The 56901-nt window shown below is 61.6% G+C and carries 54 protein-coding genes (1 of these 54 only partly in view); 17 read left to right on the top strand and 37 right to left on the bottom strand.

Features of this window, described 5'->3' with window-relative positions; all coding sequences use genetic code 11:
* From HV670_RS14465 to HV670_RS14455, 3 genes are all read left to right on the top strand, one after another.
* Nucleotides 1–477 carry the 3' end of a LacI family DNA-binding transcriptional regulator gene (locus HV670_RS14465; protein ID WP_246257423.1) on the top strand. The gene continues 600 nt to the left of window position 1, outside the view, so 477 of the gene's 1077 nt are visible here — the last part of the coding sequence; its start codon lies off the left edge, out of view; its stop codon occupies nucleotides 475–477.
* 96 nt (nucleotides 478–573) lie between these two features.
* Complete coding sequence (locus HV670_RS14460; RefSeq protein WP_175105480.1) at nucleotides 574–1212, top strand: LysE family translocator; 639 nt, start codon at nucleotides 574–576, stop codon at nucleotides 1210–1212.
* A gap of 239 nt (nucleotides 1213–1451) precedes the next feature.
* Nucleotides 1452–2348, top strand: a complete 897-nt coding sequence (locus HV670_RS14455) for a LysR family transcriptional regulator (protein ID WP_175105479.1) — start codon at nucleotides 1452–1454, stop codon at nucleotides 2346–2348.
* A 25-nt stretch (nucleotides 2349–2373) separates the two neighbouring features.
* Here HV670_RS14455 and HV670_RS14450 read toward each other — a convergent pair whose 3' ends face one another.
* On the bottom strand, nucleotides 2374–3063 hold the full coding sequence (locus tag HV670_RS14450) for a Vgb family protein (RefSeq protein ID WP_175105478.1): 690 nt from the start codon (nucleotides 3061–3063) through the stop codon (nucleotides 2374–2376).
* A gap of 9 nt (nucleotides 3064–3072) precedes the next feature.
* Nucleotides 3073–4293: a helix-turn-helix domain-containing protein gene (locus HV670_RS14445; RefSeq protein WP_175105477.1), complete on the bottom strand. Its 1221-nt coding sequence runs from the start codon at nucleotides 4291–4293 to the stop codon at nucleotides 3073–3075.
* 98 nt (nucleotides 4294–4391) lie between these two features.
* Here HV670_RS14445 and HV670_RS14440 point away from each other — a divergent pair, with 98 nt between their 5' ends.
* From HV670_RS14440 to HV670_RS14430, 3 genes are all read left to right on the top strand, one after another.
* On the top strand, nucleotides 4392–5159 hold the full coding sequence (locus HV670_RS14440; RefSeq protein WP_175105476.1) for a DUF899 domain-containing protein: 768 nt from the start codon (nucleotides 4392–4394) through the stop codon (nucleotides 5157–5159).
* A gap of 51 nt (nucleotides 5160–5210) precedes the next feature.
* Nucleotides 5211–5990, top strand: a complete 780-nt coding sequence (locus HV670_RS14435) for a DUF2182 domain-containing protein (protein WP_175105475.1) — start codon at nucleotides 5211–5213, stop codon at nucleotides 5988–5990.
* Between the two features lie 84 nt (nucleotides 5991–6074).
* Nucleotides 6075–6791 (top strand): dienelactone hydrolase family protein, encoded by a 717-nt coding sequence (locus tag HV670_RS14430; RefSeq protein ID WP_175105474.1) that lies wholly within the window; start codon nucleotides 6075–6077, stop codon nucleotides 6789–6791.
* Nucleotides 6792–6893: 102 nt separating this feature from the next.
* Here HV670_RS14430 and HV670_RS14425 read toward each other — a convergent pair whose 3' ends face one another.
* The 6 genes from HV670_RS14425 to HV670_RS14400 all read right to left on the bottom strand — a co-directional run bounded on the left by HV670_RS14425 (nucleotide 6894) and on the right by HV670_RS14400 (nucleotide 12187).
* Complete coding sequence (locus HV670_RS14425) at nucleotides 6894–7178, bottom strand: YtcA family lipoprotein (protein ID WP_175105473.1); 285 nt, start codon at nucleotides 7176–7178, stop codon at nucleotides 6894–6896.
* A 54-nt stretch (nucleotides 7179–7232) separates the two neighbouring features.
* Nucleotides 7233–7556: a hypothetical protein gene (locus HV670_RS14420; protein ID WP_175105472.1), complete on the bottom strand. Its 324-nt coding sequence runs from the start codon at nucleotides 7554–7556 to the stop codon at nucleotides 7233–7235.
* Nucleotides 7557–7908: 352 nt separating this feature from the next.
* Nucleotides 7909–8682, bottom strand: a complete 774-nt coding sequence (locus HV670_RS14415; RefSeq protein WP_175105471.1) for an energy transducer TonB — start codon at nucleotides 8680–8682, stop codon at nucleotides 7909–7911.
* Nucleotides 8675–9073, bottom strand: coding sequence for an ExbD/TolR family protein (locus tag HV670_RS14410; protein ID WP_175105470.1), 399 nt, complete (start codon nucleotides 9071–9073; stop codon nucleotides 8675–8677). Before HV670_RS14410 ends, HV670_RS14415 begins: the two co-directional genes overlap by 8 nt.
* Nucleotides 9070–9792, bottom strand: a complete 723-nt coding sequence (locus tag HV670_RS14405) for a MotA/TolQ/ExbB proton channel family protein (RefSeq protein ID WP_175105469.1) — start codon at nucleotides 9790–9792, stop codon at nucleotides 9070–9072. Before HV670_RS14405 ends, HV670_RS14410 begins: the two co-directional genes overlap by 4 nt.
* 46 nt (nucleotides 9793–9838) lie before the next feature.
* Nucleotides 9839–12187 carry a TonB-dependent receptor gene (locus HV670_RS14400; protein WP_175105468.1) on the bottom strand — a complete coding sequence of 783 codons (2349 nt, stop codon included), beginning with the start codon at nucleotides 12185–12187 and terminating at the stop codon, nucleotides 9839–9841.
* 373 nt (nucleotides 12188–12560) lie between these two features.
* On the opposite strand from HV670_RS14400, the gene HV670_RS14395 reads away from it, so the two are divergent.
* The 3 genes from HV670_RS14395 to HV670_RS14385 all read left to right on the top strand — a co-directional run bounded on the left by HV670_RS14395 (nucleotide 12561) and on the right by HV670_RS14385 (nucleotide 15316).
* On the top strand, nucleotides 12561–12863 hold the full coding sequence (locus tag HV670_RS14395; protein WP_175105467.1) for a hypothetical protein: 303 nt from the start codon (nucleotides 12561–12563) through the stop codon (nucleotides 12861–12863).
* Between the two features lie 46 nt (nucleotides 12864–12909).
* The gene (locus HV670_RS14390) at nucleotides 12910–13542 is read left to right on the top strand and encodes a glycoside hydrolase family 19 protein (RefSeq protein WP_175105466.1); all 633 of its coding nucleotides are present in this window, start codon (nucleotides 12910–12912) and stop codon (nucleotides 13540–13542) included.
* Nucleotides 13543–13978: 436 nt separating this feature from the next.
* Nucleotides 13979–15316 (top strand): hypothetical protein, encoded by a 1338-nt coding sequence (locus tag HV670_RS14385; RefSeq protein ID WP_175105465.1) that lies wholly within the window; start codon nucleotides 13979–13981, stop codon nucleotides 15314–15316.
* Between the two features lie 171 nt (nucleotides 15317–15487).
* Here the strand turns inward: HV670_RS14385 and HV670_RS14380 are convergent, their stop codons facing one another.
* From HV670_RS14380 to HV670_RS14355, 6 genes are all read right to left on the bottom strand, one after another.
* Nucleotides 15488–16231: a GntR family transcriptional regulator gene (locus HV670_RS14380; RefSeq protein ID WP_175105464.1), complete on the bottom strand. Its 744-nt coding sequence runs from the start codon at nucleotides 16229–16231 to the stop codon at nucleotides 15488–15490.
* A gap of 3 nt (nucleotides 16232–16234) precedes the next feature.
* Nucleotides 16235–17233: a formamidase gene (locus HV670_RS14375; RefSeq protein ID WP_175105463.1), complete on the bottom strand. Its 999-nt coding sequence runs from the start codon at nucleotides 17231–17233 to the stop codon at nucleotides 16235–16237.
* 3 nt (nucleotides 17234–17236) lie between these two features.
* Entirely contained in the window at nucleotides 17237–18862 is a 1626-nt protein-coding gene (locus tag HV670_RS14370; protein WP_175105462.1) for an ABC transporter ATP-binding protein, read from the bottom strand.
* Between the two features lie 147 nt (nucleotides 18863–19009).
* On the bottom strand, nucleotides 19010–19936 hold the full coding sequence (locus tag HV670_RS14365; RefSeq protein ID WP_175105461.1) for an ABC transporter permease: 927 nt from the start codon (nucleotides 19934–19936) through the stop codon (nucleotides 19010–19012).
* A complete protein-coding gene (locus HV670_RS14360) occupies nucleotides 19929–21059 on the bottom strand; it encodes an ABC transporter permease (RefSeq protein ID WP_175105460.1) in 1131 nt (376 codons plus the stop codon). The genes HV670_RS14365 and HV670_RS14360 overlap by 8 nt, the downstream gene beginning before the upstream one ends.
* A gap of 37 nt (nucleotides 21060–21096) precedes the next feature.
* A complete protein-coding gene (locus tag HV670_RS14355) occupies nucleotides 21097–22194 on the bottom strand; it encodes a BMP family ABC transporter substrate-binding protein (protein WP_175105459.1) in 1098 nt (365 codons plus the stop codon).
* 521 nt (nucleotides 22195–22715) lie between these two features.
* Here HV670_RS14355 and HV670_RS14350 point away from each other — a divergent pair.
* Nucleotides 22716–24458 carry a PQQ-dependent sugar dehydrogenase gene (locus HV670_RS14350; protein WP_175105458.1) on the top strand — a complete coding sequence of 581 codons (1743 nt, stop codon included), beginning with the start codon at nucleotides 22716–22718 and terminating at the stop codon, nucleotides 24456–24458.
* Between the two features lie 153 nt (nucleotides 24459–24611).
* Entirely contained in the window at nucleotides 24612–25694 is a 1083-nt protein-coding gene (locus HV670_RS14345) for a TIGR03118 family protein (protein ID WP_175105457.1), read from the top strand.
* Between the two features lie 272 nt (nucleotides 25695–25966).
* Here the strand turns inward: HV670_RS14345 and HV670_RS14340 are convergent, their stop codons facing one another.
* Complete coding sequence (locus HV670_RS14340; RefSeq protein WP_175105456.1) at nucleotides 25967–27544, bottom strand: methyl-accepting chemotaxis protein; 1578 nt, start codon at nucleotides 27542–27544, stop codon at nucleotides 25967–25969.
* Between the two features lie 1024 nt (nucleotides 27545–28568).
* Entirely contained in the window at nucleotides 28569–29378 is an 810-nt protein-coding gene (locus HV670_RS14335) for an alpha/beta hydrolase (RefSeq protein ID WP_246257419.1), read from the bottom strand.
* Between the two features lie 245 nt (nucleotides 29379–29623).
* Between HV670_RS14335 and HV670_RS14330 the strand changes: the two genes are divergently transcribed.
* On the top strand, nucleotides 29624–29887 hold the full coding sequence (locus tag HV670_RS14330; RefSeq protein ID WP_246257417.1) for a LysR family transcriptional regulator: 264 nt from the start codon (nucleotides 29624–29626) through the stop codon (nucleotides 29885–29887).
* A 312-nt stretch (nucleotides 29888–30199) separates the two neighbouring features.
* Here HV670_RS14330 and HV670_RS14325 read toward each other — a convergent pair whose 3' ends face one another.
* Nucleotides 30200–30847, bottom strand: coding sequence for an SDR family NAD(P)-dependent oxidoreductase (locus HV670_RS14325; protein WP_246257413.1), 648 nt, complete (start codon nucleotides 30845–30847; stop codon nucleotides 30200–30202).
* A 279-nt stretch (nucleotides 30848–31126) separates the two neighbouring features.
* Nucleotides 31127–31402: a hypothetical protein gene (locus HV670_RS14320; protein ID WP_175105455.1), complete on the bottom strand. Its 276-nt coding sequence runs from the start codon at nucleotides 31400–31402 to the stop codon at nucleotides 31127–31129.
* Between HV670_RS14320 and HV670_RS14315 the strand changes: the two genes are divergently transcribed.
* Both HV670_RS14315 and HV670_RS14310 read left to right on the top strand, forming a co-directional pair.
* The gene (locus HV670_RS14315) at nucleotides 31386–32270 is read left to right on the top strand and encodes a bifunctional helix-turn-helix transcriptional regulator/GNAT family N-acetyltransferase (protein ID WP_175105454.1); all 885 of its coding nucleotides are present in this window, start codon (nucleotides 31386–31388) and stop codon (nucleotides 32268–32270) included. The two genes, HV670_RS14320 and HV670_RS14315, sit on opposite strands and share 17 nt — an antisense overlap.
* Nucleotides 32271–32321: 51 nt before the next feature.
* A complete protein-coding gene (locus HV670_RS14310; protein ID WP_175105453.1) occupies nucleotides 32322–33155 on the top strand; it encodes a class II glutamine amidotransferase in 834 nt (277 codons plus the stop codon).
* A 431-nt stretch (nucleotides 33156–33586) separates the two neighbouring features.
* Here HV670_RS14310 and HV670_RS14300 read toward each other — a convergent pair whose 3' ends face one another.
* The 3 genes from HV670_RS14300 to HV670_RS14290 form a co-directional block, all read right to left on the bottom strand.
* The gene (locus HV670_RS14300; RefSeq protein WP_175105451.1) at nucleotides 33587–33862 is read right to left on the bottom strand and encodes a hypothetical protein; all 276 of its coding nucleotides are present in this window, start codon (nucleotides 33860–33862) and stop codon (nucleotides 33587–33589) included.
* 272 nt (nucleotides 33863–34134) lie between these two features.
* Entirely contained in the window at nucleotides 34135–35922 is a 1788-nt protein-coding gene (locus tag HV670_RS14295) for a sigma 54-interacting transcriptional regulator (protein WP_425511427.1), read from the bottom strand.
* Nucleotides 35892–38630: an ATP-binding protein gene (locus tag HV670_RS14290; protein ID WP_175105450.1), complete on the bottom strand. Its 2739-nt coding sequence runs from the start codon at nucleotides 38628–38630 to the stop codon at nucleotides 35892–35894. Before HV670_RS14290 ends, HV670_RS14295 begins: the two co-directional genes overlap by 31 nt.
* Before the next feature lie 576 nt (nucleotides 38631–39206).
* Between HV670_RS14290 and HV670_RS14285 the strand changes: the two genes are divergently transcribed.
* Nucleotides 39207–40772, top strand: coding sequence for a methyl-accepting chemotaxis protein (locus HV670_RS14285; RefSeq protein ID WP_175105449.1), 1566 nt, complete (start codon nucleotides 39207–39209; stop codon nucleotides 40770–40772).
* Between the two features lie 34 nt (nucleotides 40773–40806).
* Here HV670_RS14285 and HV670_RS14280 read toward each other — a convergent pair whose 3' ends face one another.
* From HV670_RS14280 to HV670_RS14220, 13 genes are all read right to left on the bottom strand, one after another.
* Entirely contained in the window at nucleotides 40807–41418 is a 612-nt protein-coding gene (locus tag HV670_RS14280) for a type II secretion system protein (protein WP_175105448.1), read from the bottom strand.
* Nucleotides 41415–41804 (bottom strand): type IV pilin protein, encoded by a 390-nt coding sequence (locus HV670_RS14275; protein WP_175105447.1) that lies wholly within the window; start codon nucleotides 41802–41804, stop codon nucleotides 41415–41417. Before HV670_RS14275 ends, HV670_RS14280 begins: the two co-directional genes overlap by 4 nt.
* Nucleotides 41805–41812: 8 nt before the next feature.
* The gene (locus HV670_RS14270; RefSeq protein WP_175105446.1) at nucleotides 41813–42358 is read right to left on the bottom strand and encodes a type II secretion system protein; all 546 of its coding nucleotides are present in this window, start codon (nucleotides 42356–42358) and stop codon (nucleotides 41813–41815) included.
* Between the two features lie 3 nt (nucleotides 42359–42361).
* Nucleotides 42362–44629, bottom strand: coding sequence for a type IV pilus secretin PilQ (locus HV670_RS14265; RefSeq protein ID WP_175105445.1), 2268 nt, complete (start codon nucleotides 44627–44629; stop codon nucleotides 42362–42364).
* A gap of 1 nt (nucleotide 44630) precedes the next feature.
* Nucleotides 44631–45254, bottom strand: a complete 624-nt coding sequence (locus HV670_RS14260) for a hypothetical protein (RefSeq protein ID WP_175105444.1) — start codon at nucleotides 45252–45254, stop codon at nucleotides 44631–44633.
* Complete coding sequence (locus HV670_RS14255) at nucleotides 45251–45817, bottom strand: hypothetical protein (RefSeq protein WP_175105443.1); 567 nt, start codon at nucleotides 45815–45817, stop codon at nucleotides 45251–45253. The genes HV670_RS14260 and HV670_RS14255 overlap by 4 nt, the downstream gene beginning before the upstream one ends.
* Nucleotides 45814–46344 (bottom strand): PilN domain-containing protein, encoded by a 531-nt coding sequence (locus tag HV670_RS14250; RefSeq protein ID WP_175105442.1) that lies wholly within the window; start codon nucleotides 46342–46344, stop codon nucleotides 45814–45816. The genes HV670_RS14255 and HV670_RS14250 overlap by 4 nt, the downstream gene beginning before the upstream one ends.
* Nucleotides 46341–47207: a hypothetical protein gene (locus HV670_RS14245; protein WP_175105441.1), complete on the bottom strand. Its 867-nt coding sequence runs from the start codon at nucleotides 47205–47207 to the stop codon at nucleotides 46341–46343. The genes HV670_RS14250 and HV670_RS14245 overlap by 4 nt, the downstream gene beginning before the upstream one ends.
* Entirely contained in the window at nucleotides 47188–48900 is a 1713-nt protein-coding gene (locus HV670_RS14240; RefSeq protein WP_175105440.1) for a GspE/PulE family protein, read from the bottom strand. Before HV670_RS14240 ends, HV670_RS14245 begins: the two co-directional genes overlap by 20 nt.
* A gap of 19 nt (nucleotides 48901–48919) precedes the next feature.
* A complete protein-coding gene (locus HV670_RS14235; protein WP_175105439.1) occupies nucleotides 48920–50122 on the bottom strand; it encodes a type II secretion system F family protein in 1203 nt (400 codons plus the stop codon).
* Between the two features lie 25 nt (nucleotides 50123–50147).
* A complete protein-coding gene (gspG, locus tag HV670_RS14230) occupies nucleotides 50148–50609 on the bottom strand; it encodes a type II secretion system major pseudopilin GspG (RefSeq protein ID WP_281362399.1) in 462 nt (153 codons plus the stop codon).
* A gap of 157 nt (nucleotides 50610–50766) precedes the next feature.
* Complete coding sequence (locus tag HV670_RS14225; protein ID WP_175105437.1) at nucleotides 50767–51456, bottom strand: response regulator; 690 nt, start codon at nucleotides 51454–51456, stop codon at nucleotides 50767–50769.
* Between the two features lie 29 nt (nucleotides 51457–51485).
* Nucleotides 51486–52061, bottom strand: a complete 576-nt coding sequence (locus HV670_RS14220; protein ID WP_425511429.1) for an SCO family protein — start codon at nucleotides 52059–52061, stop codon at nucleotides 51486–51488.
* A gap of 500 nt (nucleotides 52062–52561) precedes the next feature.
* Here HV670_RS14220 and HV670_RS14215 point away from each other — a divergent pair, with 500 nt between their 5' ends.
* The gene (locus HV670_RS14215) at nucleotides 52562–53692 is read left to right on the top strand and encodes a histidine kinase (RefSeq protein ID WP_175105436.1); all 1131 of its coding nucleotides are present in this window, start codon (nucleotides 52562–52564) and stop codon (nucleotides 53690–53692) included.
* Between the two features lie 30 nt (nucleotides 53693–53722).
* Here HV670_RS14215 and HV670_RS14210 read toward each other — a convergent pair whose 3' ends face one another.
* Both HV670_RS14210 and HV670_RS14205 read right to left on the bottom strand, forming a co-directional pair.
* Nucleotides 53723–54517, bottom strand: a complete 795-nt coding sequence (locus HV670_RS14210) for a response regulator (protein ID WP_175105435.1) — start codon at nucleotides 54515–54517, stop codon at nucleotides 53723–53725.
* 397 nt (nucleotides 54518–54914) lie between these two features.
* Entirely contained in the window at nucleotides 54915–55145 is a 231-nt protein-coding gene (locus HV670_RS14205) for a hypothetical protein (protein ID WP_175105432.1), read from the bottom strand.
* Between HV670_RS14205 and HV670_RS14200 the strand changes: the two genes are divergently transcribed.
* Nucleotides 55108–55746 carry a lytic transglycosylase domain-containing protein gene (locus HV670_RS14200; protein WP_175105434.1) on the top strand — a complete coding sequence of 213 codons (639 nt, stop codon included), beginning with the start codon at nucleotides 55108–55110 and terminating at the stop codon, nucleotides 55744–55746. The two genes, HV670_RS14205 and HV670_RS14200, sit on opposite strands and share 38 nt — an antisense overlap.
* Before the next feature lie 5 nt (nucleotides 55747–55751).
* On the opposite strand, the gene HV670_RS14195 is transcribed toward HV670_RS14200, so the two are convergent.
* The coding region (locus HV670_RS14195) for a type 1 periplasmic-binding domain-containing protein (protein ID WP_175105433.1) at nucleotides 55752–56901 on the bottom strand (1150 nt) is incomplete at its 5' end.

Raw genomic sequence — 56901 nt, 5'->3', positions numbered from 1 at the left:
ACCGAGCGCCTGACGGCCTATCAGCACGTGCTCGCGCAACACGGGTTGAGGGTCGATCCGCACCTGATCTCGGCCGGCGACTATACCCAGCGCGGCGGTTTTGAAGCAGCACGACGGCTGCTGGGGTTGAAGAAGCGTCCAACCGCGATCTTCGCGGTCAACGATATGGCGGCATTCGGTGCACTCGACGCGATCAAGGACGCGGGCCTCAGCGTCCCGAACGATGTGTCGCTGATCGGCTTCGACGATATTCCGATGGCCGCACAGACCCACCCGCCGCTGACCACGATCCGGCAGCCGCTGGTCTGGATGGGGCGCTCGGCAGTCAACACACTGCTCGCGCAGATCAATGGGATCGACGTCGCGTCGCCGCGCGTGACCTTGCCGACCGAACTCGTCGTCAGGGCGAGTACCGCTGCGCTGAGCGCGACGGGACGGGTGCCGGTGGGTACGCGGGGGGCGAGCGCGGGGGTGTGAGGCAGGAAATCCGCTCCATGCGACGCTCGATTCCGCCATGCCATGTCGTGCTATGTTCGCGCATTGCAGCTGCGCGCACTTTCCAGGAGAAAGCCGATGACCACCTCAACCGCTGTGCTAGCCCTCCTTGCCGCCCTGTTGATCGGCTCCATGAGCCCCGGACCCAGTTTTGTGCTCGTCGCCCGGACGTCCATCGGCGTATCGCGTGCCGACGGGCTGGCGACTGCCATTGCGATGGGGCTGGGCGGTGTCTTTTTCAGCGGAGTGGCACTCGCCGGACTGTATACGCTGCTCAGTGCGGTCGGGTGGCTCTATGCCGGCTTGAAGATTGCGGGCGGGCTCTACCTTGTCTATCTCGCATCGAAGATCTGGCGCGGGGCGTCGAGCTCCTTGATCGTCGAAGACGGTCGCATCGCGCAAGCGGGGAATGTGAGGAAATCGTTCTGGACGGGTCTCACCACGCAACTCAGCAATCCGAAAACCGCGGTCGCCTATGGCAGCATCTTCGCGGCCTTGCTTCCGCAGCATCCGCCGCTCTGGTGTTATATCGCGCTGCCGCCGATGATTTTCTCGATCGAAGCGGGTTGGTACTCGATCGTCGCGTTGTGCTTTTCGAGCCGGCGTCCGCGCGAAGTCTACCTGCGCATGAAAAAATGGATCGATCGTGTTGCGGCGACAGCCATCGCGACACTTGGACTCCGATTGATTTACACCGCTCACAGGGTCGGCATCTGAGGTTCGGGGCGATCAGTCCGATGTGGCGATCAGGGTTGGCGTTGAGCGATCACCCATATTGCATTCAGTGGAAATCTCCTCTAGCGCTTTTTCGGCGATTGCCATGACTCTGCCCCCCTTACAATGGAGGGGCTTCACTCCGCTTTGTGATACGGTTAGCGACCGTATGAAAGCGGCTTCTGAAAGCAAGTGGATACGCGAAGAGGAGCGCATCCTTTACAAAACCGAATGGATCGAGCATGAGTGACGAGATCAGCGACCTGCGACTGTTTGTTCGCATGGCGACCGCGGGCAGCCTGTCTGAAACTGCGCGGCGCCTCAACAGTTCGTTACCCGCGATGAGCCGGCGTCTCTCGGCCATGGAGGCGCGGCTCGGCGTGCGGCTGTTCGACCGCAACACTCGCCATTTCGCCCTGACGGACGAGGGCAGCCGGTTCTTTGAGCGAGCGGTTGCGATTCTTGCGGACCTTGACGCGGCGGAGGCGGAACTCGCGGCCAATGTCTCAGCGCCCCAAGGGCATATCCGGGTCGGCGCGCCGCTCGAGATCGGGAGACGTCGCATCGGGCCGCTGATCGCCGAATTCTCAAAGCAATACCCGCGCGTTTCTGTCGAACTTGTGCTCAGCGATTCCCAGGTCGATCTCGTGGGCAATGAACTGGATGTCGGCCTGCTCATCGAGCAGCCGACGGATGGCAGCATGATCAGCCGTCAGCTTATTTCAAGTCGCCGCGTGGTCTGCGCCTCGCCCGAGTATGTCGCGCAACACGGTGTCCCGGCGGTACCGGACGATCTGCTTCAGCACGATTGCATCTGTCTGGTGCGAGGACGCCATATTTTTGATCGTTGGTCGTTCACCGAGGACAACAAGCCAAGGGAGATCCAGGTGAAGGGCACGCTCCTGACGAACAACGGGGAAGTCTTGCACGGATGGACACTCATGGGACGAGGCGTTGGACTCAAGGCCCTGTGGGATATCAAGGACGACCTGAAGCAAGGTCGTCTCATCGAGTTGCTTCCTTCCTTTGCCCACAACGTGATCAATCTCTACGCAATCTATCCCACGCGAACGCACCTGCCCCCTCGCACGCGGGTATTTGTCGACTTTGTCGTGGCATCGATGAAGGATCCGGTTTGAGGTTGCGGTAGTCGTCGAGCTTCGATCACCTGCTCGTGGAATCGACGGGGATTTCGGAATCCGTGTCGACCGTGGCGCCTCGGCCGGGTCGGCGCACGGTTCTCACCTTCCCGCTGCTTCCGCCTCCGCAGAAGAACTGATCGCCACCATCGGACTCGAGCCCCGACACGCTTACTCCAGGCGGCATCTCGAGCCTCTCCAGGACCTCTCCCGTTCGAGGTTCGATTCGCCTCAACTCGCTCTCGTCGTCCTCCCAGGTGCCATGCCAGAGCTCTCCGTCGACCCACGTGACTCCCGTGACGAAGCGGTTGGACTCGATGGTGCGAAGAATCGTCCCTGTCTGGGGATCGACTTGATGGATCTTCCGGTCCCGATACTGCCCCACCCAGAGCGTCCCTTCGGCCCACGCGAGCCCCGAGTCACCGCCGCCGCCGCCGGGTGCCGGGATCGTGGCGAGCACATGGCCGGTCTTCGGATCGATCTTCTGGATGCGATCCTCGGCGATCTGAAACAGGTGCTGACCGTCGAAGGCCGTTCCTGCATGCGCGGCGACGTCAATCGAGCGCAGCGTCTTCCCACTCGCCGGATCGAAGGCGTTCAACTTGTCGCCAACGGCAATCCAGACTTGCTGGCCGTCATACGTGACCCCATTCACGCGGTCGACACCCGGAAAGGGTCCATATTCACGGACGATTTTGGCAGCTGATCGATTCATGCTGGCATCCTAATCAGTCGGTAAAGGAGCGGAAAGTAACAAGGTCGTCGTGAATCCCGACGCGGACGGGGTCATCCAACGTCGAGCTCGCCCCCGACCAAATGACTGCACCTTGCCTGCTGCGGCAAGCGAGTCGAGTGCCCGCTGCATGGTGCGCTGGCTGGCTCCAAGCGCAAGCGCCAAGGCCGAGCTCGCCCACGATTCGCCGTCGGCGAGGAAGGCGAGCACCGCCGCATGCGCCTCTTCGACGGGCCGTGCCAGCACGACGACCTCGCGTGCGTGGCGCGGCACGAGCACGAACCCTCGCTTCGTCGCACTCACGCCGGCCAGCGTCCGAAGCATCGTGCGGAGCCTCCCGACTTCGACGCGCAACCGTGCGCGATGCGATTCATCGGCAAGCTTCGCCCGGAATGCCCGCGCGACGAGGGTGTCCCTCGGCACGTCCGCGGGCCACGCTTCGGCCAGCGCGCGTGCGAGCGCGAATAACACCGGACGCGTCGAGAGCGAGACCACCGTGCCCGCGTCACGTACGACATATCGGCACGCATCCACGACGAGCGCTCTCGACGCCAGTAACGCTTCAACCTCTTCGAGCAGGAGGAGCCGCTCCTCGCCACGCGCAATCAGGCGGGCTGCGGGCGTGTTCAAAGCGAGAGATGCGCTTTCGACCTCCGCCGTCAGCGCCGGGATACCTGCGTGGCGCGCAGCACGCCCGGCCCGGGCGAGCGCAGCGTGCGCCGTCTTCGTTTGCAGGCGTCGCATCGCGATCCCCGCAACGACCAACTCGTGGGCGACCCTCGACGCCGGAGGGAAGAGCACGGGGACGAGCTCGGAAAGCGTACGCTCGGCCTCGTCGAGGCGCCCGATCAAAAGGAGGCGCCGGACTTCGAGATGCCGTGCATGTGCGGCGTTCACCCGGTCACCGTGCGCTTCGAGCGTTGCCCGCGCTGCGTCGAGCGCCTTCGCGGGCCAGCCCAGATCACGTGAGACGAGCGCGATCTCGGCCTCGGCGACGACACATCTCGCGCGAGCCACTGCCTCTTTCGGACCGAAGGCCCGAGCCGCACTTCGCACGAGCGCCTTCGCTCGAACGAGATCGCCGAGTTGCGCCATGGCAATGCCTCGAAGCGCCAGCGCAGGCGCATCGTCGCGCAAGGCAACCCGGTTCAGCGCGCCGAGGGGATCACCCGCCGCGAGCGCACGCGCTGCCGCCGTGATTAGCGAGTCCATTTGAATCCCGCCACACTTGTCACTCCCACCGTTCGATGCCCGGTACTAATCTAGCACACGACTGCTAACGAACGACGACAGACACAACGGAGGGGAAAATGACGACGACGCACATGACCGGGTCCCGTGAAGCGTGGTTGGCAGCTCGGCTCGAGCTGCTCGAGGCGGAGAAGGAGCTTACGCGGCGCAGCGACGAGTTGGCACGGCAACGTCAGGCGCTGCCGTGGGTCCGCGTCGACAAGGCCTACCGATTCGAGACTGATGAAGGGAATGTTTCGCTGGCAGACCTCTTCAGAGGGCGTTCGCAACTCCTCATCTACCACTTCATGTTCGGGCCTGACTACGTGGCGGGGTGCCCGTCGTGCTCGAACATTGCGGACGGCTTCGACGGCTTCGTCGTCCACCTGGCACACCACGACGTGACGCTTTCGGCGGTGTCGCGAGCGCCGTTCGCGAAGCTGCAGGCGTACAGGCAGCGAATGGGGTGGACGTTTCCCTGGGCGTCCTCGATCGGCGGCGAATTCAACTTCGACTTCAACGTCTCGTTCACCGAGGAGCAACAACGCGGGGCAGCCATCGAATACAACTACCGGCGGGGCGGCCACGCAATGGACGCGACAAAGGTCCCGGAGGCCGTCGCCCGGTTCGCGGCCGAATGCGGAACCGACGCGCTCACCTTCTCGCGCGACAGACCCGGCATGAGCGCGTTCGTGCTCGAGGACGGTGTCGTCCACCACACCTATTCCACCTATGCGCGCGGACTGGACGGCCTCTGGGGCATGTACCAATGGCTCGATCGCGCCCCCAGGGGGCGCAACGAGACGGGCCTCTGGTGGCGCCGCCACGATCAGTACGACAAGCGCTGAGCCCGATCATGGGTGACGCTCGCGCAACCCGGGCGACGGGAGATCTCACGTATGGACTCTGAGGACCTACCCCACCGAGCCTTCGTCGGCGTCTCGGCGCTGCTCTTCGTTGCCAGCACGACAGGGACCATCGTCTGGCGCGCGTCGATGTCGGCGATGAGCGAGATGCTGATGCCGGGCGGCTGGACGATGTCGATGACGTGGATGCGGATGCCTGGACAGACGTGGCCCGGCGCTGCGGCGTCATTCCTCGGCATGTGGATCGTGATGATGGTAGCGATGATGCTGCCATCCCTGGTGCCCATGCTTTGGCGATACCGGCAGTCCGTCGGCAGGACAGGCGAGACGCGTCTGGATCGGCTGACCGCGCTGGTTGGTTTGGGGTACTTCTTGGTGTGGACTGCGTTCGGCATGGCCGCCTTTGCGCTGGGTGTCGCGACGGCGGCGATCGAGATGCAATTGCCGACGCTGGCGCGCGCCGTTCCGATCGCGGTCGGTGGGGTCGTCCTGATCGCCGGCGCGCTCCAGTTCACTCCATGGAAGGCCCATCACCTTGCCTGTTGCAGGGAGGCACCAGGGCGCGGCCGTACCTTGCCGGCGGACGCCGGCACGGCCTGGCGACACGGCTTGCGCCTCGGCCTTCACTGCAGCTACTCCTGTGCCGGCCTGACGGCGATCCTCCTCGTCATCGGCGTCATGGACCTGCGCGTGATGGCCGTCGTGACGACAGCCATCACCGTCGAACGTCTCGCACCCGCCGGTGAGCGCGTCGCGCGAGCCATCGGAGTCGTCGTCATCGCCGTCGGCGCAGGGTTGCTGTACGTACGTTGACTCAAGTGGGCATGCCCCCCCCCCGCCGGCATGATCGCGCCACTGACGCTATGCTATGGGTTTCGTCGACTCGAGGACCCCCTCATGAAACAAACATCAGGATCCATCATCACCTTTCGCCGCCCCGACGGCCAGGACGTCCAGGGCTATCTGGCAAAACCCGAGAAGCTCGAGGGCGCACCCGCCATCGTCGTGATTCAGGAATGGTGGGGGTTGAACGACCAGATCCGCGGCGTGGCGGACCGGCTTGCGCAGTCCGGTTATCTGGCGTTGGTGCCCGATCTGTTCCGCGGAAAAACGACGGTCGAAGAGGCAGAAGCGAACCATTTCCTGAACGAGCTCGACTTTGGCGACGCGGCTGGTCAGGATATTCGCGGCGCCGTGCAGTATCTGAAGCAGCAGTCGGAGCGGGTCGCCGTGACCGGCTTCTGCATGGGCGGTGCGCTCACGTTGCTGGCGCTATGCAACATCCCGGAGGTATCGGCCGGAGTCGTGTGGTACGGCCTTCCGCCGCTCGAGTACATTGACGCATCGAAGATCAAGGTTCCGGTGCTCGGTCACTGGGCCACGCAGGATGCGTTCTTTACGGCTGACTCGGTTGACGCACTGGAAGCCAAATTGACCGGGGCGAATGTCGACCTCGAGTTTCACCGCTACCTTGCCTACCATGCATTCGCGAATGAAACGGCAGTGGGGCCCGGCCGTATCTCCAGGACCCAGTTCGATCCGGCCTGGTCGCAGCTGGCATGGGACCGCACGCTGACCTTCCTGGGTCGTACGCTGTGGACGCAACAAGGCTGATTCCGAAATAGTGAGACAAGCGGGCCGCTTGCGGTGTCCCTTGCCAAGATGGGCATCGGGGCGCCGCCAGCGGTCCGCACCAAACGATCGCGGCTTGGAGATTCAATGTTGAAAGAGGATCAGCCAAACAGCGAGTGCAAAGAGTGTTGTGAGCGTGGGATAGACCACCACAGATGGCCCCAACCGGTGGCTATATTGGGTACGCTCCAGAACTATGTAGGCGACGATAGTAAGAGCGACGCCCGCCACGATGCAGAACAGCCAATCCGGGAAGTAGGCACCGAGCACGCTAATGGAGGGTGACGTACTGGCACATCCTGCTGTCAGGACCGCCGCAACTGCGGCAACGCTAAACGCGCGTATCGCTTCCCTTCTGAAGACCGGCATGTAGAAGTCGCTCCAAAGGAAAGGGCTCCCGGCCTGGGGAGCGCTGGCGGCCCCTCACGCGCCATTGCCTCCCGCGCTATCCGATACTCGCAATGCGGCGATGGCGGCAACCAGCAGCTTTGCGTCGTGCTCGCGAAGAGATGCGTCCACGGCGCGAAATGCCTCTTCGAGTTCCTTGCGCCCGGTCCGGGTCGAGCCACCGTTGTCGACAATCAGTCCGGCTTCTTTTTTTAATCGTTTCATGAGCCTCGCAGCGCAGCGGCTATCGAGTGTACCGTCGTCTACAAACGCGTTGATTTGTACTGCCAACGCCGTTACCGATGCTTCGGTGCTTTGATTGAGGTTCTCGGTTTCATCAGAGGAAAATATCTGGCTCATTGCATGTCTCCGATAACGTCCGCTCGAATTGCGCGCAGGTTCAATGTGGCTGGGAAGAGAACCTGGCAGACCTGCTTTATCGAGACATTGTATTCCAGTAGCCGTGTGCTTCGACTCGCTTCAAACGGGTTTTTTGTCGGAGTTCGTCAAGACGGATGAGCGGATGAGTGGACACGTTCGACTGCTTAGCAATGCATATTTTCACCAGACCAATCGAGAGTTTCCCCACTCGCGCGCCGCTTGCGCAGACATCATCAGTACGATCGGAATGCGCTTAGCAGGATCCTTTCTCCCCACCGAACGCACAACGATGAAGTGTCAGCTCACTTCCAGGGCACACGCCAAGCGTGCGCTACTGGACGACGAGGTGAACACGAACGTCTTGATGGCTCTCGACCGGTTTGCCGTTCTCGGTGGCGGGGAAAAAACGCCAGTTGTGCAGCGACGCGAGCAACAACTGATTCAGACGCGGCTGTTGCGTCGGCTGCAGAAGTTCGACATCGACGGAGCCGTCCGGGTGAATCGTGAAGCGCGCAAGCGCAATGGCGTGATACGCGGCTTCGCGCAAGTCGTCCGGAATTTCCGGCAGTGGCTGCGTGATTGCACGAGCGCCCGTATGGCCGCTACCGTTGGCGGCGAGATCGGTTGCGGCCGGTGAGCGATTAGTGGCGCTGGCCGATGACGTATCCGATACAGGCGGCGCGGTAGGCACGGGCGAAGGCGCAGCGGAAGGCTCCGCAATGGGCGAAGGTGTTGCAGGCGGCGCCACAGGGGTGGCAGCGTGCTGGGACGGTTCTTCGTGCACGGGAGTTGAATGATGCACCGCCGGCGGTGTGGCATGCTTGACGTTCGCCGCAGGTGTCGAATGCGCCAGCTGTGCCGGTGCCGGTGCCGGTGGCGATGCCGGTGCCGGTGCCGGCGTGCTTGCGCGCGGCGCGGGCGCTATTTCAACGAGTTGCGCGTCGAGGGGCGGGGGCGGCGGCGTGATCTCAGGCGTGACGAGCAGACCTCCGATGACCACGAGCGCTGCGCACCACAATCCGAATGCGACGGCCGTCGCAATGGCGATGCGTGTTCTCGGTTCGTCCAGCAAGGCGACGTTGCTGCGGCGGCCAACGTTACTCATGGTGAACGGCGATCAGGAAGTGCTGTACGCCAGCTTTCCGTGCTTCGAGCATCGCCTTGACCACCACGCCGTGCGACGCGGCGTCGTCGGCGGCAACCACCAGATTGCCGTCGGGCTTCAGCAACGGCCGCAGATCGCCCGCCAGCGCCGCGAGTTGCACCGGCTGCCGGTTGACGAAGATGGCATTGGTGCGCGTGACGGTAAGGGTAAGCGGTGTGTCCAGATTGAGCTGTTGCGCCTGGCCGCCCGGCAGTTCGATTTTCATCGAATCAAGCCGCTGCATCGACAGCGATGCGAGCATGAAGGTCGCAAGCAAAAAGAACATTACGTCGATCATCGGGATGATTTCGATCTTCCCGCGCCGAGCCTGTCTTGAGCGTTTCAGTTTCACGTGCGCGGCCCTTGCGCATGCTCAGCGAGCCGCAATGGCGCTGGCCCTTCCGCGCGCTCCCGGTCAAACCGGCGTCGCGCCGCTTCTTCCGGATCTTCCTGATCAAGTCGGAGCTGCCCGATCAGCCGTGTGCCGACCCGCTCGAAGTGATCGAGCAGCTCGCCGACTCGCCGGGAAAAATAGTTGAACGCAAAGAGCGCGACAAGAGCGATCACCAGGCCGATCGCAGTCGCGATCAGCGCTTGCGCAACACCGCCCGTCACGCCGGTCGGGTTCACGACGCCCTGCCCGCCGATCAGCCGGAACGAGTGCATCATGCCGATGATCGTGCCGAGCAGTCCCAGCAGCGGCGCGGCCGTCACGATGGTTTCGAGCAACCACAGCCCGCGGTTCAGCGCGCGCTCGATATGCTGCGCGGCAGTCTCCGCACGTGACTCGATCCACCAGATCGGTGCATTGCCGCCGTCGAGAATCGGCGCGGCGAAGCTGCGCAGCGCATGGCGCTCGGACAGCGCCGCGATCTGTGCGCGTGTCTGCGCAAAATCGACGGCGGGCGCTTCGATCAGTTGGTCGATGCGGGCTGGGATTCGCGCGAAGCGGTGGAGCGTATAGGCCTTGTCGAGGATGATCGCAAGGCCGGCCACCGCGAGAAAGGTCAAGGGGTAGATGACCCATCCGCCCAGGCGCACGGCGAGAAACAGTTCAGAAAAATCGTTCATAGTGTCGTGACTTCCTGCTCACGCGGCGGTACGCCGCGTGAGCGGTTTAAAAGTATTTCGTGACGCCCGCATAAAACGCGCGTGTCGGTCCGAACTGCGCGGCACCCACGCCAATTCCGGAACCATCGCGCAATTCGTAGGTACGATTGAGCAGATTGACCACGACCAGGCGTCCGTCGAATTTGCCGAGGTAGGAAGTGTCGAAGTGATGAATGACCGCGAGATCCAGCACCGTATAGAACGGCACATGGTCAGTATTCGCAAAGCCGCTGCGCAGACCGCTGCCGAAGACGTCGTCGGCGGTGTAGGTGGTGCGCGCATAGGTGTACGCAATGCCCGCCGAACCGGTGAGCAACTGGTCGTGGTCGAGATTGACGGGATGGCTGGCGATGTATGCAAGTTCGTCGGGTGTGAAATTGAACTGGCCTGAGATGATGTTCTGGCCTGTTGCGTGGCTGAGCGCCAGGTTCGCGTACGCGGAGAAATGGTCGTCCTTGTAGTTGCCGGTCAATTCGACGCCATAGTCGTGGCCGCTCGCATAGTTAAACGGCGTATTGATCAGCGCGGTGCCGAACTGTCCTTCGTCGAGCAGATCGTTCGACTGCTTGTAATAAGCATCGACGCCTACTGTGATGGCGGAGTTGACGCGCTGGGTTACGCCGATGTCGTAGTAGTTGCTGCGCTCCGGCTCCACCGGCGAGTTTTGCGGACTCGCAGACTGGTTGGTCGTGTTGTTGAACTGCGCGACCGTGGTCGGTGCGAGCAGTTCGAGCGGAGGGGGCGTGAAGTACCGCGCATAGCCCGCGTGCAGCGTGGTACTCGGTGTCGCCTTGTACACGAGGCCGATGCGCGGGCTCAACTGGCTGGCGTTGACGACCTCGTTCATCATGTCGAAGCGCAATCCATAGTTGAGGATAAGCTTGTCGCTCAGCTTCCACTCGTCCTGCACATAGATGCCGAAGAGCCGGCCGATCGTCGTGCTGGCGCTGTTGATCGTCTCAGGCGTGAAGGAACTCTGGACGCCGTTGGTCGTCTGGAAGACCGACACGCTGTCGTTGGCGACCGCGCTGTCCTGTTCGAAATACACGCCGGCGCGCAGCGTGTGTGAACCGTTCAGCCGGTAGGTGGTATCGCCCTGCAATCCATTGGCCCAATTGCTGCGAAAGTCTTGCGAGGCAACGCCGTTATAGAGCAGGTCGCCAATCGGGTCGCCGTTGAACTGCGTGCGCGTATAGCGCGTGAAGTAAGCGAGCTGGTAGTCGAGCTTGTCGCCGTCCGTCCCCTGCAACGCGACGGTCGCGAAGTTGGTGAGCTCGCTTTGGGTTTCGTTGAGGTCCGCCGAATTGATATTGGGCTGGCCGCTGAGCATGAAGCTGGGCGTCTGGCCCGGTGTATTCGGGATCTCGAACTGGTTGCTCGCGGTGCCAAAGACGACGCTGACCCGGGTAAGCGGGTTGATCAGGTACGACATGTAGCCGAAGGCATTGCCTTGTCGAGTGTGGTCGTGCAGCGGTGAGCCGTCCGACGTCGGCGCTTCGATGCCGAGGTCGTTGACGCCGGCCGTACCGCTGAAGAAGTAAGTCAGCGCACCCTCGGTGCCGTACACGTTGCCACTCGTCTGTGCGGTGCCGTGGCTGCCACCGTACACGTCTATCGTTCCGCCATTGCCCGCATCGCCCGACTTGGTTGTGATGTCGACGATGCCCGCGGTCCGTAGCCCGTATTCTGCAGGGAGTGCGCCGGTCAGCAAGTCCACCTGGTCGATGATGCGGGTATCGAATGATTGGCCGAAGCCGGTGATCGGCTCCGGAATCATGATGCCGTTTATCCGGTACTGCAGGTTCGCATGTTCGCCGCGCACATGAACCTGGCCGTATGAATCCTGCGCGACGCCGGGCGCTTGCAGCAGGACCTGGTTAAGCGGCGTCGCATCGCCTTGCGGCATGTTTTGGATGTCGGTATCGGTGATCCGGTACACACTGCTGCCGGTTTCCGGCGACAGTCCGTTGCGCGCCTGGTCCAGGCGCTGGGCACTGACCTGCACGTCTATCGCGTCGCTTTTCGTGAGCGCGACAGTAACGGAACTTGTCGTTTCGGGGCTGGTGGTGGCCACGCTGCTCCCGCTAGCAAAACCCGTTGCGGTGACAACAACGGCATACGTTCCCGGCGCAATGTTCTGCATGGAAAAATGCCCGCCTGCGTCGGTTTTTGTTGTTTCTGCCGACGCCCCGGTGGCAGTTTGAAGGACCACGCTGGCGTCCGCTACGGGCTTGCCGAGACTATCCGTGACGAAGCCGCCGACCGAGCCGTTGCCCGGTGCCGCCCAGACATGGCTCGCCATTGTTTGCGCGAAGAATAGGAGCGCGGCCTGAGAGAAGAGTGTGCGATGTTTCATCGATTGTGTCGTTATTGAATAGGTTGCATCGCACTACGCGGTCAATCTCGCGCGCAATCGCGCTCACTTGTCCTTGTTCCAAGCGGTGCCATAGGGCGACCTTGCTTCTATGTCACCGCGTGCAGGGATGGGTAGCTTTTGACCGGGAGGCTGTGAAATGCACTACAGGACTGTTATGTTATAACATCTTCATCAAGAAATAAAACAGCTTTGTGCTTCTTGCTACGCTAGGTCACAAGGTTGGGCGGGACCATTCCACGCTCTGCGCATTGCGCGCAGGCTGGATGTCGACGACGGCAGGCAGGCATGTATCGATAAGAGTGCAGTGTGTCGCACCCGGCATGTTTACCGCTGCCTTACGAAGAAACCCATCTTGGCGGTGAATGTTCGTCTCCACCGGCATGGTCGTATCAGCTGCGACAGCGGCAGCAAAGAACAAGCATTTTCATTTTTCGAATGCCTCCCTGAGTTCTTCATGCAGTGGCTCAGTTCGGCGGATTTCCCATTCGAGCGCGTCGACTCGATTGCGTCTAAATCAACGGTGAATGAGCTCGAGCCAATCTTGCTTTATGCAGTCAACGCGCCTATTTTCATTATCACGACAGCGCGCGCCACAAGCGGACTTGGCTCACTGCGATTTATCGCCGAAGGCCCGCCACCGACGAAAACATGCTGACGATCGAGTGGCGCACTATACAAACCTCCTGATCGAGTGGGGAACCATGCTAAACGCCGACTTGCTCCACAGCGTCTTTCCCAAGTGCAAGGACCCGGACGCCTGGGCGGCGGCGCTCAACCCGGCATTGCAGAAGTACTCTATCAACTCCGTCGACCGGGTAGCGAGCTTCCTCGCGCAAACAGGATACGAGTCCGGCCAATACAATCAGCTGGAGGAAAATCTCCAGTATTCGACCGCTGCAAGACTCGTGAAGGTGTGGCCGAAGCGCTTTCCGAACGTGGACGTTGCGTCCGCCTATGTCAACAACCCCGAGAAGCTTGCCGATCTGGTTTATGCAGATCGCATGGGTAACGGTAACGCGCAAAGCGGCGATGGTTACCGCTATCGCGGAAGGGGACTCATTCAGCTAACCGGGCGCAGCAACTATTCGGCGGCGGCCAACGCAATCGGAATCGATCTGACAAATAAGCCCGATTTGCTGCTTCAGCCACAAGCCGCAGCCATGAGTGCCGCCTGGTTCTGGCAGACGCGCGGCTTGAACGAGCTTGCGGATGACCGCACCGACGACAACGATCTCACGGATTTCACTGAGATCACTCGGCGTATCAACGGCGGCACCATGGGCGTTATGGATCGGTTCGAGCTTTTCAAGAAGGTCTACGCGCAGTTGCACTGACACGGCTTCAAGCGGCGCCGCGATGCATGCGTGCCCCAAGATTCGTCGCAGCACGCTTGCCATGCACGAAAAGGCAAGTTAAGCGTTGCTCGGGCGCCGTCAGGCATAGCTCCCTTCGTCAACGGACCGGGGGAAAACGCCGCCAGTCCAAAGTTATGCTGCGCTGCGAACTCAAGCCGTACGGATCGCAATTCTGACCGACGGAATGGCAACGATGCGCCGCGAATTGCCGGATAGAACACTGGACGATGCATCGGACCTGAGGGAAATGAAACTTCGACTACTTGTCGAGTGCGAGCGGCTTCTCCGTATAGAGGAATCCAAAGACTTCGATGTCGTTGCCGATGTTGACGCTTACAGCAACGTCTCCGTGACCTAAGCGGAGAACGCCACGTGAGCCCGCACGTGAATACTCTCACGAAGAGGTAAGCGAACCATGGATACTTCTACCAAAACTGAAGATTCAAATTCGTTCGACGAGCTTATTTATAAGCGGGAGTTGAACGAGGTCTACCTACTGCTTGATTTCATCTCCGGTCGACCGGAGGTGCATATTGGTGGCTTGGATCTGAAGATATCCAAGGGATCAACGGACGAAGTGTTAAGCACGTTTGATGCAGTCCTGCACATCTGCAAGCTCGGATATCCTCCGGATCCCCTTCCTCTGAATCGAGCGGCTGACGCAGCACTTCTCCTATTAGTCAAGGACAAGCTCAGTTCGCTTGCGTATCCGGCGCGAGGCATGACCATTGCTTACACCTATTGCTTCATCGAGCCCGCAGGCTCTTTGATGTTTCCCAACATAGGCAAACGCGAACTTAAAACGGAGGATGGCAAACGTCAAACTCGGATTTCGATTGCGCGAGAGGCCTATCCAGGGCTATATCTAAGCGCGAGACGTTTTCGGACATTACACAAGCGCATGACGGGTGGCAGCGTCTTTTTAACTTTTATTGCCGCTGCGCTATTGTGGATGGTCGCATATGGTGTTCAGGTTACTGCGCGTTTTGAGGATGATCGGAAGCGTGACGCCGACGTGACAGCAAAGATCTACGCAGAGGTCAACGTGCAGGACGCTGCGTTGCAGTCACGCCCCCAGAGCCAGTTGAGCGCGGAAAAACGATGCCGAGACGAGATCGCCGCGCAAAGCAACGAAGTGGCTCTCCTGTGCAATGAGTGGTCCTACGTTCAGGCCCGGTACGCAAAAACGATCGCTGATGCCTGCACGTTTGCTACACACCTTCCATCAAGCCTGCTGATGCTTCCGTTCCCTTCCGAGGTCGGGCGTGAAAGACTGGGTTGCCGAAGGAGACCCGAGGGCGCAACCTCAAGTGGACAGTCGGACCGTAGCAACGATGCGGAGCCGGACGCCTATGCCGCGCAGGAGGATATTCAGTCGATTACTTTGGTTTTGTCTACTTACTCGAACTATGTGCTACCGATCTTGTTTGGCCTGGTGGGTACGGCCGCATCCATGATTCGATCCGTTGGAGACAAGATTAGAGATTGTGTCTTGGCGCCGCGGGATGAAGCGCTCGCATTTGTGCGTCTTCCCCTGGGTTTGATGGCTGGTGTCGCGGTCGGTCTGTTCTTCAGTCCGACTTCGGTGGCACAGAGCATCAGCTCCGGCGCGGCGAGTACGCTCACGATCACAGCCTCTGGTGTCGCGTTCCTTGCAGGGTATGGTTCCGAAGGCTTCTTCCGATTGGTTGATATGCTGATCGATCACATCTTCAGTTTCGGCCGCAACGGCAACACCACGCCCGTCAAGTAGGATTGCTCGCTTTTCAGAGACAGTTGCGTTTCGATCATCCCCTCTCAATATGCAAGCAGGGGGCTGCATATGAACTCATCGACGGATCTCGACACTGCACAATTTCGCGCTGATTTTCGCCGCACTGGGTGACGAGACGCGCCTACGCCTCGTCACCCAGTGCGCCCGAATTCAGTTGACGAACGGCAGCTTGCTGTCGCGTGCGGCCGCAAGCACCGAAACGGTGATCTTGCGCACTTCCTGTTTGCTCCAGGTGACATGAGCGCGCAGCAGGATGGTGGCTTTGGCAAGCTTGCCTTGCTCGAGCAGGTTGAGCATGGTGGAATGCTCATCATAGGTCGCGCTGGTGCGATGCGGCTTGAAAAAATCCAGTCGGCGTACGATGCGGATGCGCTCAGTCACCTCGTTATGCACGCGCAGCATCTCGGCATTGCCCGTTGCGGCCACCAGCGAGCGGTGAAAGTCCTCGTCCATCTCGAACATCGTCAGGGGATCGCTTTCCCGCAGTTCGGGCGCCACGCACCAGACGGCTTTCAGCGCATCGATGGCATCGTGCTTCGCGGCACTGCTGGCCAGCCGTTCGATGGCCGCCACCTCGAGCACGATGCGCAGATCGTACAGCTGGTCCAACTGATCGAAGTTGATGGCCGAGACTTTCCAGCCGCGCCTGAAGCCCACCTCGAGGTAGCCTTCGCGCAGCAGACGGAACAGCCCATCGCGCATAGGTGTGCGCGACACACCGTAGTGCTGGGCGATGTCGTTTTCCGAAAAGCGATCTCCTGGGAAAAGACTAAAGTTGAAGATGTCCTGCTTGAGCCGCTGGTACACCTGCTCCGCAAGCGGATTGGCGGCGTTCGTCGCCTTCGCGACGGTATCCGGATCCGCCGGCGGCTTCGCGCGGCGTAGCCCCGTCATCGCTCAGCCTTCATAGGTCCGTTCAGGCGCAGGAAACCCGCACGAGGTCCCATCCGTGACGCGTACTTCGCTCTCCCATGGCAACCGGTAGGCACCGCGCACCATGTCCTGCATGAAGGTGTACGGGCAGTCCATCGCACCACCCTTGACCGCCACATATCCGCGGTGCCCGAACTGGTAGATGTTGTTCTCGACGCCCCAGTGAATCCGTGCTTCCCGGACCAGGTCGGGACGCATCTCGCACGTGATGATTTCATCCGGACGATGACTGCCCTCGACCATGATGGTCCCGTCGAAGTCGCAGAACATGCCTTCGCCCATCGAATCGAAGGTGCCGTCGCTGCCGCACAGACAGACACTCGCGGTCTGCGCGAGATTCTGAAACGCATTCGACTGATTCGTGATGCGCCAAGCGTGACGGATCGGCGCGGTGTAACCGGCCGTGCGGATGATGATCTCCGCACCCTTGTATGCGGCTTCGCGCGCCATCTCGGGAAACATGCCGTCGTGACAGATGATCAGCGACAGCACGGCCCCCTTCGGCCCCGTGCAGACAGGCACGCCGATATTACCGGGCTCCCACGGTTCGACCGGCACCCACGGGTGCAGCTTGCGATAGAAGAGCTGGATCTCACCCTTGTCGTCGATGATGAGACCGCTGTTGTACGGATTGCCCCCGGGATTGCGCTCCATGATCGAGAAGCAGCCCCAGATGCGATGCTCGACGCACGCGGCCTTGAAGGCCGCGACTTCGGGTCCATCGAGGCTGCACATGATCGCGTCGTCGGTACACATCGACAGGCCGTGCAATGCATATTCCGGAAAGACCACCAGGTCCGTCGCGGGATTGTTGCGCCTCGCCTTGCCGACCAGCTCGACGATCCGCTGCGTCTGCGCGGCGAGCTGCGCCGGCGTCTCCACAACGGGGTTCTGCAACTGGACAAGCCCTATCACGATACCGCTAGGCGACTTGTTCAGTCCGCCAAATCCACTTGAACTCATCCTTCAGACTCCTGCGTGCAAAGGTTCCAGAATTGGAGGTTGTACTTCGATCTCTTCGGTGTGGCCGGCCATGTGCCGGCCGAGCAGCGCGCGATCGGCGGCGTCCGCCGAGGTCTCGAACACGAGCCGGCCTTCGGCGATCACCGCGATGCGGTCCGCGAGCTCGAGCAGCTCGTCGAGGTCTTCACTGACGAGGAGCACGGCGGCCCCGGCGTCGCGTGCCGCGAGAATGCGTGCATGAATGTCCGCGACGGATGCGAAGTCGAGGCCGAACACCGGGTTCGCGACGATCAGCACATCCACTTCCTGGCCCAGTTCGCGCGCCAGCACGGCGCGCTGCACGTTGCCGCCGGACAGCGTGCCGATGGCCCGCTCCGGAAGTGGCGGTCTGACATTGAAATCGACGATCAGCCGGGCTGCGCGATCGTGCATCGCACGGCGGTCGAGCCACCAGCCACCACGGCGAAGCGGTGCACGATCGAAGTCGCGCAGCGCAAGATTTTCCGCGACGCTCATGCTGGCCACGCATGCATTGCGTAACGGTTCTTCGGGAAGCGCGAAAACGCGCAGGCGCGTCATTTCTTCGCGTGTCGCATGATAGGTTTCGCCCAGCACCTGCATCTGCCCTTCATGCACACGACGCTGGCCGACGAGCGCCTCGATCAGCTCCTTCTGGCCATTGCCGGAGACACCGGCGAGCCCCAGTATCTCGCCGGAACGCACGGCCAGCGACGCGTCGCGCACGGCCGTGTGCCCGCGATCGTCGACGATGGAAATGTTCGACAGCTGCAGCCGCACCGGCGCGTCGGCGTCGAGCGGGCGGCGCGCAGGCCGCTCGGCCTTCATCTCGGCGATCACGGACGCGTCGCTTACGGCGCTTCCTTCATGTACCGCGGCCGTCCCCATCATCCACCCTGCGAGCTGGTCGCGATGGGTATTCGCCACGGCGCTCGTTCCCACCTGACGGCCCTTGCGCAGGACAGTGACATGGTCCGCGTAGGCCATCACTTCCCTGAACTTGTGGGTGATCATCAGCACCGTAAGCTCGCCGCGCGATGTCAGGTCGCGCATCAGCCCCAGCACCTCGTCGGCCTCCTGCGGCGTGAGGACGGAGGTGGGCTCGTCGAGGATGAGAAAGCGTTGGCGCAGGTAGAGTTGCTTGAGTATCTCCAGCTTCTGCTTCTCGCCCGCCGCGAGGCCCGCCACGGGCGCGTCGAGCGGCAAACGAAACGGCATGCGCTTCATGAAGGCCTCGAGCGCGGCGCGTTCGCTTTTCCAGTTGACCTTCCACGGCAACCGGCCACGCGCGAGCAGCAGATTCTCTTCGACCGACAAACCCGCCGCCAGCGTGAAATGCTGATACACCATGCCGATGCCGAGCGCCTGCGCATCGCGCGGCGAGGCGATCCGCACTTCCCTGTTGTTCGCGACGATGTTGCCGCTATCGAGCACGCCATACCCCACGAGCCCCTTGACGAGCGTGCTCTTGCCCGCGCCGTTCTCACCGAGCAGCGCGTGGATCGTGCCCGGATGGACCTTGATCGTTACGTCGTCGAGCGCGCGGAACGCGCCGAAGCTCTTGCTCGCGCCAACCACTTCGATGCCAAGTCCATGAGGAGCCGTTGTCATGATGAACGTCCTGTAGTGAGCAGCGCGGTATGGCCGGCACGCGGCGTGCGACTGCGTGGACAAATACGTGGCCAGATAAGGGAACAGGATTCGCCAGCGCAGGCTGTCATGTATCGGGTCATGATTCGAGCGTCTTCAAGCTGCATCTCAACGCGTGAGGCTGAGTTCGCCGGGTGCGCCGGCCAGTGTCCGGTCGGGGCGGCAGTTGATGATCATGATGATGAGCGTCAGCACATAAGGCGCGGCGTTATACAGGTAGTAGCCGCTCGTCACGCCGATCGACTGGAGCGCGGGACCCAGCGCGCCGGCTGCGCCGAAAAGGAGCGCGGCCCATAGGCAGCGCAACGGCTGCCAGCGAGCATATATCACGAGCGCCACCGCCATCAGACCCTGGCCGCTCGAGAGGCCTTCGTTCCAGCTGCCCGGATAAACCAGCGAAAGATACGCGCCGCCCACGCCCGCGAAAATGCCGCCCACGGCAGTGGCCGCGACGCGAATGCGCGTCAATGGATAACCCATGGCCCGCGCGCTTTCCGCATTCTCGCCGACAAGGCGAAGTGTCATGCCCCAGCGCGTATTGCGCAGCCCCCATTGCAGCAGGAACGACAGCACCACACCGATCACAAACAGAGGGTTGATATGCAGCGCGTTATGCAACTGCGACGAAGCGGCCCAGCGGCCGAGATCGATGGACGGCAGCATGGGTGCCTGCGGTTCGATGAAGGGCTTGCCGAGATAGAATGCGAGCCCGGTGCCGAGCAGCATCAGTGCGATCCCGAATGCGATGTCGGACACGCGCGGCAGCGAGCAGACGAGTCCGTGCAGGCAGCCGAGCACGAGACCCGCTCCCCCCGCCACGATCACGCCGATCCAGGGCGAGCCGGACAGATACGCCGCCGCATAGCCGCTCATCGCCCCGCTCACGAGGATGCCCTCGAGTCCGAGGTTCACGCGACCGCTCTTTTCCGTCAGGCATTCGCCGAGACTGACGAAGAGGTAGGGTGTGCTGACGCGGATGGCACCGGCGAACAACGACAACAGCAGAACGACCAGGGGCGAGTGCATGTCAGGCATGGGTTTGCTCCAGTTGGGTGGTGGCGTCCGCGAGCGCCACCGCTTGCAGCTTCACCCGCCATGCCATGATGCGGCCGCCGAGTGCTTCCCATGCGAGCAGGTTCGCGAACAGCAGACCCTGCAGGACGAGCGTGGTCGCGTCGGGAAGACCAAGCCGGCGTTGCAACAGGCTGCCGCTTGCCTCGATGCCGCCGACCATGAGCGCGCAGACGATGATGGCGAGTGGATTCTGACGCGCCGCAAATGCGACAAGAATGCCCGCGTAGCCATAGCCCGCGAGCAGCGACGCGTTCGCGCTGCCCTGCACGGCTGCCACTTCGAACATGCCGGCGAGTCCGGCCGCCGCCCCACCGAGCGCGCAGGCGGAAAACGCGAGCAGATTGACCGGCAGTCCCACGAGCCGCGCCGCGCGATTGCTGCCACCCGCGACGCGCATCGCAAAGCCTTTGGTGCTGTGCTTGACGAACACCCACGCAGCCACGCATGCGAGCACGCCCCAGAGCAGTCCCCAGTGCACTTCGAGCCCTGGCATCGAGCCGATCGTCAGGGCGTCGGGCACGGCCCGCGTCGACGGTTTGTTGAGGCTCGTGGGATCGCGCAGCGGCCCTTCGACAAGATGCTTGAAGAGTGCGATGGCGATGTACGACATCAACAGGCTGCTGATGGTCTCGTTCACGCCGCGCCACTGGCGCAGCGCCCCTACCGCCCCGATCCATACCGCGCCCGCGAGCATGCCCCCGAGTGCCATCAAAGGCGTCGCGATGAGCCACGACGTACCCTGCGGCACGAGCACGGCGATCACGGCCGCGACCAGCCCGCCGAGCGCGAGCGCACCTTCGCCGCCGATGACGATCAGCCCGACCTGCGCCGGCAACGCAACGCACAACGCCGTCAGCATCAGCGGCGACGCACGCAGCAGGGTGCTTTGCCATGCGAACGACGAGCCGAACGCGCCGTCGAAGATGTAGCCGATCGCATCGAGCACTGGCTGTCCCTGCACCAGTAGGAACAAGGAAAACAGCAACAGTGTGCCGACCAGCGCGCACAGCGTCGGCAGGGCGGGCAGCACCGCGAGGATCAGCCGCGCGGCGGCGGGACTGCCATAAGAGACCGTAGAGCGCATCGCGGCTCCTTGAGGAAATGGGCGGAAGCAGCCGTCGTCAGATCTGGCCGACGACGCCCGCCACGAGGTAGTTCATGCTTTCGAGGGTGATGTCAGTCTGCGAATGGCTCGTACCGGCCGCGATTGCATCGGCGCCCTTGTTGTCCTTCATCGGCCCCTTGAAGATGACGAACTGTCCAGCGACCATCTTTGCCTTGATCGCGTCCGCGTCCGTCTTCGCGGCGGCCGTGACGCTCGCACCGTACGGCGACATCTTCACGAAGCCTTCCCGCAGTCCACCGCGCATGATGTTGGGCTGCGGTTTGCCCGTCTGCGCATCGACGACCAGTTCCTTGAACGGCGTCGCCCAGTCCCATTCGGCTCCCGTCAAGTAGCCCTTCGGTGCGAGTGCCGCCTGGCTTGCGTGGTAGCCGCAGCTCATCGCGCCGCGTTTCTCGGCGGTTTCGATCACGACCTTCGGACCGTCCACGTGACAGGTCAGGACATCGCACCCCTGATCGACGAGGCTGTTGGTCGCCTCAGCCTCTTTGACGGGCATCGACCAGTCGCCCGTGAAGATCACATGCGTCGTGATCGACGGATCGACCGACTGCGCACCGAGTGTGAAAGCGTTGATATTGCGAAGGACCTGCGGAATCGGCTTGGCAGCCACGAAGCCGAGCTTCTTGCTCTTGCTCATATGGCCCGCGACCACGCCATTGAGGTACTGGCATTCGTCGATATAGCCGAAGTAGCTTGCGATATTCGGCGGATTGCCAGCCTTCCACAGGCCGCCGCAGTGTGCAAAGCGGATCTTCGGGTATTTCGCGGCCACCTTGAGCACATGCGGGTCGAAGTAGCCGAATGAGGTCGCGAAGATCAGCGTCGCCCCATCCTGCTCAATCATGGCTTCCATCGTCTTCTGAACCGCAACCGTCTCCGGCACATTTTCTTCCTCGATCACCTTCACGTTGGGCAGCTTCTTGATCACATTGGCCGCCTGTGCCTGCGCCTGGTTATAACCATAGTCGCCGCGCGCGCCGACGTAGATCACCCCGACGGTCAGATTGCTGGCGGCAAACGCCGACTGGAACGGCAAGGCGCTGCCAAGTGCAAGGGCCCCTGCGCCCTTGATGAAATCGCGGCGGTTGGTCATGGTGATCGACTCCTGTGATTGCGGTTATAGAGAGTGTGCGTCGGGACTATGGAGATCGGTTAGCCAGCCAGAAGACATCGCGAGGCTCGCATCGAATGGGAGGTCGGTGTTCATGAGTGCAGGCTTGAATACAAGTTGAAACCTCAGAAAGCATGAGTCATGCCTGGCTGAGTCAGGGCTTCGCCTGGCCTTATGGGATAAGACTTTGAAGGATTCCGGCGAGAGCGGGATCACACGGCAAGACAGTCCACGCCAGATGGATCGCCGACGTCCTTGGTGCATGCCTCTCAAAGCCTTGGTGCATGCTTCCCAAAAATTGGGCGTCAGAGCATGAACGTGGAAAAGACCCTCAGCTTCATTCTCATGAAGCCGGCATCGCCGACCGGTCCGAATGGGCGAGCCAGGGTAATGCGCGGCCGAAGCTCATGTTGGGGCAAGCGCAAGAACGCATGAACGATACCCACGACGCGAGCCACCAGTCGTATCCTTGCGCGGACACAATCCGATGAGGAAAGTTATCCATGCAGCCCATCACCCGCATGATCCTACTCAGCCTCTATCTTGCCGGGGCTTTCACAGGCAACGCGGCCGCAGACGACACGCCTTCGCCGGGCAATGTCGGGCAAGGAAGAATCTCCTTTCAGCAAAACTGCGCGATGTGCCATGCCGACAGTCTCGGGGCTGGAAACATCGCGATCACGCGGCAGGGCCCCAGCCTCGTCGGTGTTCTAGGTCGACGCGCTGGCGCTCTTTCCAACTTCACCTTTTCAAACGCCTTGGGCCAGTCGGGCCTGAGGTGGGACACGGCGACCCTCGATCGCTTCCTTGCCAATCCGACGGCGACGGTCCCCGGCACCACCATGCCGGTTTCGACGCCAGATGCCGGCGATCGCCGGAATCTGATCGCCTATTTATCCACGCTCAAAATGCCGGCCACGGCTTCGCCGACGGCCGCTGCCGCGTCGACACGCACGCCATCCGCTTCGGTCAGCAGCAGCCTCGGCGACTGGCGTCTTGATGCTCCCGGAGTCAAACATCACATCACGCTGGCGGACTTGCCCGCACCCTATAGCACGGCGTCGGCCGGCAACGGCCCACAGGTTTCGAAGCCACCCGCCAACGCTTCTTTGTCGGTGCCACCGGGTTTCACGGCCCGGTTGTTCGCGTCCGGACTGTCGAACCCGCGCATCCTGCGCGTCGCGCCCAACGGCGACATTTTCGTGGCTGAGACAGCCGAGGACCGGATACGGGTATTACGAGCCGCCGACGGGGCCGATGCGCCTTCCGAAAACCAGGTTTTCGCCGACGGCCTCGACCGGCCCTTCGGCATCGCGTTCTATCCACCGGGGAATGATCCGCAATGGGTTTATGTCGCGAACAACAACTCGATCGTGCGCTTCGCCTATCGCAGCGGTGAACTCAAGGCGAGCGGCAAGGCCGAGGTTGTCGTACCGAGCCTCACGGAAAGCCGGGGCGGCCACAGCACGCGCGATGTGGCGTTTTCCCGCGATGGCAAGCGCATGTTCATTTCGGTAGGTTCAGCGTCGAACGTCGCCGACAGCATGAGCAAGAAGAGTCCCCAAGGCATTGCCCGCTGGGAGGCCGAACACGGGCGCGGTGCGGCATGGGACACTGAAGCCAATCGCGCCGTTATTCTCGTGACCGATCCTGAAGGCCGGGCACCTCTGCGTTCCTTCGCAACAGGCATTCGCAACGGCGTCGGCATAGCAGTGGAGCCGGGTACGGGCGATCTCTGGGCTTCGACGAACGAGCGCGACGGGCTCGGAGACGATCTGGTTCCGGACTACATCACCCGGGTCAAGGAAGGCGGATTCTATGGCTGGCCCTGGTACTACCTCGGCAACCATGAAGATCCTCGCCACGCAGGCGAGCGGCCCGATCTTGCGGGGCAGACAATCGCTCCCGATGTGCTGTTGCAGGCGCACTCGGCTTCGCTGGGGATGTGCTTCTATACCGCGACGAAGGGCGCTGCGGCATTCCCTGCCGAGTATCGCGGAGATATCTTCGCGGCTTTTCACGGCTCATGGAATCGCGCCACACGCACCGGCTACAAGGTGGTGCGCGTGCGTCTCGTGCAGGGTGTTCCCACCGGTGAATACGAGGACTTCCTCACCGGCTTCGTCACGAATGAACGGAGCGTCTGGGGCCGACCGGTCGGCGTGGCGGTGGCTCGCGACGGAGCGCTGCTCGTGTCTGAGGACGGCAACGGCACGATATGGCGCATCGCTTATGTGGGCCGTTGATCCGTAGTTACGCCCCAGAACGCACCCTTGAGGCTAAGGACCCAAATCGACACCCCATCCCCACCACGGGCCGGTCACACCGACGACGGAATAAAGTCGCAATCTCACACGTCCAGTGACTACCATGACCAACGGCAGGAGAGGAGTGCGGCTATGAACTCAGTCCTTAAAGCGTTGTGCGCCGTCGCGAGCAGTGCGGCATTGGCAAGTCTTGTCGCATGTGGCGGTTCCGACTCAAACAACATGCAATCATTTACCGCGACCACGCTGGTGTCAGATGGCGCCGTCGCCGCTCCCCACACCGACGTGAACCTGAAAAACGCATGGGGCGTTGCCTTCAATCCGCAGGGTTTCGTCTGGGTCGCGGACAACGCAACCTCGGTGGCGACGCTCTACGATGGAAACGGCGTGCCGCAATCGCTCATCGTCAGCATTCCGAACGGCAGCAGCGGTCCCGCGAATCCCACCGGCATCGTTTTCAACGGCACGACGGAGTTCACCATTAGCCAGGGTGGCAAGTCCGGGGTAGCCGCATTCATCTTTTCAGGCGAGGGCGGGACCATCACCGCATGGTCACCCACGGTCAGTCCGACGGCCGCCATCGTCATGTTCGACGACGGGAGCGGCGGCGCGGTCTACAAAGGGCTCGCACTCGCGAGCAATGGCGGAGCGAACTTCCTCTACGCCACCGATTTTCACAACAACAAGGTCGATGTGTTTGACACGAACTTCGCAAAGGTGGTGGTACCCGGCAAGTTCCAGGATCCGAACCTGCCGGCGGGCTTCGCGCCATTCGGCATTCAGGCGATCGGGGCAAAGCTCTTCGTGACCTATGCCCAACAGGATCCTGCGGCGCACGACAATCTCGACGGCGCGGGCTTGGGGTTCGTCGATGTGTTCGATCCGGCAGGCAATCTGTTGCAGCGATTCGCATCGGCTGGTCCGCTGAATGCGCCTTGGGGCGTTGCACAAGCGCCGGCCAACTTTGGCCAGTTCAGTGGTGACGTTCTGGTGGGCAACTTCGGCGACGGCGCGATAAACGCATTCGACCCGGCGAGCGGCAAATCCCTCGGCACCGTCATGCTGTCGAACGGAACCGCGTTCGTGCAGGGAGGGCTATGGGGAATCGCCTTCGGCAACGGGCTCGACAATCAGCCTGTGAACACGTTGTTCTTTGCTGCGGGACCGAACGACGAGGTGAACGGCACCTATGGACGCATCGACGTGAAGATGTAAAGGTCGTCGCGCGCGTTTTTGCGAACGATGAAACGCGCGCTTTCACTGCACCCATTCGACTCGTCGTCAGGCACTACAGTGAATACGTGCAAGAAGCCCCATCAAAATCGGACGGGTCATTTCGCTTGCGTATGTTGCGTGACGCGACGGGTTTGAGACAACGCTTCCGACGCCCGAGGCGAGCACCCTGATTTTCGCAGCGGGGAGTAGTCGTGGTCGCAGGGGCGGCCTTCCTGACACGCTGCACGACACTTGATCTGGACGGCCCGACGTCAAGCGCCATGTGCTGGCGCCGCGGCGTGCGTACCGCCCAACTTGAACACGCTGACCACCTGCGCCAGATTGCCGGCCTGGCCCTGGAGGGACTCGGCTGCCGCCGCGGCTTCTTCCACCAGCGCCGCGTTTTGCTGCGTCACTTCATCCATCTGGCTCATGGCCTTGTTGATCTGCTCAATCCCCGCGCTCTGCTCCTCGCTGGCGGCGCTGATCTCGCCCATGATGTCGGTGACGCGCTGCACGCTGGTCACGATCTCGTTCATCGTGGCCCCGGCCTCGCTCACCAGTTTGCTGCCCACGCCGACCTTGTCCACCGAGTCGTCAATCAAGGTTTTGACTTCCTTGGCCGCTGCCGCGGAGCGTTGTGCCAGGTTTCTGACTTCGGCTGCGACCACCGCAAAGCCCCTGCCATTTTCCCCCGCACGGGCCGCTTCCACTGCCGCGTTCAACGCGAGGATATTGGTCTGGAAAGCGATGCCGTCGATCACGCCAATGATGTCGACAATCTTCGTGGCTGAGGCGTTGATCGAGCCCATCGTGTCGACGACTTGCAGGACGACTGCGCCCCCCTTGAGCGCCACTTCGGAGGCCGACACCGCCAACTGGTTCGCCTGCCGGGCGTTGTCGGCATTCTGTTTGACGGCACTGGTCAGCTCTTCCATCGCGGCGACGGTCTCTTCGAGCGAACTCGCCTGCTCTTCGGTGCGGGACGACAGATCCTGATTGCCGCTCGCAATCTGGCTCGATGCAGTCGCGATCGTTTCCGTGCCTACACGCACTTCGCTCACGGTCCTTTTCAGACTTTCATTCATCTTCTCGAGGGCTTGCAGTAGCTGGCCAGTCTCATCCCTGGTCTGTACGACGATGCGACTGGTCAAGTTGCCGGACGCGACCGTCTGCGCGACCTTCACTGCTTCACGCAAGGGTTGTGTTATCGAGCGTGTGATGACACAAGCTAAACCGATACTGATCAATACGGCCGCCAGTCCCAGACCGATCATCATATTGCGGGCTGACTCGATGTTTTGCCTGGCTTCGGTACCACCGGCATCCACCAGCTTATTTTGCAGATCCACCATGGCCGTGACATCTCCCTGGAGAACATCCAGGGCGGGAAGCGTTTCGCCACTCATCGTGCTGACGGCCTCATCCCGCTTTTTCTTTGCCAGCAAACTGGCGACCTTGCCGAAGGAGGTCACATACGCCGCGCGTGATGCCTTGATCTTCGCTAGTAACGTCTTTCCTTCGGATGTGTAAGTCAGCTTGTCGAGCGTCTCAAGCGCCTCGTCGATGGTCTTCTTGTTGCCGTCGATCGATTGATAAATCCTGCTGACCTTGTTTTTGTCGCTCGTGGTGAACAGCTCCATGGTCCGCCGCGCATTGTCGCGCGTCATGGCATTGATGGTCTGCGCCGCACCGGTCTTAACCCAATCCTTACCGACAATCCTGTCGTTGATGTCGCTGATGCTGGTTAAGCGGATCAGGCCGACCGCAATCAACGCCACCATCAGCGCCATCACAAGCCCGAAGCCAACGCCTAGCCGAGCACCAATTTTCATATTCGTCAGACTCATTCCATTTCTTCCGGTTGACACATGTTGCAGTCCATTTCAAGTACGGTTCGTAACGTCGATTCGGTGCGGCAAATAAAAACGCGTCCCGTGAGCCCAGTCGGAAGAGACGGGTTCCAGCTATCCCGGCATCAAACAACGCGCGGGGCCGTCCGCCTGTATGACCGCTCAGCAAAGCACGCGGGCCCCTGTCGTTTCAGGAGTGCGCCCAGCTATCCACCAACTTGTCGCTCTCCCGAGCTTCGATGCAGCTTAGAAGGCGGGCACGCAAGCCTGCGGTGAGCGCGACTTCTTTGTCGTTGGCCGACGGTGCCAACCGTTAATATCAGCCGTAAATCCGGTGCCACCGCTGCTCACGTGCTGGGAACTGGCCCTCGACGTACGGGTCAGTCCGCTCGGACAGCGAGTAGTCCAACAGCAGGTTGGACTGGTTCCACTTCGGATCCGACACGCCCGAGAGGCTGGAGCCCTATTGACACCTGGCCAATTTCTGACCCGGAGTGGCGAGAATCGCATTCGTGCGGTTAGCAATGCAGAGTGATATTTGGCGGGTATCCGCCCCTTCCGTTGAACATGTCCAGAGCAAGCGAATTGACGCCCGATCAGGGGTGTCGGTGCTATAGGGGATTCGATGCTGCCGCAGTGAGCGGCCAGTACTTGCTATCTATTCTTTCGACGTGAGACCGAAATCTCGTGCCGCCCAATCGCATTTGGTGCGCTACATTCACTATTCATACGGATATCGGCTTGGGCCGGACCAAGCGCAGGGCAAAAGATGAAAAACTATCTTCTCAAAACAATTCTTGACTAGATGCGGCATTGTCGGTATTTCCGCGCCTGCTGCCGGGCGCCGGCAGGCGAGAACCGGCCAAGAACCGACGGTCGCGGTATCGCTTCGACGGACCGAAGTCTGGTTCGAAGCGGCCAGTCGGATCGTTGAGGTTGTGATGCCCGAGTGATACGCGCTATCAGTCGCTTGACTGCGCGCACCCTCGAGCGTCCTTTCATGCGGAAGCCGGAAATCGATCTAAGCGATGGTCCAGTGCCGCGATATGAAACTTGCGATCTGGTCCAACGCGTATCGAGCGCTTGCAAGCTCTTGCGTGCATCGCTGGAACACGTGGTGGAGTCCCTCGAAGATCTCAAGCTGGACCGTGGTCCCCTGCTTTGCTGCCTTACTGCCATACCGGCGAGCGTCGTCGAGCAGCAGTTCGTTCGTTCCTACCTGAAACGCGATCGGCGGCAAGTGGTCGGGAATGCTGTATAGCGGTGACGCGCGTCCGTCGGTGGGGTCGGCCGGTCCCAGGTAGGTGGCGGCGGCATTGGCGAGCACCGGTCGCTTGAAAATGGGATCGTGCGTCTCATCACTGAGAAGCGAAGGACCCGTCAATGCAAGATCGAGCCACGGCGAAAAGGCGGCGATGCATTGGACGTTCGACGCCCCGCGCGCATCAGCCCCGAGGGCCGTTAGCGCGAGACCGCCACCTGCCGAGTCGCCGACCAGTGCGATCTCGCGAATACCAGACCTTGCCATCCATTGCAGCGCTGCGACCGTGGCATCGTATGCGGCTGGAAATGGATGCTCGGGCGCGAGCGGATAGTCGAGAACAAACGTGTCAACCTTGGCGCGCACCGCGATCTGACTCGCAAACCCGCGATAGGCCTCTGCGGACCCGAGCATGAAGGCGCCGCCGTGCAGAAATAGAATCGCGCGATCGGCGGGGGCGGATTCTGGGCGAATCCACCAGCCTTTTACGCCCTCGCTATCGACACTTTCAAGATCGACGTTATCGGCGGTCGGCGTCTGTGCCGTCATGGCGTCGTACGCTTCACGCATCGTTCCTTTGAATCCCGAAAAATGCTTCTGGTACCGGCAAGAACCGATATCTCGGCCTCACGGTCGTCTTCACGCAAGCCGTGCCGGACTTCGGTCAGGCTCTTGTGGTTTTCGATGGTCATCGTTGCTCTCCTTTGTGGCGTTAGCACTTCGTCAGTGGATGAGACAATATCGTTTCCCAGCAGTATCTATAAGAAGGCTCCCAGGAATACAATCGATTCCAGGCAGGAAGTATTGGAGGGGAGATGGATCGGCTGGACGCGCTCAAACTTTTCATTCGCATCGTCGACGGCGGGAGTTTCGCTGCCGCGGCGCGCGAGATCGGGGTCGGCCAACCTGCGGTCAGCAAACAGATTGCGTCACTCGAACGGTATCTGGGCGCTCAACTCGTCCGACGAACGTCACGCAGCATGACGCTGACCGAGGCCGGTCAATCGGTCTATGAAGCGGGCTTACGGATCATTGGAGACTTCTCTGAACTCGAGTCGTCCGAGGAGTCGGCAGGCTGACCGTTTTTGATCGAAAGGTCGAACCCTTCCTCGACCAGATTCACGGTGCGCTCCGTTGCCGACAGGTCTACCGATAGATGCGGGTATCTTGCGAAGAGCGCCGGCAGATGCAAATTTGCCGACCGGCGGCATCGGGTCGACAAGCGAAGTTCCCCACCGAACACGATAACCCGGCCACGCAAGCGAGCGCTTATGCCAGTAAATCGACCTTGGAAAGTTCTTCACAAAGCGCAATGAGCCGGTTCTGGAGAATAGCGTCCTTTGCCTGCGGGTTTGGAGCGAGCGGCCGCAGGTGGTAAAAGTACTGGCCCGTCACCTGAGCTTGCGGATCGTCACTGGCGGCGAGCCAGGCTTGGGTGCGATGCGCCTGATCCATATCGTCGGGCGCACCGGGACCACCCATCCGGGTAGGTACCCAGCCAGGTTCAAGCGCGTTGGAAAAAATTCGGGCCAGCGACGGGCAATTGCGAATGCCATCATTGCATCATGCAGCTTGCTTTCGGCATAAGCCGCGGATCCGTTCCAGCGACGCTTGCGCCAGAGAATGTCGTCGAGATTGGCATCAGCCTGGCGGTGCATGCCCGAGCTCAGATAGACGAGCCGCTTCGGCTTCTCGATCAGCGCGGTCAGGATGTAGGCGGACAGCGTGTTGATCGCGAAGACATGCGGCAGACCCTCCGTGGTGAGGCGCTCGCCTTCGCGATAGCCGACCGCGGCATTGTGGATCACCGTATGGAAGCGGCCGAGTTCGTTGACGCGCGCAGCAAGCGCCTTGGCGCCGGCGATGGTTTCAAGGTCACCCACGACCACGGCCTCGGCCTTGGGTAACGCGCGCCGGGCAACTTCTGCGCGGGCGGCGTTCCTGGCATGCAGGACAACCTGGTGCCCTTGCGCGACAAGCAGTTCGCCCGCCATGAAACCGAGGCCCGTGGACGAGCCGGAAATGAATATGCGTGCCATGTGAATTCTCCTGTACTGGATGGAGAACCGGCGACACAGGCGTCGCCGGTTCCGAGGATGAGATGCTCAGCGTGCGGAGCGGCGGCTGATCAGGACGAGGACCGCGCCAAGAACCGCGCTTGCCGCGCCGAGCAGAATAGACCGCGGCGTATCCGAACTGGCCGGCAACAAGGCCGGCCGCGGGCCCGGCAATGCCATAGGCAATGTCGAGGAAGGCGACGAAAGCGTCCATCGCACTGCCGCGATTCGCCGGCAGCACGCGCTTGAGCGCCTCGACACCTAGCACCGGAAAGACCAGCGCGCAGCCAAGGCCGGTGACAAACGCCCCCCGAGCGCCACGATCTCGTACGGCGCGGCCCACAACTCCGCTTGGCCGATGGCTTCGATGGCAAGCGACCAAAGCGTTACGCGGTAGCCGCCGATGCGATCGGGCAGATGGCCGAACACTATCCGCATCAGGATGAAGCTCTCAGGACGAGACGCAGCATTTCGAGAATTGACGTTGACGGGTTCAATATCTCTGACTAGAGTCAGAGATATGAGCGCATCCGACATTCTTCAGGTTCGTAGCTTCAATCGCATAGTCGCCGAAAGCATTGGCGCTATCGATGATCATTTTCTCGGACGGGGCCGCCCAATGGGTGAATCACGCCTCTTATGGGAGATCGGAGTTGACGGTGCGGATGTTCGTACTCTCCGCGCGCGGCTGAATCTTGATTCAGGCTATCTCAGCCGTACGTTGGCCTCGCTTGAACGACAGAAACTTGTCGCTGTCCTCACTCATGCGGGCGACCGGCGCGTGCGTCGGGCCTGCCTGACGCAGACCGGCCTCAAGGAGAGGTCGGAACTCGAACGGCTCTCTGACTCGGTCGCTTCGCGTGCACTCGAACCGCTAGGCGATGAGCAGCGCCGGAGACTTGTCGCAGCAATGTCTGAAGTTGAGCGTTTGCTACAGCCATCTCTGGTGCATTTCGCGCTTGAAGATCCGGACAGCGATGACGCGCGGTGGTGCTTTGAACAATATTTCGGCGAACTCGATGAACGCTTTGAAGCAGGATTCGACCCGTCCATAAGCCTGTCAGCGGATGCCGATGAACTAACGGCGCCGGAGGGCGCGTTGATCCTCGCGAGACTCCATGGAAGCGCGATCGGATGCGTCGCGCTGAAGTTTCATAAGAAGTCACCGGCAGAGCTCAAAAGGATGTGGGTGAGCCCTTCTGCCCGCGGTATGGGTGTAGGCCGCCGGTTGATTGTTGAGGCTGAGAAACGTGCTCGACAGAGCAGCGTGCGCATTATTCGCCTGGAAACAAATCGAGCGCTACCCGAGGCGGTTTCTCTATACCGGCAATCCGGGTACGTTGAAGTCGGTGCGTTCAACGCAGAACCCTATGCCCATCACTGGTTCGAAAAGCGACTGGTCTGAAAGTCCGCAAGTCGGTCGCCAAATAGAAGCGTATCCGACAGGAGACATCTCATGTGCCGCTGGCTCGCCTATTCCGGCAATCCGCTTCAGCTCGAAACGGTGTTGTTCAACGCGAAGCATTCGCTGATCGATCAGAGCCTGCATTCTCGGCTCGGCCACACGACCACCAACGGTGACGGCTTCGGGATTGGCTGGTACGGCCATCCGACCGATATTCCGTTTCGCTACCGCTGCATCCAGCCCGCATGGAGCGACCGCAATCTGCGCGAAGCGGCGCGGGCGATCCACGCGCCGATGTTCGTCGCGCACGTGCGCGCGGCGACCGACACGCCGTCGCAGGAAACCAACTGCCATCCGTTCCGCCATGGCCGCTGGCTGTTCGCGCACAATGGCCTGGTACGCAACTATCCGGCGGTGCGCCGCGATCTGATGGTCGCGATCGCCCCCGAACTGTTCCCGTCGATCGAAGGCTCGACCGATTCCGAAGTGCTGTTCTTCCTCGCACTGACCTTCGGCCTGGAGTTGGCCCCGGTCACCGCGCTCGAACGGATGGTGGCGTTCGTCGAGGAAACCGGCCGCCGCCACGGCGTCGATGAACCGCTGAACATGACCGTCTGCGCAACCGACGGCGAGCAGATCGTCGCGGCGCGCTATTCGAGCGAAAGGCAGTCACGCTCGCTGTTTCACAACACGTCATTCCGTCATCTGCACGAGTTGTATCCCGACGATCCGCGCATCGCGATGGCCGGCCAGGATGCGTTTCTGGTTCTGTCGGAGCCGCTCGCCGATTTGCCGGGCTGGTGGCAGGAGATTCCGGAGAGCACGGTGATGGTGGCGCGCGGCGGCGAAATCGAGCAGTTTCCGTTCGAGCCTCAAGTGGCTTGAGTGGCAGGAACCCACCGTTCGGGGTGGCATGAAACGCCGTACGTTTGGCATGCTGCGATGCATCAACTCGCTTGGATATGAGTCGCCCGCATCACATACTTACCTCAAGCGAACGCCGTCGGATAGCTAGCCACGATCAGGAAATATCGTGCAGTGCCAGAAAAGCTTCTGCGTGCACAACGGCAAAGCTTTTCCGTCAAATGGCAAAGCTCAGATGGCCATCAATCGAACCGGGTATACGTATGCTTTTCACTCTCCTATTAGAACGCCTCGACCGCTGGCTACAAGATGCCCGCCGGACCCGCTGTGATGAATACCTCGCGGCTTCGAAGGATATTGCCGAGCTTGAGCGTCGGATGAAAGAGTGTGACGGTTAGCTCGGGCCGGCGCCGGTCGGGAGCGATTCACGATAGCGACGCCAAGGCCCCGTTCTAGTAGCCGCCGCGATACACCTTGGTCGCGGTGAGTGTGTGCAGCGCGCTTGAGCCGATCGGGCACGCGCTTCCGGGTGAGGCGTGCGTCGCCGGCGAGGTTTGCGACGCAATCGAGCGCGTGCCACCGCACGTGCTCTTGCCGGTGGCGGGCACGTCCATGTACGCGACGGAAGCAATTGGGCTTGCAGTGGCGGCAGGCTCGTGCGCGAGGGTGCTGGAATGGATCAAGGCGAAGCGGGCAAACGCGGCGCAAAAACGTAAAGAGGCCTTCATTTCAGACTTCCTGGGTCAAGGTTCACGATGAATGCAAGCCGCGACCATGCAGGAATCATTCGGCGGCTGTTGCCGCATTGCAGCGCGTCTTGAGAGCGTGTGTGAGTGCGAGAGCCATGCCAGGTGCCACCCCGCAGCGGATACCGAAGCGCAGGCCATTGAAAATTAAAGACTTTTCCGTAAACGACCCCCGCCTCGAGGTGCCGCGCACGCGCCGTGCGGTCGCGCGCCCCAACGACGGATTTCGTGACTGTCACGAAATCTCGGGAACGTCACGCCTTGCGCGTGATGGCAAGCCGCTTCATGCGCGACTCCAGCGTCGTGGGCCTGAGTCCGAGGCGCTCGGCCGCACCGGCCTTGCCGCTGACACGCCAGCCGGTCTGTTCGAGAGCCTTGAGAATATGAGCCCGCTCGGCATCCTCGAGCGTCAGCGCATCGCGGGCGGTGGGCGTCACATCCCTGAACCAGTCACCGAGTGCGAGCTGACTGCCTTGCGTGAGAATGACCGCGCGTTCGATGACGTGCTGCAATTCTCGGACATTGCCCGGCCACCGGTAGCCCTGAAGCACACCTAACCGCGCCTCGGGAACGGCGTCGATGTGCTTGCCATACTTCGCCGCATAACGACGTACGAAATACGCGACGAGGGGCGCGATGTCCCCGGTGCGCTCGCGCAGTGGAGGCAGCGCGATGGGAAATACGTTGAGACGATAGTAAAGGTCGGCGCGAAACCGCCCCGCCGCGGCCTCCTCGGCCAGACTCCGATTGGTGGCGGCGATGATGCGCACGTCGACCTTCTGGGTACGGGTACCGCCGAGGCGTTCGAATTCGCCGTCCTGCAGCACACGCAGAAGCTTCGCCTGCAGGTCCAGCGCGAGTTCGCCTATTTCGTCGAGGAACAGCGTCCCGCCGTCGGCCAGTTCGAAGCGGCCCGCCTTGCGCGCCACTGCTCCGGTAAAGGCGCCCTTCTCGTGCCCGAACAGTTCGCTCTCGATGAGGTTGGCCGGCAGCGCCGCGCAGTTGAGCTTGACGAGCGGCTTGTTCCCGCGCGCGCTCTTGCGGTGGATCGCCTGCGCGATCAGTTCCTTGCCCGTGCCCGTCTCACCGCTCACGAGCACGGATGCGTCGGTGCCGGCGACCTGACGCACCTGCTCCAGGACGTGGTGCAGTCCGGCAGCGCCAACGAGTTCTTCGCCCGCCTGGGCTTCGAGCAATTCCTCCTGGAGGTAGCGATTCAAGCCGCGCAACTGGCCAACCTCGGCTTCGGCCTGCCTGCGCTCCTCGATATCGCGCAGGATGAGGATGTAAATCGTCTGGCCGCCGGCTTCCGCACACGACAGGCTGGCTTCGATCCGGAATGCCTCGCCATCGGCGCGCACAGCGCTATGCCCTTCCGGCACCCAGATCGGCGCGGGCCGTCCGTCGCAGCGCATGTAGTCGCCGAGCACACGGCACAGACGCGCCGCAAGGAACTGTTTGCAGAACCGGCCGACGGCGGCGCTCGCCGGGCAGCGGAACACACGCTCGGCAGCGCGGTTGAAAAGCGTGACGCGGCCTTCGTGGTCGAGCGCGACGATCGCGTCCATCGCCGATTCGATGATCCGGGACAGCCGCTCCTCGCTTTCCTGGAGCCGCTGTCGAAGCTGCTTCAACTCGAGGTGGATGCTGACACGGGCGAGTACTTCTTCGTGCTGGAACGGCTTGGTGATGTAATCGACGGCGCCGAGTTCAAGGCCCCTCACCTTGTCAACGGTATCGGTCAGGCCGGTCATGAAGATGATGGGAATGTCACGGGTCGCGGGATTCGCCTTGAGTTGCCTGCAGGTCGCGAAGCCGTCCAGCCTCGGCATCATCACGTCGAGCAGAATGATATCCGGCCGCACATAGTTGACCTGCTCCAGCGCGCTTTCGCCGTCTTCGGCGACCGAGACCGCGAAACGGTCGCCGCTCAGCAGATCGAGCAGGATGGAGAGGTTGGCCGGTACATCCTCCACGACGAGGATCAGCGGTCTGTCTGTGTCGGCCGGACTCATGGCGCGCCCGCGAGAGCCTTGAGCCACCGCCGCAGCTCCTTCATCTGGTATGCCTCGCCCAGCGTCCGTATGTGGGCGGCAAAGGGCGAGTAGGTCCGATCGCCCGCTTCCAGTTCGTTCACCTCGCGCAGTAATTGCCTGACGTCGCCCCGCGAAGCGAGGTCGATGAGCCGTCGCAGTTGTCGTGAGGACGGTGCACTCAGCGGCATCGGGTGCTCAGGCTCGCTGCGCGCGTCGCCGGAACGATGAAGCTGCGTGAGTCCGAGATGCGCGCACAGGAGGTCGAGCAGCTTTTCCTGGCGGAAAGGCTTCGGGATAAACTCGTCGGCGCCGGACTCGATGCAGCGCGCGCGGTTATGTTCGAATGCGCTCGCGGAGATCGCGAGGATGACCGTACCCGCGAGCTCCGGCATCGCGCGTATCCGTGCGGTTGCGGCGAGACCGTCGAGGCGTGGCATCCGCATGTCCATCAGGATCGCGTCGGGTCTCAGGCGTACTGCCTCCTGCACCGCCGCGAGGCCGTCCGCTGCCTCGTACACCTCGAAGCCAAGCGGAGCCAGCAGGTCGCGCAACAGGGCGCGGCCGTCCTCCTCATCGTCCACGACCAGCACGCGGCGCCTCTCGCCCGCGACACCCGTGACGGGCCGGCTTGCGGCCAAGTGGGGCTGGGTCGAAAGCGGCGGTAGCTCCAGTTCGAACCAGAAGCGGCTGCCCTCCTGCGGCCGGCTGGCGACCTGCAATTCGCCTCCCAGCAGGTGCACGAGCCGTTTGCTGATCGCGAGCCCAAGACCTGTGCCGTCTACGACCATGGTTGGATCGCGCACCTGGTGAAAGACGTCGAAGATCTCGGAAAGGTGCTCGGGCTGGATACCAATGCCTGTGTCCTCCACGGCAAAGCAGACACGCCGCTCGCGCATGCCCGTTTGCAGGACGACCCCGCCTTGCCGCGTGTACTTGATGGCGTTATCGAGGAGATTCATCAACACCTGGCGCAGGCGGCGTTCGTCGGTACAGACCACGGACGGAACGTCGGACGACTGCTCGCAGGTGAACGCGAGCCCTCTCGCCTGGGCACGGCTGCGCATGATCTCCGCGATGCCTTCGAGCAAGCGGTGCAGATCGAAGGGGTCGGCAACGATGTCCAGCGTGCCGGCTTCGATCTTGGCCATGTCGAGGATCTCGTCGATCAGTCCGAGCAGGTGCTCCCCGGATTGCCGGATGACAGTGAGCGCCTTGCATTGCCGCTCCGACAGCTCCTCCTCGCGCTGCAACAGTTGCGCGTAACCGAGAACGTTGTTGAGCGGCGTGCGCAATTCGTGGCTCATGCTGGCGAGAAATTCGGACTTCGCGCGGCTGGCGGTTTCCGCTGCCTCCTTGGCCTCGTTCAACTCTGCCTGCGTGCGCTTACGCTCGCTGATATCGATAATGCTGCCGCGCACCAGCCGGCGTGCGGCATCGGGCAGTCGAACCAGCCGGACCTCGCACGGAAAGAGATCGCCCGCCGGGCTCACGTGCGTCCATTCGAATACCGGCACGCCACCACTAAGCGCCTCCAGCACCTTCTCGCGTGCCGCCTCGCTCGAAAGGCGGCCATCGGGTTGGCGCTCGGGGCTCAACTCGACCGGTCCCAGGCGCAGCAAGGTGTCGCGATCGTATCCGTAAAGGCGCGCGGCTTGCCCATTCGCGTCGACAAAGCGCAGTGTATCGACGTCCAGCAGCGTGATCGCATCGGGCGAATAGGCCAGCATGGTCGAGAAGCGCTGCTCGCTCGCGCGCAGGGCCTGCTCGGTGCGCGAGCGTTCCCCGATATCGATGATGCTGCCGCGCACCAGCCTGCGACTTGCGTGAGGGAGGCGAACCAGCCGGATCTCGCAGGGTATGAGCGCGCCCGCGGCATTCTGATGCACCCACTCGAATACCGGGGTGCCGCCCTCGAGCGCAACGTCGAGGTACTCGCGCCGGGCCTCACGCGACAGGCGGCCGTCCGGCTGCCGCTCCGGGCTGAGTCGGGTCGGATCGATCTGCAGGAGCGCATCGCAGTCCCGCCCGAAAAGCAACGCGGCCTGCTTGTTCACCTGAATATAGCGGTCGGCCTCCACGTCGAACACAAGGATGGCGTCAGGCGCGTAGGCAACGAGCGTGGCGAGACGCTGCTCGCTCTCACGCAGCGCCTCTTCGGCACGCCTGCGTTCGTGGCGTTCGACGGCAAGCGCGATCAGATTCGCAAGCACGATGCCAAACAGGCGGTCCTCAGGCGTCCACGGCAATGCAGGTCCGACCTGTTCGAGACACAGCACGCCATCAACGCGGCCGTGCAGGTGGATCGGGATGTCCAGCATGGCCGTGACGCCCAGTGGCGTGAGATAGCTGCCGGTAAATTCCTGGGTGCGAGGGTCGGTGGACGCTTCGTCTGCGACGATGGCTTCGCTCGTCGCAAGTGCCTGAAAATAGGCAGGGTAAAGTTCGGCCTCAAGCTCGGCGCCAACGCTGTGCCTGTTGAGACCACACTCAAAGAGGTCGAGACAGCGAATCGCCGAACGCGTCTCCGTGTAGCGCCACAGGCTCACACGCTCGACACACATCAACTGTGCCGCCGTCTGCGTGATGAACTGCAGCGTCTGCTCGAGGCTCTCGCTCTGGTACACGTCGATGCGCGTCAGTGCTGCCAGCGCCGCCTGCTGTTCGAGTAGGCGTTCGCGTCTGCCCGGCTGCGAGGATGGTCGCTGCGAAGTCATCACCGTGATTCTTCCTCAGGCTCTGTAAAAAGGCTTCACAGAGGCAGGATCTGAAACGAGGCTTCGTCTATTCGTGCCTCACCGGCCCGTCATAACGGATTTTCGTAGTGCCCGCACCTTTCAGCGTACTTACTGTACACCCGCCGCACGGGCTTAGATAGCTTCGCGAATCACGCCTCACGCCTCACGCCTCACGCCTCACGCCTCACGCAGCGTGCCAGCGATTCGACTGGCGTTCTCTTTCATGACTTCCACAACGAAATGGATCACCGCCCCGCACCGGGCCGGCCAGCAAAACCCCCACGCCGGTAGACGCAAATCGGCGTGATCAGCGGAGTGCTCGACAGACTTGTTCCGCCGTACGTCGCGTATCAAGCCCGGTCTGTCGCGAGGGGGGCGCGTCGAATTCAAAAATGGGCGTGGAACGCTTTGCAAACTGAGACGGATGGTCAAGTCCGCCAATAAATACATGACAGGCTCCCTATCGGACCAAAGTGGCTCAAACCGGCCACGAAAAAAATGTAACGGGTAAGGATGTCGCCTGCTGGTTACTCAATCTAAAAAGCTCGCAAACTAATGAAACTGTCTTTCGTCCAGAAGCTTTGGCTACCACTGGTCCTGAGCCTGCTGTGTCTCGCCGGAATATCGATCAATAGCGCTTACCAGACTCGAGGTATGCGTCTGGACGAGCGCAAGGCGGACCTGAAACACGCGTCGGAGATCGCACTCATTGTCGTCAAGACCTTCGGCGACCAGGTAGCCGCCGGGTCCATGGCCGAAGCGGAAGCCCAAAAACGGGCGATGGACAGCATCCGGAAAATGCGGTACGGCGAATACGGTTACTTCACGATCTTCAATTCTTCGCCGACGATCCTGATGCATCCCACGCGTCCGGAGCTGAATGGCAGGAACGTGAGCGACTTCACCGATTCGAACGGTGTTCGCCTCTACAAAGACACGGTCGATCTCATCAAGCGCGACGGTCAGGGCTTTATCTCGTATGCGTTTCCGAAGCCCGGTGCGACAGAATCCACTCCCAAAATCTCCTACAGCGTGGCCTATCAGCCGTGGGACTGGATCCTCCAGACGGGGATTTACGTCGACGACATCAATGCGGCATTCCGCTCGACTCTGTACCAGAGCCTCGGAATTCTGGTGGTACTGGCTGGCGCCCTGTCGGTCATCGCCGGGCTGCTCAACCGGGGCATCTTCCGTTCGCTGGGCGGCGAGCCGTCCTATGCTGCCGAGATTGCCAACCAGATTGCCAGCAACGATCTGACTGCCGTGGTGAAGACGGCACCAGACGACCGCTCGAGCCTGCTGTTTTCAATGAAGCGCATGCAGGAGCAGCTCACGCAAACGATCGGCACGATCAAACTATCGGCCGACTCGATCGCGACCGCCACGCATCAGATTGCCGCGGGCAACCAAGACCTCTCACAGCGCACCGAAGAGCAGGCCGCCTCGCTCGAGGAAACAGCGTCGAGCATGGAGCAACTGACCTCTACGGTCACCCAGAATGCCCACAATGCCAGCCAGGCCGACCAGCTTGCGGCCCAAGCCGCCCAGGTGGCGGAACAGGGTGGAGCCGTTGTGTCACGCGTGGTCGAAACCATGGAGGGCATCAACGCCAGCTCGGACAAGATCGCCAATATTGTCGGCATCATCGAGGGCATCGCCTTCCAGACCAACATCCTCGCATTGAACGCTGCCGTCGAAGCAGCGCGGGCGGGCGAGCAGGGGCGAGGGTTTGCGGTGGTGGCTTCGGAAGTACGTTCGCTGGCACAGCGCTCCTCGGCGGCGTCCAGGGAAATCAAGGAACTGATCCACGATTCCGTGCAGCGGGTGCATGCGGGCGCCGGCCATGTCCGGGAAGCGGGTGCAAAGATGCATGAGATCACCCACGAGATCCGACGCGTGACCGACATCATGGGTGAGATCACCACCGCCTCGCGGGAACAGAGCAAGGGCATCCGCCAGGTCAACCAGGCCGTCACGCAGATGGACGAAGTCACGCAGCAGAACGCGGCGCTGGTCGAACAGGCGGCCGCCGCCGCCAGCTCGCTCAAGTCACAGGCGAACGATCTGAAAGCCTCTGTTTCGATGTTCAGGCTGAACGATGGCCGCGAAACTGCCGGTTGATCAGTAGCGCAAGACCGACGCGCGGCACCGCGTCTCATCGCGAGCCGCCCAGACCACTCCCTGAGAAACTGGGCAATTGACTATTCATCGGGTTGAAAGTGGTTGCCGGTTTCGCGGGCGTGGCCGAAGGATCGGAGTTCACGTAATTCTTCACGACGGGCGGCAAGTAAAAGAAACGCCAGCCACCGTATGTCGGCTGCTTATCAAAATCCTCATATTGCCGCGGAAATCCGGCCAGCTTGATCGGCGCCGCAGTTGAACTGCTATACACGCCATAGATGCGATCGCCCTGCCTCATGAGAACCCAGTCGTTTTGCCCGGTGACCGGATCAACCCACGCGCGGCGCAGATGATGCATCGGCATCGGAAAGCGTGTGTCGTTCAGCAGATCGTCGATCGACGCTGGGAGAACGCGACCCGCGCGGTAGTAGCGAAGGATCGCGAGACGGTATTGATCGCCGGCGAACAACAGTTGCCGCTCGCGTTCACGTTGTCGTTCGAGTGACCAGACGTCGAGCGCGCCCAAAAGCGCAATCGACACGAGCATCAACGCAATCAGGAGCGCCAGCATGACAAGCCCGTCCTCGCGCGTCGTCGATGAACGGGGTCGCTGACCAGCATGACTTGTGCGGCCTGCAACGTTCATTGCCCCGCTCCTGCCTGGTCTCGCGACGAGCCCTCCGGGCTGCTGGCCGGCGCGATGTCATACACACCCGCTTTGCTTTCGTCCGGCGACGCAATCACCGTCCATTTGTCGTCGCCATTGACGGGGTCGACAGGGATCGCGCGCAGATAGTGCTTCGTGACCAGTTCATCGAGCGTCTCCGGGTACTGGGCGTTATCGCCGTAGTACTTGTCGATGGCATCGCGCATCACCGCGACGTTCTGCTGCCGAACCTGTTCCTTGCCGCGATCGATACTGTGCATATACCGAGGCAGCGCAATCGTCAGCAACAGTCCGATGATCGCCATCACGACGACCAGTTCGATCAGCGTGAAGCCGCGGATTCTGAGCACAGTGCGGGAGTTCATGATGCGGGTCACCACTGGCTGTAGGGAATGCCGTTGATACCGACGCGATCGGTTTTCGACGACACGTCGAACACATCCTTGCCGGCGCGGGAATTGTCAGATGACTCGCTGGCGCCGAGCTCATCCGGAGGCTGACCGAATGCGCGCACGTTCCATGTGTCTTCGGGGACAATCTGGGGTTCCCCGGAGAAGAACGGATCGCGGGGCACGCGGCGAAGAAACATCAGCAGACCGCCTTTCGGATCCTTCGCGTTCTTCACACCCGTGACGAGCACGGCGAGTGACGGCGGATAACCGGACGCGTCCGCCTCCCTTTCTACGAGGCCCGTGTCGCTTGCTTCCTTGTAGGCGTCGAGTGCGGTCCGGATCTCCCGCAAGGCCGCGCTCAATTGTTGTTCCTTCTGACGCTGCACGATCAATTCTGAAAACGGCATCATCGCGAGAGCGAGAATACCCACTAGCGCAAGCGTAATGACGAGTTCGATCAGCGTGAAACCACGTTGATCGGGTCGCACGCGGCAACGCGAACGGTCGGCGTCTGGTGGGGTACGCATGACTCAGTAGCCGTTCTGGATCGAACGTAATGGGTTGTCGTTTGGAATGTCGCCTGGCGGCATCACGAGGGTCGGCGGCGACGCCACGGGTGCAGGGGCCTGCGGAGGCGGCGCCTGCGGCAACGCGGGCGCTTGCGCAGGCGCGGGCGCCACATTGGCTTCGCCGGCAGGTGCGCCCTCAGCTCCGTTTTGCTCCGCGCCCGGGACGGGCACAGCCGCGGGCGGCGCCGCGGGAGCGGCCGGCACCGTCGAGTATCGGCCTCCGTACGGCGCGGGCGGCGGTGTCGTACGCTGGGCCGGGGGCAATTGCCCGAACGAACTGGTCGACGGTGCCGTCGTACCTCGAGCGGGGGCGTCTGAATGCGGCTCGGCCGCCCCACCCACTCTTCCACCACCGACATTGCCAGGCGTGCGCACGGCCGGAACGGGTGCCGGTTGTGCGGTGTCGGCGCTCACCGGATCGAGCCGCAGCTGGTCGGCGTGGACGTTCATGTCGGTGCCCGACCACAATTCCTGCGTGTCCGCGTCGGCGGAAAGCTGAGGCCGCACGATGTGCGGCGTGATCTGGAGCACGATCTCCGTCTTCACATGATCGCCGTTGTGATCCGAGAACAGGCGGCCGAGCACCGGCAGTTGCCCCAGCCCCGGCACCTTGTCGGCCGTTGTGCGGTCCTGATCCGAAATCAGGCCACCGAGTATCTGGCTCTCGCCATCTCTTAGCCGCAGGCTTGTCGATGCGCTGCGCGTGCCGATCTGATAAGCGAGCGAGGTGAGACCCGTCTGCGAGTCGCCACTTTGAATGGTTTTCGTGATGTTGCTGACTTCGAGGTTGAGCTTGATACCGACATCCCCATCGCGGTAGACCTGCGGCTCGACTTCGAGTTTGATACCGACGTCGATGTACTGGATCATCTGTGTGAACGATGGGCCGCTCGTGCTTGGCGTGCTCGAACTCGAAATCACCGGCACCTTGTCGCCGATCAATATGCGCGCCTTCTCCTTGTTGCGCGCACGGATGCGTGGGCTGGCCAGCAGGTTCGCATCGGTATCGCTCAGCCTGAAGTTGGCCGTCGCCGACAGACCACTTACATTCAGCGCGTTGATCGGCAGATGATGCAACTCCCCCCAGGTGTTTGCCGTCGCGGGTGTCGACATCGTGAATGAATTCGGCCACTCGATACCGAGATCAGCTAACCGTTCATGCGACACCTCGAGTACCTCCACCTCGAGCATCACTTCCGGTTCCGGCAGGTCCTGCGCCGCGATCATTTGTTCGGCAACACGCACCGTATCCGGCGTGCCGCGGATCGTCACGGTATTCGCATGCTCGTCGATCACGACTTCCTTGATCTTCAGGAGGCTCTTCAGCAGCGACTGGGCCTGCTTCGCGTCGATGTTCGACAACTGGAATGTGCGCACCTTGAGCTCCTGATATTCGAGCTCCTTGGCCGCGGTCGCCGGATAGATGAAGAGCGTGTTCGCGTTGAGCTGCTTTTTGTCGAGCTGGTTCTGCATCAGGATCATGTCGACTGTGTCCTGCAACGATGCGTTCGTCACGAAGATCGTCGTCTTCAGATCGGCACGAACGTCTCGGTCGAAGATGACGTTCAGGCCCGACGTTCGCGACAGCGCCTCGAACACCATGCGGACATTCGCATCGCGAAACTGCAGCGTCACCGGCGTGCGCATGATCGACGACGCGGCAATGCTTTCTTCTTTCGCCTCGCGTTGCTGCCGGCGCTTGTCGTCGAGTTCCTGCAGCATCCGCAACGCCATCGCGTTGGTCGGATTCTGCGTGAGCACCCGATGGACGCGTTCCGACGCAAGCGCGTACGAGCCGCGTTGCATCATGCGGTCCGCTTCCTGCAGAGCCGCAAGATCGCGGCGGTCCTGATCGAGCGCAGCGCCGATCTTGCGTCCGCGTTCGCTGGTCGGGTCGATCGCGCTCGCCGCGTAGAGCTTCTGGACCGCCGCGTCGAACTGGGAGTTGAGTCTTAGCGCGTCAGCCTGGTCGAGCAGCGCATCGACCTGTTCATTGCGGTCGCGCAGATTGTTCAGCTGCAACTCGGCATTGGTCCGATCGTCGTATCGGGTCGGAGGGACCATGCAGCCGCTCAAGGCGAGCACGACGGCGATTGCCAGCAGCGCGCGCTTTCGGGTAGTCCAGCCGACAGCAGGTGGATCATAACGGGACCGAAACTCCAGCGACAGGCGTTTCGATGGGCCACGGTCCCTGTCGCGGCCTGCATCCCGGATGCGTGCGCCTTTCATCTTATTTTCCTTCGCTTTGCATGGAAATCACCTGCTTCACATTGAGCGGCAAATAGGTCAGCAAGACGTCGGTATCCGAGATCGAGTCGACACGATACTGACCGTTGATCACCTCACCCGGTGAAACGATCAACAACTGGTCCCCGCTGCTGAGGAATACTTTTGGCGTGGCTGTTTTCGCGTTCTGTTCACCCAGAAAGGTAAATGGCACGGGTGGCGCAGTGGGCGGCGCCGCGCTCTCTGGTGGGGCCGTCGGCACCTCGACGGGTGGAGGCGGAGGCGGCAGCCATGACGATGCCGCAAACGGATTGTTTGCTGACTCCAACGATAGTGGCGCACGGAGCGCGACAAGCCTCTCGCGCGGGGTCGGTGTGCTCTTCCCTGCACTGGCTCCGATTGCCCCGCTCGCGGCGCTTGCGCCATGCGAAGCGCTCGCGTGCGCATGCGGCGGTGTCTCGCGATGCACCGCAACCGTCCGAGGGTGCGCATCGGCACGATACGGACTATGGGATGCCGCAATCGGGAGCGGCGTCTGCAATCCAGCCATCCGCTCGCGAACGCCCAGCCCCGCGGCGACGATTACGCAGACCCCAAGGAGCGCGAACTTGACCAAAGAGGACTTCATGGCCGGCTTACCCGATAGATCAGTTCGAAGCGAACACGCGCATCGAGCACATTCCCCTCCACTGCCGGACGCTCGACATGAATCTCGCGTAAAGCCGCATTCGGTACGTGATTGAGGACCAAGGCAAGAAAGCGTCGAATCGCCCCGTACTGATCCTTGACCGGCAGCAGCATCTGGTAGCGAACGAAGTGAGCACTGGAATCGTTGGTCACGAGATACTCTGCCGAACCGAGCGTCAGATTGCTGTCGTGGGCCTGGGCGAGAATCGTTGCGATATCGTCCGCGCTTTGCGAGAACGTCGGAAAGAGGTCAGGCAAGGTATTGAGCGCGACTTTTTCGACAGCCGGTGACGGTTCGGGCGCCGCAGGACGCGCACTGGCGGTTCGCGTCGGCGCAGTTGAACTCACCCCTTCCTGCGCGCCCGATTCAACGCGTGGAGCGGCGACCGAGATGACAACGGCCGCGGCCAGCAACAGGGCGCCAAGCAGCCCCGGCAAACCCAGCAAGCGTCGCAGTTCGAAACGCAGCGTGAGCCACCGGTCATGCATCTGGGCACGGGTCATGATTTGCTCCAGACGGCAGTGATCTGGAAGCGCACCGGCGTGCCGGGCACATTGGTCTCGATCAGATGTTCGTTGAGCACGGCTTCGCGCAGCAGCTCGCTGGACTGCAGATACCTCAGGTAAGCGATCATCGCGTCGAAGGATTTCGCCTCCGCGGTGATGCGAATCTGGCTTTGGGAAGGATTCTGATCGATGCCGATGAGTGCGACATCGTGATCGGGATAGTCCTCGACGATCGACAACAGGTCCTGCCACGGCACGGTCAGCTCGCGCAGAACCGCCAGACTTTGACTCTCCGCGAGCTTCGCCGCGGGTGTCTGCGGCGTCGCCGCACGATGCGATTTCGCGTGCATCCGCTGCAATTGCCTCTCCTGTTCGGCTTGCACACGGTCGTTCTCGTCGTACGCCTCCCAGAGCCGCTCACCGCTTGCGACCAACAACACCATGGCAGCGCAAAGAAGCAGCACGCCGGCAGGCGCCGCGCGCGGACGGCTTCGGCTGAAATCGATGTCGAGACGCGGCGTCACTGCGCCACCTTCATGAGCCGGTGGGCATCCGAGCGTTCATGCGTCGGCTGAGCTGGCCGCACCGTTGTCGAAAAACGTCCTTCGAACGGCGCGGGGTCGATCTCGATGCCGTACAGATAGATTCCGCAGTCCTCGCGTTTCCCGGAGGTTCGACTCGCAAGACGCTCGAAGGCTTGCTCGGCCCGCGCCGCGATGATCGCCGGATCGCTCGTGTCGCCGTGGAAGAGACGCTGCGCGTCGTATGCGACCCAGCAGTTCTGTTCGAGCAGCACCGCCTGCATCAGCGTGTCCGCGATGAACAGCAACATTGCCGCGCCCTCGCCGATCGTGCTGTTCGCACGATTCAGCATTTCCGGGAGGCACAGCCTTAGACCCCGGATGCGGGTCCTCGCCTCTGCGCTCGCGTCGTGGATGCCCTCATGCAGCGTGCGGGACATCGCACTGGCGAAGACTGCCCGGCCGTCGCGCTGCACCGAGAAACGCACCAGCACCGAACCCGCTTCGATTCCATAAATGTCGTTCAGGTGCGCGAGCACCACTTCTTCGATTTCGGGCGCGTGCAGCGTGCGAAAGTCACCGCGCAGGATCGCGTGACTGGCCCAGAAATCGTCCAGGACGATGCATGCATGTTGCTTTGGAGCACGCTTGTGCCCCGGGTCGACAGGGAACCCGGCTAAAGCCAGCTTGAGCGCGTCGAGCAACCCGGCTTCCGTGAAGCACTGCGCTTCGGGTATCACGACGCTCAGCGGCTCAGCAGGCGCTGGAAGCTTGCGCTGGCGCATCCATCGAGGTGTCGTCGCGCCGATCACCAGCTCACGCGTGCCGACACCGATCGCCAGTGGACTATTCAACCATTGTGACACGGTTGATCTCCTCGAGTGTCGTTTCGCCGCGCATCACGAGCGTCAGTGCGGCGGCGCGCAGCGTCTGCATGCCATAGCGCATCGCCGCTGCCTTGATATGTCCGAGAGGCGCGCGCTCCGAAAGCAGTTGTCTCAGTTCGTCGTTCATTCGCAGCGCTTCTGCGATCGCGCGCCGCCCGCGATATCCACTGCCACGGCATGCCGCGCAGCCGGCGCCACGCCGAAATTGGTAGCGGCCCGCTGTGTCGGGATCAATGCCGGAACGGACCAGAGCGTCGGCCTCCACGGGTTCGTCGATCACGCAATCCACACAGCACTGCCGCACCAGCCGCTGCGCGATCACTCCGTTCAGTGCAGACACAAAGCTGTATGGATCGACCTCCATATTCGTGAAGCGGCCGATCACGTCGAACACGTTGTTCGCGTGCACGGTCGTGAACACCTGATGCCCTGTCAGCGCGGCCTGAACGGCAATTTGCGCGGTTTCCGGATCGCGGATTTCGCCGACCATGATTTTGTCGGGGTCGTGCCGCAGGATGGATCGAAGCCCACGGGCAAACGTAAGCCCCTTCGCTTCGTTCACAGGGATCTGCAGAATGTCGCCCAACTGGTATTCGACAGGGTCCTCGATCGTCACGATTTTTTCGAGGCCGTCGTTGATCTCGGTGAGGATGGCGTAGAGTGTGGTCGTCTTGCCGCTGCCGGTTGGCCCCGTCACCAGCAACATCCCGTAGGGCATCGATGCGACCGAGCGCATGAAACGGGTATCGTCGTGCTGAAAACCGAGTGCCTCGAGCGTCAACCCGCCAGAGGCCTGCGACAACTGATAGCGATCGAGGATCCGCAGCACCGCATCTTCGCCGAACTGGTTCGGCATGATAGAGACGCGAAAGTCGATCTCCCGGCCCGCGTACACCGCCTTGAAGCGACCATCCTGCGGTACGCGGCGCTCCGCGATATCGAGTTCGGAAATGACCTTCACGCGCGACAGCACCTGGTCTGCGACGTCGCGGCCTTCCGCGCGGCCCACGACGGTCAGCACGCCATCCACGCGGCACTTGATCATCAATCCGTTCGCCCGGCATTCGAGGTGAATGTCGCTCGCCATCATCTTCAGCGCATCGTAGATCGTGGAATTGAGCAACCGCACCACGGGGCTGTCGTCGCTGCTGATGCCCTGCAGCGTCAGCGCGAGAGAAGAGGGGTCCGCTGCATGCTGAACGGGATCGTCGAACGCGAGCGAATCCATCGCCCGCACGTCTTTCTCGCGCACCGCCAACCACGCAGTGAGATCTCCGACGCTCGCGAGTGCCCAGCTATACGGTATGGTCGGCCGCGACCGCATCCGGTGCTCGACCGCGCCGCGCGTGCGAACGTCGAGAGGATCCGCAATGACGAACAGCAATCCGCCGTCTGCATCCGGTTGATGAAAGCATGCGCACAGCCGCGTGGTTGCTTCGACGAACGGAAGCACGTCGAAGTCGGCTTCGAGCCGGTTCAACTCTTGCATGCCGATCGATTTCATGCGGAACTGCACGGCGAGTCGTGCGACCAGCTCGTTCGCATCCAACGAGACCTGCGCCGCCAATTCCTCCAGCGCGCGAATACCTGAGCCATGCCGTTCGCCAAGCGCGCGCAGCACGTCGCGCAGCTCGACGCTTGGACTTTCCGGTATCGCGCTAATTGTGTCCATGCAATTCCCCAACGCCTCACTACTCGATGCTCGATGCAATTTCGAAGATCGGCATATACATCAACACGACAATGCCGCCGATCACCACGCCGATGAAAATCATCATCGCGGGCTCGATGAGTCGCGAAATCAGATCGATCGTGCGCGACACCTGCGCTTCCTGAAACGCTGCGATACGGTCGAGGACGGGACCGAGTCCGCCCGTCTTCTCTGCGACCGTGAGCAGGCGATAGGTGATCGCGTTGGCAAGGCCGGTCTGCTGGAACGCATCGGACATCTTTGTTCCATTGCGCACCTGTTGCATGGCCGATGTGACTGCAGCCTGATCGGCACGGCCGACCAGCTCGCGAGCAAGATCAAAAGCGCGAACGGCGGGAATGCCTCCATCGACCAGCATCGCCGTCGTGCGGAAGAACTGCGACTGCCGAAAGACTCGAAAGTGCTGACCGATGCCTGGCAACGCGAGCAGACGGTCCGCGATCCAGTTCCGCACCGTGGGCCGGCGCAGCGCGATAGCGGTCGTCACCACCAGCACGGCGAGGCTGACAGTGAGTTCCGTCCCGTGGGCATGCACCATGCCGCCCCACAGGATCAGCATTTTCGACAATAGGGGCAGCTCGCGACCACTGTGTTCGAGTAAGGTCGCAAACCGTGGCACGACGAAGCCCAGCAGGAACAGTACAACGGCTGCGCCCACGAGCAGCAGCACGGAAGGATAGATTGCGGCCGACACCACGCGTGAGCGGAGTTCGTGAAGCAACGCGCTGTTGCGTGAATAGCGCGTCAGGCTGTCGGCGAGGCCGCCGGTCTGCTCACTGGCTTTGACGCACGCGACCAGCACCGGCGGAAATACGTGGCTCGCCTGCTCGAGCGCCGACGACAGCGACCGGCCCTCTTCAAGATGCCGCAACAGATCGCGATAGACCCATGCCGATGATTCGCGGCGATCGTTGCCTCCGAGCGTACGCAATGCGTCGACCACGCCGACGCCGGCCTCCAGCAGCGCGGCCAGTTCACGCGCGAACAGCTCGACGTTGAACCTCGCTGCGGGCATCGCGGCCCAGCTCAGATGGCGGCGCCGCTGGCGCCCAGCGGGGCGAACCGACACCACACGAAGTCCTCTGGCGCGCGCAAGCGCCGTCGCCGTTGCAGAAGAATCGCAGTCGACGCGTAGCGTTTGAACCGCACCGCTGATATCGAAGACGCGCACCAGGTACTTCACATCGATTCTCCTTGACGCCAGCGCACTACCAGGACGTGACATCCGTGTTCTCACCCGTGCCACCCACCTGACCATCCTTGCCGAGCGAGTACAGATCGTAGTCACTGTGCTCGCCGGGCGAGCGATACTGATACGGTCGATTCCACGGGTCCGGCGGCACCGCCTTCTGCAGATACGGGCCGCTCCAGCGCGACGCGTCCTGCGGCTTGGTCATCAGGGCCTGCAGACTTTCCTCTGTGGTTGGATACGCGCCCATATCGAGCCGGTACTGGTCGAGCGCCTTGCTCAACGAGTCGATCTGCGCACGCGCGATTTTCGTGTTCGACTTGCCGACCTGCTCGAAGTATCTCGGTGCGACGAGTCCGGCGAGCAGGCCGATGATGACCATGACCACGAGCAGTTCGAGCAGCGTGAACCCAGCATCGCGGCGAAGGCGGTGTCGAGCCGACCCCGTGCGCTTCGTACGCTCGCGGGCAAGAGAGCTGATCGAGGACACTTCGTTGCGCACGTCTTCTCCCCGTCTATCGACTCAGGGCTCCGTGTGATCGAAGCCGTTTGATGCATTCTTGTTCAGGTCGACAACGGCAATAAGTAGGGAGACCCGTCCAAAGGGATGGGTAGATCCCCCCCAGTTACGAGGTCGTTCAAGGAAGGCGGTTCAATGGGTCAGCTGTGTCCGGCAGCGCGAGCACACCCATGTCGACCGCCAGGCGTACGAGCCCGGTCACGTTCGTGACGCCCAGTTTGCGCATCAGGTTCGAGCGGTGTTTTTCTATCGTTTTTGGACTGAGCCTCAGGTGCTCACCGACCTGGCGATTCGTGCGGCCTTCAGCGACGAGCCGCAGCACCGTGCGTTCGCGGCCGGTCAAGGTGTTCCAGATCTGCGTGTGGTGCGGGAGGTCGGGGAGCAGGTCCAGCGAGTGGCTGCGGTGGCGGTTGCCATCGAAGGCGCCGTTTCTTTTGCCTTGCATCACAAGACGCATCTCGCTGACGAGTTCGTCGAACGACGCGTCCTTGATGACATAGCCGTCCGCACCCGCTGCGAGCGACTCGTTCACGTACTGGTCGCTGCAGTGAATGGTCAGGACGATGATACGGATCTGCGGCGTATTCCGTTTGATGACAGCAATCGCCTCGATGCCGCTTCTGCCCGGCATCGAGAGATCCATCAGTATCAGGTCCGGCATCAGCGCCGTGGCGAGGCGGCATACCTCGAGTCCGTCCTTCGCCTCGCCGGAAATCGTGTAGTCGTGCAGGGACGCAACCATGTTGCAGAGCCCGCTGCGCAGAAGATGCTGGTCTTCGGCAACGAGCACACGGTGCTTCTTCTCCAATTTTTCGCTCCTCGCCGGAACGCCCGCGACTAGTTCGATGCGACCACTTCGTGATAGGCATCAAGCAGTTCCGCGGGCGTCGCGAGACCGTCGATGCGCAGCCACGGCTTGCCCGGCGCGGAGCGGAAAAACGCAACCGCCGTGTGATTCATCTTGTCGCCGCGATAGACGTTGAACGCGCGTTGTGCGGCGATGCTGGCTTCGACCGTGCCGGTGTAGTACTGCCACTCGGGGCCTGCATCGAACCTCGCGGCGTACGCTCTCAAGCGGGCGGGCGTGTCCTGCTCGGGGTCGATCGAGATTGAGACCATATGCACCCTGTCTCGATCGCCGCCGAGCTTGTCCTGAAGTTCCTCGAACGTCTGGCTGATCATCGGGCAGATGGTCGTGCACGTCGTATAGATAAAGGTCAGAACGACTGGGCGACCGTCGTTCAACTCGTCGACAAGCGAGACCTCCGTGCCGTCGTCCCGGATCAACGTTACCGGCGGAAGCGGGTAGTCCACCGTCGAACGCATCGTGCCCGCCGTCATGTCGTGATGGTGCGCAGGCATCGCGACATCCTCGGTGGCGGATGGTGCGGGCTCAGTCTGCATGGCGGCCATCGTCGCATGTTGGGGCGCTTCCATTGCGGTGTCGTCGGCCGGCTCTCCGGCGGCTGCCGGCTGCATGCCCGCCATCTTGTCGTGATGGTGCGCCTCCATTGCTGCGCTGCCAGTCGCATCCGCGTCCGTCGCACTTGCCGTTTCGGCGCCGGCCGGTCCTGCCCCTGCCCCTGCCAGCAAGAGGGCACCGACCATCAATCTGCGAGTGATCTTCATTGCGACCTCCAGAATCGTGAAGTAAGGACAGAGCGCGTCCGGAGGAGCGTCGTCGCATGCCTCCTGCCTGTCAGCTCAGTCTCATGAATCTGGCGTGATGCGTCATTGGATGAAGCCCCCCAAACAGCGGTAGGGTATGTCCACCCGAGGGAAGCTCCGCCAGGCAACACCCAGGATCTACCTCCCTCACAGCCCGTATATGCCCCGTTGCCGCGGACCGCTCCAGCGGCTTACAATTGACCAATGGCTTGAGGCCTGCTTGAGCCAACTCGCCCGGAGGTCCCATGGATGCCTCTCAGCCCGAGCGACGGCAGCTGAAGCTGCGTGATCTGACCGAGGCGATGCGCAAGTTGGGCATCGCGGTCCGGCTTGACGAACCGCAAACAGGCTGCGTTCCCGATGCGCGTGGCGCGGCGTTGGCGATTGTTTCCCCGGATGGATCGTTTCTGTCGGTTAACCGGAGCGCGGCGACGCTGCTCGGCTACGCCAGTGGTGAGCTGGTAGGCCGGCAATTGCTGGCCTTGGCACCCGAGGCCAATCGAGTTGCCCTGGGTATGCAGTTGTCCGTGGAAAGCGCCAGCGAGTTTCGTTCTTTCAGCACGATGCTGATGGGGCGGGCCGGTCGGCCGCTGCGCCTCACGCTGCACCAGCAGCGGATCGCAGCGGAACATGAGAAAGACCGTGCCCAACTCACGCTTTTCGAAGAACCGCTTGAATCAGACGCGCCTGCAAACGGGAGCACCGTTGCCGGTGCAGACGCACGCGATCGGCTCACGTACCTGATGATGGGTCAGCAAATAGAACGCCAGCGCCTCGCAGCGGATTTGCACGACGGACTAGGGCAAGCACTGACGCTGATCAAGCTGATGGTCGAGGATGCGCGAATGCGTCTGGGCCGCGGAAAAACCGAGGACGTTGAGCAGCAGCTCGATGCCACGGTGCTGCAGATCCGTGACACGATCGGAGAAATGCGGCAGATCTGCGACGAACTGCGTCCACTTGCACTGGAGCGGCTAGGTTTGCCTGCGGCGCTGAGCACGCTCTGCCGGCGCGTCGAGCGCAGCGCTGAAAAACTCGTCGTGACCTTCCATTTCGATGTCGACGACCGTGACGTGCCGGAGCATCTCAAAGCCGACATCTTCCGGGTGGCGCAGGAAGCGCTCAATAACACGGTCAAGCATGCACAAGCGAGCGAAGTCAGACTCGACTTTCAGCGCACCCATGCCAGTCTGCTGCTGACGATTCAGGATAACGGCATCGGATACGATACGCGGCCACTCCCGCCGGACGAAATGAGTCTGGCAGGTCTCGGTCTGGTTGGCATGCAACAGCGCGTCGAATCGCAAGGTGGTCTTCTCTCTGTCCACTCTTCCGGAGTCAGCGGAACAGTCGTGTCTGCGAGTTGGGTGCTGTGAAGCACCCATCCAGCGGCCACGCGTGATCGCTTAACCCGCCGCCGTTCCGCTCAGCCGGGAGATTGGCGACGCAGGACTTTGGCCGGGCTCGGACGTCGGCGGTTCCAGGTGCTCCAACGGCACACGCGCATACCTTTCGTCTGCATCCGGCTCGGCGCACTTCGAAGCCAGTGACGTCAGCAAGCCCATGCTGATCGCCACCAGCACCAGCTCGGTCAGATTCTCGATGGCGAGCTTGTGCATCACGCTGGCGCGGTACTTTTCGATCGTCTTCGGACTGAGATTCAGATACTGCCCGACCTGCCGGTTGGTCCGCCCTTCCGCAATCAGCTTGAGCACGCTGCGCTCGCGAGCTGTCAGGATGTCCCACGCCTTTTTGGGTACCGCCGCCTCGCGCCCTGTGATGAACGAGTCGACCATATAGCCGTATATGTTGGCACTCAGATGTTTCTTACCCTGCATGACGGATCGCATGGCAACGAGCAGTTCGTCGAACGAGACGTCTTTCAGCACATAGCCATCGACGCCTGCCCGTAGCGCCTCGCGCACATACTCTTCGTTCTGGTGAACGGTCAGAGCCACGATGCGAACGGGCGGAGAGCGGCGTTTGATGGCTGCGCTTGCATCGATTCCATTCATCCCGCGCATGGACAGATCCATCAGGATCAGATCGGGAGCGAGTGTCATTGCGATCCGACAAGCCTCCTTGCCATCTCGCGCCTCGCCAATGACATCAAACTCGCCTTGTGCGGCGAGCATCGAACACAAACCATTGCGCAGCAAATCATGATCCTCGGCAATCAACACGCGATATTTGACATTCACGATCGCCACTCCTCGTTCGGATGGGGGGCTGGATAGATACCAGCCGTCGCAGAACGTTTCACACGCCCTTTGTTTCTAATTTCTCGCACTACGTCTTTCATTTAGCTTTCAGTTTTCTTTTAATTAATTCTTTCAATTCCCTTTTAAAGAGTTTCTTACTCTTTCTAATCCTAAAATTGGCGCTGACGCTGATACATTTAGTTGATCCTCGCGCTGTGAGCCCATCTGGCAAGGGATCAGGCCATCATCGCGAAGATCGTTTCGGCATGCGAATGCACTCCGCGAAACAAACGGAAATAAAGAAATCAGGGGTAAAACGTTTCAAAAATGAAAATCGACGGCCAAGATCCGGATTGCTAATAATGCGAATCAATATCATTGCGAAAACCGTCTTCTTTTAGGATTTCTCCCTTTCGCTGATTGCAGTTTCAATGGTGGCGAAATCGACATTTCGTTTTACTTTATTACGAATGTAACTCTTTTGTACGGAGTATGAAAGCACCTGTGTAGCCCATTGAAAAGTAGGAAGGTGCCCCATTGCAGCGGTCCTTTTCTGCGCTTCACAATGACGAGGCGGAGTGAAATTTCCCATGCGCCGACGCCCTTCCTTGCTGTCGATAAACGCCATGCGGGTTGTCTTAATAACCCTTGGGATGGCGTCGGCTGGAATCGTGCATGCGGACATATTCGGCGCGGTCGATAGCAAGGGCGCGATCGTTCTGACAAACACGCCTGGAAAAGCCGGACTAGCCGTCATCGTGGCCGGCGATCCGTCCGCCCCGCTTGCGGCCAAACGTGCGAAAGTCGCGCTCTCAACGCGTACCGATATCACCCGCTTTGCGGATGTGATCAACGAAGCAAGCCGCACCGTTCGCCTGCAGCCTGAGCTATTGCGCGCTGTGATCGACATCGAATCGCGCTACAACCCCAACGCGGTATCCGTCAAAGGGGCACTTGGGCTCATGCAACTGATGCCGGAGACAGCGCGGCGCTTTTCAGACGGCGACATGTTCAATCCGCGCGACAACGTACTGGCGGGCGCCCGCTATCTGCGCTTCCTGCTTGACCTGTTCAAGGATGATATGGAACTCGCTCTAGCCGCCTACAACGCCGGAGAAAATGCCGTGATTCGCGCCGGCTATCGCATTCCGCCCGTACCCGAGACGCGCCAGTACGTGCCACGCGTACTCGATCTCTATCATCGATTGCTGAGCCAGCAGTCAGGATGAGGTGTCTATGGCACGATCCATTCGCCGTCGGCAACGAGCCTCATGCCATCGGGTTGTGCAAATCGGACCATATAGCCGCCCTTCGATGCATATCGCTGACCAGGCGCCAGCGTCAGCCGTGGATAGTAGCCAGTGAGTATCCGGTGTTCGAGCATGTCGTCGATGCGCTCGACGAGATAGTCCCTGACGAAGGCATCGACCATGTGACTGAGCGTCTCCGCGAGAAGTCCGCAAGCAAGATAGGTGTCCGCCTGCACGCGCTCGTCGACGATCGGAATCTGCCGGATCGCGAACCATCCGAACGCATAGTCGACGCGCACGCGTCGCTTCTCCGGTAGGTCGACCGGATAAGCAAGACGCGCCGTCCCTCGCCAGTTCGCCGGTAGCGGCGTGCGGTCGAGGCCACCCATCAGTCCAGATACAAAAACCTTCGTCGACACAGGGGGCTTGTCGCCCATGGCGGCGATGTCCGCCGGACGCAACCACAGCACCAGTACATCCGCGCCTTGGGCACTTCGCATTGCGGCGGCGACACTCTCGCCTGGCGCCAGCGCGTGGTTTGATATCGCTATGCCATGCCCCTTGAGCGCGATACTCAGCGCCTGCGCGCCGGCCTCGCCGCTATCGCCCGTGCGATAGATCTGTCGCGCCGTTTTTACCACTCCGGCCGACGAGTCCGCACGGGTATCGATAATCCGTTTCGCGATCATGTCGGCCTCGAGCAGAACACCCTTCGAGAAGTACAGAGAGTAAAAGTCGCGCTCCGATTCGACCGGTACATCCACGTTGGGGAAAAGACATGGCACAGCTTCCTGCTCGCAGAACTCGTGGACGGGCGCCCAGTTCCGGCCGCCAAGTCCCGATAGCACCGCGAACACAGGCTGCTGCGCGAGATGTTGCCTGAGTTGGTCGTGCCAGGTCGCCGGCGGGCCGTGAAGCTCCCATACGTGCAACTCCCAACGGCGATTGACCATGAACATCATCTTGCGCGAGCTTCGTAGCGGCGGCGTCGCGCCGAGCGGCGATGCGTTCTTGTCGGCAAAATAGTGTTCGAGGACGTCGAGCATGCCGCGCCGTTTCACCGGGTCGGCATCCGGGGTAATGATCGTCGCGAAGTGCAGCACGGTATCCGTCACCCCCGGCGCGCGGCGCCTG

Source organism: Pararobbsia alpina (genome assembly GCF_902859895.1).
GTDB lineage: Bacteria > Pseudomonadota > Gammaproteobacteria > Burkholderiales > Burkholderiaceae > Pararobbsia > Pararobbsia alpina.
Note: the sequence above shows the minus strand (reverse complement) of the source record. Positions and strands in the feature narration are given on the sequence as shown.

What these genes read in the sequence shown, in the direction of transcription:
- HV670_RS14425 (WP_175105473.1), bottom strand. Translation starts at nt 7,178, where the DNA reads ATGCCGGTCTTCAGAAGGGAAGCGATACGCGCGTTTAGCGTTGCCGCA.
- HV670_RS14430 (WP_175105474.1), top strand. Translation starts at nt 6,075, where the DNA reads ATGAAACAAACATCAGGATCCATCATCACCTTTCGCCGCCCCGACGGC.
- HV670_RS14385 (WP_175105465.1), top strand. Translation starts at nt 13,979, where the DNA reads ATGGATACTTCTACCAAAACTGAAGATTCAAATTCGTTCGACGAGCTT.
- HV670_RS14400 (WP_175105468.1), bottom strand. Translation starts at nt 12,187, where the DNA reads ATGAAACATCGCACACTCTTCTCTCAGGCCGCGCTCCTATTCTTCGCG.
- HV670_RS14450 (WP_175105478.1), bottom strand. Translation starts at nt 3,063, where the DNA reads ATGAATCGATCAGCTGCCAAAATCGTCCGTGAATATGGACCCTTTCCG.
- HV670_RS14200 (WP_175105434.1), top strand. Translation starts at nt 55,108, where the DNA reads ATGCGCCGACGCCCTTCCTTGCTGTCGATAAACGCCATGCGGGTTGTC.
- HV670_RS14310 (WP_175105453.1), top strand. Translation starts at nt 32,322, where the DNA reads ATGTGCCGCTGGCTCGCCTATTCCGGCAATCCGCTTCAGCTCGAAACG.
- HV670_RS14390 (WP_175105466.1), top strand. Translation starts at nt 12,910, where the DNA reads ATGCTAAACGCCGACTTGCTCCACAGCGTCTTTCCCAAGTGCAAGGAC.
- HV670_RS14445 (WP_175105477.1), bottom strand. Translation starts at nt 4,293, where the DNA reads ATGGACTCGCTAATCACGGCGGCAGCGCGTGCGCTCGCGGCGGGTGAT.
- HV670_RS14355 (WP_175105459.1), bottom strand. Translation starts at nt 22,194, where the DNA reads ATGACCAACCGCCGCGATTTCATCAAGGGCGCAGGGGCCCTTGCACTT.
- HV670_RS14255 (WP_175105443.1), bottom strand. Translation starts at nt 45,817, where the DNA reads ATGACCCGTGCCCAGATGCATGACCGGTGGCTCACGCTGCGTTTCGAA.
- HV670_RS14420 (WP_175105472.1), bottom strand. Translation starts at nt 7,556, where the DNA reads ATGAGCCAGATATTTTCCTCTGATGAAACCGAGAACCTCAATCAAAGC.
- HV670_RS14455 (WP_175105479.1), top strand. Translation starts at nt 1,452, where the DNA reads ATGAGTGACGAGATCAGCGACCTGCGACTGTTTGTTCGCATGGCGACC.
- HV670_RS14205 (WP_175105432.1), bottom strand. Translation starts at nt 55,145, where the DNA reads ATGGCGTTTATCGACAGCAAGGAAGGGCGTCGGCGCATGGGAAATTTC.
- HV670_RS14375 (WP_175105463.1), bottom strand. Translation starts at nt 17,233, where the DNA reads ATGAGTTCAAGTGGATTTGGCGGACTGAACAAGTCGCCTAGCGGTATC.
- HV670_RS14290 (WP_175105450.1), bottom strand. Translation starts at nt 38,630, where the DNA reads ATGACTTCGCAGCGACCATCCTCGCAGCCGGGCAGACGCGAACGCCTA.
- HV670_RS14325 (WP_246257413.1), bottom strand. Translation starts at nt 30,847, where the DNA reads ATGGCACGCATATTCATTTCCGGCTCGTCCACGGGCCTCGGTTTCATG.
- HV670_RS14280 (WP_175105448.1), bottom strand. Translation starts at nt 41,418, where the DNA reads ATGAACGTTGCAGGCCGCACAAGTCATGCTGGTCAGCGACCCCGTTCA.
- HV670_RS14340 (WP_175105456.1), bottom strand. Translation starts at nt 27,544, where the DNA reads ATGAGTCTGACGAATATGAAAATTGGTGCTCGGCTAGGCGTTGGCTTC.
- HV670_RS14440 (WP_175105476.1), top strand. Translation starts at nt 4,392, where the DNA reads ATGACGACGACGCACATGACCGGGTCCCGTGAAGCGTGGTTGGCAGCT.
- HV670_RS14265 (WP_175105445.1), bottom strand. Translation starts at nt 44,629, where the DNA reads ATGAAAGGCGCACGCATCCGGGATGCAGGCCGCGACAGGGACCGTGGC.
- HV670_RS14240 (WP_175105440.1), bottom strand. Translation starts at nt 48,900, where the DNA reads ATGGACACAATTAGCGCGATACCGGAAAGTCCAAGCGTCGAGCTGCGC.
- HV670_RS14315 (WP_175105454.1), top strand. Translation starts at nt 31,386, where the DNA reads ATGAGCGCATCCGACATTCTTCAGGTTCGTAGCTTCAATCGCATAGTC.
- HV670_RS14285 (WP_175105449.1), top strand. Translation starts at nt 39,207, where the DNA reads ATGAAACTGTCTTTCGTCCAGAAGCTTTGGCTACCACTGGTCCTGAGC.
- HV670_RS14365 (WP_175105461.1), bottom strand. Translation starts at nt 19,936, where the DNA reads ATGCCTGACATGCACTCGCCCCTGGTCGTTCTGCTGTTGTCGTTGTTC.
- HV670_RS14215 (WP_175105436.1), top strand. Translation starts at nt 52,562, where the DNA reads ATGGATGCCTCTCAGCCCGAGCGACGGCAGCTGAAGCTGCGTGATCTG.
- HV670_RS14275 (WP_175105447.1), bottom strand. Translation starts at nt 41,804, where the DNA reads ATGAACTCCCGCACTGTGCTCAGAATCCGCGGCTTCACGCTGATCGAA.
- HV670_RS14350 (WP_175105458.1), top strand. Translation starts at nt 22,716, where the DNA reads ATGCAGCCCATCACCCGCATGATCCTACTCAGCCTCTATCTTGCCGGG.
- HV670_RS14370 (WP_175105462.1), bottom strand. Translation starts at nt 18,862, where the DNA reads ATGACAACGGCTCCTCATGGACTTGGCATCGAAGTGGTTGGCGCGAGC.
- HV670_RS14300 (WP_175105451.1), bottom strand. Translation starts at nt 33,862, where the DNA reads ATGAAGGCCTCTTTACGTTTTTGCGCCGCGTTTGCCCGCTTCGCCTTG.
- HV670_RS14415 (WP_175105471.1), bottom strand. Translation starts at nt 8,682, where the DNA reads ATGAGTAACGTTGGCCGCCGCAGCAACGTCGCCTTGCTGGACGAACCG.
- HV670_RS14260 (WP_175105444.1), bottom strand. Translation starts at nt 45,254, where the DNA reads ATGAAGTCCTCTTTGGTCAAGTTCGCGCTCCTTGGGGTCTGCGTAATC.
- HV670_RS14360 (WP_175105460.1), bottom strand. Translation starts at nt 21,059, where the DNA reads ATGCGCTCTACGGTCTCTTATGGCAGTCCCGCCGCCGCGCGGCTGATC.
- HV670_RS14435 (WP_175105475.1), top strand. Translation starts at nt 5,211, where the DNA reads ATGGACTCTGAGGACCTACCCCACCGAGCCTTCGTCGGCGTCTCGGCG.
- HV670_RS14460 (WP_175105480.1), top strand. Translation starts at nt 574, where the DNA reads ATGACCACCTCAACCGCTGTGCTAGCCCTCCTTGCCGCCCTGTTGATC.
- HV670_RS14320 (WP_175105455.1), bottom strand. Translation starts at nt 31,402, where the DNA reads ATGTCGGATGCGCTCATATCTCTGACTCTAGTCAGAGATATTGAACCC.
- HV670_RS14380 (WP_175105464.1), bottom strand. Translation starts at nt 16,231, where the DNA reads ATGACGGGGCTACGCCGCGCGAAGCCGCCGGCGGATCCGGATACCGTC.
- HV670_RS14335 (WP_246257419.1), bottom strand. Translation starts at nt 29,378, where the DNA reads ATGCGTGAAGCGTACGACGCCATGACGGCACAGACGCCGACCGCCGAT.
- HV670_RS14405 (WP_175105469.1), bottom strand. Translation starts at nt 9,792, where the DNA reads ATGAACGATTTTTCTGAACTGTTTCTCGCCGTGCGCCTGGGCGGATGG.
- HV670_RS14220 (WP_425511429.1), bottom strand. Translation starts at nt 52,061, where the DNA reads ATGGCCGCCATGCAGACTGAGCCCGCACCATCCGCCACCGAGGATGTC.
- HV670_RS14270 (WP_175105446.1), bottom strand. Translation starts at nt 42,358, where the DNA reads ATGCGTACCCCACCAGACGCCGACCGTTCGCGTTGCCGCGTGCGACCC.
- HV670_RS14330 (WP_246257417.1), top strand. Translation starts at nt 29,624, where the DNA reads ATGGATCGGCTGGACGCGCTCAAACTTTTCATTCGCATCGTCGACGGC.
- HV670_RS14345 (WP_175105457.1), top strand. Translation starts at nt 24,612, where the DNA reads ATGAACTCAGTCCTTAAAGCGTTGTGCGCCGTCGCGAGCAGTGCGGCA.